Here is a 57,671-nt window from a genome sequence, read left to right on the forward strand (position 1 = left end):
TCGGCTCATACGAGGTGCTGGCGCCGTGGTTGCCGTCGGTGCGCATGGCGCCGTCGCGGTGATAGCTGTGGAACGGGCACTTGGGCGCATTGACCGGGATCGCGTGATGGTTCACGCCCAGGCGGTAGCGGGCCGCGTCGCCGTACGAGAACAGGCGCGATTGCAGCATCTTGTCCGGCGAGAAGCTGATGCCGGGGACCACGTTGGCCGGCGAGAAGGCCGACTGCTCGACATCCGCGAAGTAGTTCTCCGGGTTGCGGTTCAGTTCCAGCACGCCGACGTCGATCAGCGGATAGTCCTTGTGCGGCCAGATCTTGGTCAGGTCGAACGGGTTGTACGGCACCTTGGACGCTTCGGCTTCCGGCATGATCTGCACCGCCAGCTTCCAGCGCGGGAAGTCCTTGTTCTCGATGGCGTCGAACAGGTCGCGCTGCGAGCTTTCGCGGTCGCGGCCCACCACGTCGGCCGCCTCGGCGTCGCTGAAGTTCCGGATCCCCTGCTGGCAGACGAAGTGGAACTTGACCCAGAAGCGTTCATTCTTCGGGCTGATGAAGCTGAAGGTGTGGCTGCCGAAACCGTGCATGTTGCGGTAGCCCTTGGGGATGCCGCGGTCGCTCATGACGATGGTGATCTGGTGCAGCGCCTCCGGCAGCAGGGTCCAGAAGTCCCAGTTGTTTTCGGCGCTGCGCAGATTGGTCTTGGGGTCGCGCTTGACGGCGTGGTTCAGGTCCGGGAACTTGAGCGGGTCGCGGAAGAAGAACACCGGCGTGTTGTTGCCCACCACGTCCCAGTTGCCTTGCTCGGTGTAGAACTTGACGGCGAAGCCGCGGATGTCGCGTTCCGCGTCGGCGGCGCCGCGCTCGCCGGCCACGGTGGAGAAGCGCATGAAGATGTCGGTCTTCTTGCCGACCTCGGAGAACAGCGCAGCGCGCGTGTACTTGCTGATGTCGTGGGTGACGGTGAAGGTGCCGAAGGCGCCGGAGCCCTTGGCGTGCATGCGGCGCTCGGGGATCACCTCGCGCGCGAAGTGGGCCAGCTTCTCAAGATGCCAGACATCCTGCAGCAGCACCGGGCCACGCGGGCCGGCGGTCTGGGTGTTCTGGTTGTCGACGACCGGCGCGCCGGCAGCGGTGGTGAGGTTTTTCATGAAACTTCCTTCAGCGGTTTTGAGGGTGAATGGAAAATCGCAGCATAACGAACACCTTGCTCTTGCACAGCTCTCTTTCGGGAGAGCCCCAAAACAAAAACGCCCGGCTGTTGGGCCGGGCGTTCGATACTACCTGATGTTGCCGAAGGATGTAGCGTATTACTTGCTTGGGTAGACGATGTCTGCGCGGCGGTTCTGGGCGCGGGTGGCGTCGTCGCTGCCGGAGGCTTTTTCTTTACCGTAGCTGATGGCTTCCATCTGGCCGTCTTTCACGCCTTGCACTTTCAGGGCGGTGATCACGGCTTGCGCGCGGCGCTGGCCCAGGGCCAGGTTGTACTCGGCGCCGCCGCGTTCGTCGGTGTTGCCTTCGACTTTGATCGACACGTTCGGGTTCGACGACAGGAACTTGCCGTGGTCCGCGACCAGGGCGTTGAACTCAGGCTTGACGTTGTACTTGTCGAAGTCGAAGAACACGCTGCGGTTCTTGTAGATCGAGCTGTTCGGGTCCAGGTACGCTGGCAGCGACACGGCGACTGGCGCGGCCACTGGAGCTGGTGCTGGTGCGGCCGGCGCAGCTTTGACTGGCTCTGGAGCCGGTGCTGGAGCGACGACTGGTGCAGGGGTGCTGCAAGCGCTCAGAACAGCCAGTGCGCAGGATGCCAGCAGGATTTTTTGTTGTGCTTTCATGGAAATACTCCCGAAATAGTTCAATTGTTTTGGACTTGCATGGGGTGTGAGGCTTGGACACCAGCCGCGACCGACATTATATAAGGGTTTCCCTCAGAAAGATTGACTTGCTGCATTATTTTTTTATCCAAGGCGAGAAAGGCGCCAAATCCTTGCCCGCTTCCACGTACCAGGCGCGGCGCGTGATGTCGAATTGGGCGCCCAATGCCTTGACCTGGTCCTTCTGCTGGTAGGCGGCGGTCAGGTACTGGCGCGCGGCCGCAGGGGCGGCCGGCGCGGCCTGATTGCGGGCGATGGCTGCTTCCGCCGCGGCGGTCGATTTCGCCAGGCGCATCTGCGCGATGAAGCCGCTGCGCAGCGCGGCGTCGGCCGGCGAGAGCAGCGTCAGGCGCGCGCGGGCGCGGGTGGCGCCGACGTAGAACAGGTTTTCCTCTTCGGCCTTGGGCTGGGTCGGATGTGGGAATTCGTCGGCCTGCAGGAAGGGCAGGATCACGTGCTCGAACTCCTTGCCCTTGGCGTTGGCCACGCATTCGATCAGCACCGCCTTGCGGTCGCGCTTGCGGCGCACGAAGGCTTCGCGCGCGTTGAGCGTAGCCCAGAACTCGGCCAGCGTGTGGCCGGAGGCGGCCGCCGCGTCGAGCAGGCCGGCCACCGATTTGTTGACCACGCCCGCTTCGTAGGGCCGCACGAAGATGCGGCGCGCGGTCGCCACCAGCTTGACGCGCTCGCATATCTCGGTCAGCACGGCCGCCGCCGGCGTGGCCGGATCGACCTCCGTCAGCCAGGCGATGGTCGCGATGACGGCCTGCTTGGTGGCCAGGCTGGCGACGTCGCGGTAGCTCGGCTCGTCGCCGTCGCGCTGTTCGTCGTCGATGTGGAACAGTTCTCCCAGCAGCGCCGGGTCCTTGATGATCTGCGCCTTGAAGTTGTCCATGCGCCGCGCCGAGAAGCGCATCTCGCTGAAGGCCACCATGGCGTCGACGATGGCGGTGCGTACCTGCTCCGATTTGACGGCGCTGAAATCCTTGAGCGCGATCGCCAGCAGGCCGCGCAGGAACAGGATCTCGTCGCGCTGCAGGTAGCCGGCCATGGCGGGCGTGCGGTAGTCGATGTCGGCTTCGATCAGCGCGTTCTCGATGGCCATCGACTGATGGCGGTCGCGTATCAGGATGGCGCAGCCGTCGAGCGCGTGGCCGTCGGCCTTCCATTGCCGGATCGCGGCCACGGCCTGCTGCGCGCAGGCGGCGGCGTTGTCGTAGTGGGCGTGGCGGATCTCGGTGTGCAGCGGCAGGCTCGATTCGACTGGCTTCTGCTTGAACTCCGCCATCGCGTAGGCCAGGTGCGGGCCGTGGCGGTAGGTGTAGGTCAGCGGGAAGCGCACCAGCTTGGGGTAGTTCTGGCCGAAGCGGCGGTTCAGGTATTCCTCGCTGGCCCCAAGCTTGGCGTGGATCACCTGGTCCTTGTCGCCGGCGCCGACGAAAAAGCACTGCGGCTTGGCGATCAGCGCGTCGAGGATCTGGAAGGCCGCCTCGTTCAGGTCGTGCAGCTCGTCGCACAGCACCAGCCGGTAGTCGGGGAAGTGCTCGGCCAGGCGCGCGCCCGCCTGCAGGTTGCAGGCCAGGTCGTAGGTGGCGTCGAACGGGCCGCGGAACACCGCGCCGGCGCCGCCGTCCAGGCGCAGGGTTTCGTATTCCACCGTGGTCAGGTAGTCGGTCAGCGGCACGCCCATCGACTCGGCGATGTCCTCGTTGCCCATGTATTCGACGTCGGCGGCCAGCGCCATCGTCGCCTTCAGCTGCAGCTGCACGTCGAGGAACTGGGCCAGCGCGATGCTGTGGGTTTGCAGGTCCAGGCCGTCCAGGCGGCCGGCGTAGCGCTCGGCCACGCGGTCGATCGCGGCCAGCGCGTAGTCCTTCAGCTGGCGCGCCTCGGCGCATTGCCGCAGGCCGTCGCCGTCGATGCTGTCGAGTTGGAACGCGGCGAAGTCCTCGAAGGTCAGCACGGCGACGCGGCTGGCCAGCGCGTGCGGCACGCCCACGTCGAGCAAGCGCTGGCGCATGACGTCGCGCGCTTCGGGCGTGAAGGTCAGCGCCAGGATTTGTTCCGGCGCCAGCTTGCGCGCCAGCGCCTCGCCGATGCGCAGCGCCAGCGTGGTGGTCTTGGCGGCGCCGGCGTTGGCGTCCACCAGCACCACCTTGTGCTGCGCCAGCTGGATGGCGGTCTGCTCGGGTGTGGGGATCAGGCCTTGCGGGGTGAAGCGGGGAGGGTTGGCATCATTCATCCGTCACATTATAGCGACCGGCGTGCGGTTGCCGGCGGCGGACTGCGTGGCCGGCGCGGGCGCGGCCGGCTTTACGTGCAGGCGCGCGGTGGCGCCCTCGATGAACTGGGCGCTGAACACGCGCCGTTCGACCAGCGTTTCGCGGCTGTCGATGACGGCGCACAGCAGGTTGGCGGCGGCGGCGGCCATCTTGGGGATGGGCTGGCGCAGCGTGGTCAGGTTGTAGCTCAGCCAGTTGGACGGCTCGACCGCGTCGAAGCCGGCCACCGACATCTGGCCCGGCACGTCGATGCCCAGTTCATGGCGCGCGCAGTCGAGGCAGCCGATCGCCATCACGTCGCTGCCGCAGATGATGGCGTCCGGCACGCCGCCCATTTCCTCGATCAGCGCCTTGAGGCCGGTGGCGCCGCTGTTGTAGTCGTATTCGCCCGGCACGATCACCGGCGGGGGCAGGCCCAGCTCGGCCAGCCGTTCGCAGGCGCCGCGCCGTCGTTCGCCGGCCACGGTGGTGTCGGTGGTGCCGCCGATGATGCCGAAGCGGCGGTGGCCGGCAGCCGCCAGCCGCGAGACCAGCATGCGGCCCGCTTCCAGGTGGTCGCAGGTGACGGTGTTGACCGACTGGTTGCGCAGCGTGCGGTTGAACAGCACCAGCGGCATGCCGCGCCGTTCGAACTCGGCCACGTGCTCGTCGGACACGCGGGCGGCCACGATCGCGCCGTCGACCTGGAATTGCCAGACGTCGTTGAGCACGCGGTCGACATCGGCCTCGCGCGCCAGCGGGAACAGCAGCACGCGCTTGCCCAGCGCGCTCAGTTGCTGGCTCAGTTCGGCCAGCAGTTCGGGGTAGTACAGATTGGACTTGTTGGTGATCAGCACCGCGACCATGTTGGAGCGGCGCGTGATCAGGCTGCGGGCGGCGGCGTTGGGAATGTAGTCCAGCAGTGCGGCGGCTTTCATCACCCGCGCGTGGGTGGACTTGGACACGCTGGCGCCGGGCTTGAAGCAGCGCGACACCGCCGATTGCGACACCCCGGCCACGATGGCCACGTCATACGAGGTGACGCGGCGGGCTTCACGGGCAATGCTGGCTTTGTGTTCAGTCGCGCAGACTTGGATAGTCGGCTTGGATTTGGTCATTGTCTCTGGCCTGCAGGCTGCGGCTTGCATGTATGTTAGTTAATTCAGCATAATCAAAATCTTACTCATTGGCAACTATAATCGTTTTTCTTTTAAGAAATATCGGGTCGGGTGTGGCCCCGCTGCAATTTTCCCTGTCGGCCGGGGTTTTCTGCTAAGATAACGCCCCTTTATTCACGTGAAGGGTCGACATGGCCAATGCTTGCGGCGTCGATTTTGGCACGTCAAATTCCACGGTGGGCTGGGTGCGTCCCGGCCACCCGGTGATGTTGGAACTGGAAGAGGGCAAGACCACCTTGCCGTCGGTGGTTTTCTTCAACGCCGAGGACGAAGAGGTTACCTTCGGACGTGCAGCGCTGGCCGAATATCTGGCCGGCTACGAGGGGCGCCTGATGCGCTCCATGAAAAGTTTGCTGGGCACCAGCCTGATCGACGGCCAGACCGAGGTGGGCGGCCGCGCGTTGCCGTTCCGCGCGCTGCTGTCGCAGTTCATCGGCGAGGTGAAGCGCCGCGCCGAGCTGTCGGCCGGGCGCCAGTTCACGTCGGCCGTGTTCGGCCGTCCCGTGCATTTCATCGATGACAGCAAGGAAAACGACCAGCTGGCCGAGGATACGCTGGCCGAGGTGGCCCGTTCCGTCGGCTTCAAGGATATCGCCTTCCAGTTCGAGCCGATCGCCGCGGCCTTCGACTACGAGTCGCAGATCACGCGCGAGGAACTGGTGCTGATCGCCGACATCGGCGGCGGTACCTCGGACTTTTCGCTGGTGCGCCTGTCGCCCGAGCGCGCGAAGAAGACCGAGCGGCGCGACGACATCCTGGCCAACGGCGGCGTGCACATCGGCGGCACCGACTTCGATAAATACCTGAGCCTGTCGTCCGTGATGCCGCTGCTGGGCTACGGCAGCCGCCTGCGCAACAACAGCGAGGTGCCGTCCAGCTACTACTTCAACCTGGCCACCTGGCACACCATCAACCAGGCCTACACCAAGAAGATGTGGACCCAGCTGTCCGACCTGCTGCGCGATTCGGCCGAGCAAGAAAAGCTGGGCCGCCTGCAGAAGCTGATCGACCAGCGCGCCGGCCATTGGCTGGCGATGAAGTCGGAAGAGGGCAAGATCGCGCTGTCCGACGCGCCGAAGGTTACGCTGGAGCTGGACCGCTTGTCGCCGGCCGTGACGCTGGAGCTGGACCGCGCGCAGTTCGACGACGCCATCGGCCACCTGGTCGGCTCGGTCGAGAGCACGGTGCTGGGCCTGCTGCGCGACGCCGGCGTGGCGCCGGCCGATGTGGACACGGTGTTCTTCACCGGCGGTTCCAGCGGCGTGCGCATGCTGCGCGAGCGCATCGGCGCGCTGGTGCCGTCGGCCCGCAAGGTCGAAGGCGACCTATTCGGCAGTATCGGCGCCGGCCTGGCGCTGGATGCCGTGCGCAAGTTCGGCTAACTAAAAGGAACGCCATGCTCGACCAACCCATCGTCATGCTCGACTTCGAGACCACCGGCCTGTCGCCCGACATGGGCGACCGCATCACCGAGGTGGCGGCGTTGCGCATCGTCGGCGGCAGGGTGGTCGACCGCTATGTGTCGCTAATTAACTGCAATGTGCGCATACCGTCCTTCATCACCGGCCTGACCGGCATCACACAGGCCATGGTCGACGGCGCGCCGCCGGTGTCGCGGGTGGTGCCGGAGCTGCTGGATTTTATCGGCGGCGATGCGCTGTCGGCCCACAACGCCAGCTTCGACGATAAATTCCTGCGCGCCGAGGCTGCCCGGCTGGGCCTGACGCCCGGCTATCAGGCGCTGGTGTGTTCGCTGAAGCTGTCGCGCCGCGTGTTCCCCCAGCTGCCGAGCTACAAGCTGGGCAACCTGTCGGACCAGCTGGGCATCCGCTTCAAGAGCGCGGCTCACCGGGCCGAGTCCGATGCGGAGGTGGCGGCCGAGGTGCTGATCCATATCGGCAAGCACATCGGATCGACCTATGGCATAGGCGGCGTCGATACCTCGCTGCTGGTGGCGATCAACAAATTGGCGGCCGCCAAAGTGCACGCCTTCCTCGAAAAACAAAAAGTACGCTAAAAATCCGTGGCTCGCATTACAATACCGGCACTGATGTATCGATAGTTGGTATTTTGTGAATATACGCCGCAACTTCTTCTATGTGCTGCTGTCGCTTCTGCTGGTGTTCTCCCAGCAGATGGGGTACTCGCACGCGCTGTCGCACGCTTCGGCCGCGACCGGCGTGGTGCAGGCCGCCGCGCAGCAGGACGAAGATGCCAGCAGCATCACCAAGCTGGGGCTCGATCACAATTGCGCGCAATGCCTGGCGTTTGCGCAGATCGCCTCCGCCGCCGATACTCATTTCTACTCCTTCCCGCTGGCTGCCAATACCTCGGTGGCCGTCATTCACGCGCCGGTGCCGCTCGATTGTCAGCGCACCGTCTGCGGCTTCCGATCGCGAGCGCCGCCCTTCCTGTCCTGATCGCACACACTTGATCCGCGCCGCTGCCGCTTGAGCAGGGGCGCGCTCTATCGTAGCTATCCACAGGAAATCACATGTTGAAACACAGCGTACTCGCGGCCGCATTGAGCGCCGCCGTGGCGGCCCCGCAGGCCTATGCCGCAGATAAGAAGGAACAGAAGGAACTGGCAGAAATCCGCGCGGAGATCCGCGAGATGAAGGCCGCTTACGAGGCCCGCTTGCAGGCCATGGAACAGCGCCTGCAGCAGGCGCAGTCGGATACCGCCGCCGCCAAGGCGCAGCTCGCCACGATTGGCGCGGCTGCGCCGGCCGCCGCGGCGGCACCGGCCGTCACCGCACCTGCCGTGGCCGCCTACGTCGAGCCGCCCGCCGCGCCAGGCGCCGCGGCGTCTGTCGGCGGCGCTAACCCGGCAAGCAACCTGTTCAACCCGAACATCTCGATGATCCTGGGCGGCACCCTGCAGAACCTGAAGCAGGACCCGACCCAGTACCGCCTGCAAGGCTTCGCGCCGAGCGGCGGCGAGGTCGGCCCCGGCAAGCGCGGCTTCAGCCTGGGCGAATCCGAGCTGACCATGGCGGCCAATATCGATCCGCAGTTCGCCGGCCAGCTGACCTTCTCGTTGAGCGGCGAGAACGAGGTCAGCGTGGAAGAAGCGTTCATCCAGACGCGCGCGATGGCGAACGGGCTGAACGTCAAGGCCGGCCGCTTCCTGTCTTCCATTGGATATCTGAATGGCCAGCATGCCCACACCTGGGACTTCGTCGATGCGCCGCTGGCGTATCAAGCCTTCCTGGGCGGCCAGTACAAGCCGGACGGCGTGCAGGCCAAGTGGCTGGCGCCGCTCGACCAGTTCGTGGAGCTCGGCGTGGAAGCGGGCAGCGGCGCGGCCTTCCCCGGCAACGACCGCAACAAGAATGGCGCGGGCGCCGTCAGCGTATTCGCCCACATCGGCGACGATATCGGCGCATCGTCCAGCTATCGTGCCGGCTTGTCCTACCTGCACACCGCCGCGGAAAAGCGCGCCTACGAGGACGAGGGCCTGAGCAATAACTTCAGCGGCAAGTCCAACACCTGGATCGCCGACGCGATCTACAAATGGGCGCCGAACGGCAACCCGACCAACACCAACTTCAAGCTGCAGGGCGAGTACTTCCGCCGCAAGGAAACCGGCACGCTGAACTACGCGGTCGACACCGACGCGGCGGCCAGCGGCAGCTATCGCAGCGTGCAGTCGGGCTGGTACCTGCAAGGGGTCTACCAGTTCATGCCGACCTGGCGCGCGGGCCTGCGCTACGACCGGCTGTCGTCCGGTTCGCCGCGCATCGGCCTGATCGACAGCGGCGCGCTGGCCTGGGCCAACCTGCCGATACTGCAAGCCTACAACCCATCGCGCAGCAGCTTCATGGTGGACTACAGCCCGTCCGAGTTCTCGCGCCTGCGCCTGCAGCTGGCGCGCGACCAGTCCCGTCCCGGCGCGACCGACAATCAGATTTTCCTTCAATACATCATGAGCCTGGGCACGCACGCGGCCCACTCGTTCTAAGGAGCAGGCATGAAACGCACACTCAAACATCTGCTGATCGCCGCCGCTTGCGTGGCGGCCACCTCGGCCCACGCGGCCGTCAACGTGCTGGCCTGCGAGCCGGAATGGGAGGCGCTGACCAACGAGCTCGGCGGCGACAAGGTGAAAGTCTCCAGCGCCACCAACGCGCTGCAGGACCCGCACCGCATCGAAGCGCGTCCCAGCCTGATCGCGCGCACCCGCAACGCCAACCTGCTGGTGTGCACCGGGCTGGAGCTGGAAGTGGGCTGGCTGCCGGTGCTGGTCCAGCAATCGGGCAACAGCAAGATCGCCGCCGGCCAGCCGGGCAACTTCGAGGCGGGCGCCTACGTGCCGCGCCTGGACGTGCCGAACAAGGTCGACCGCAGCGAGGGCGACGTGCATGCCGCCGGCAATCCGCACATCCAGCAGAACCCGCACAACATCGCGCTGGTCGCCGTGGCGCTGGCCAAACGCCTGGCCGAGCTGGACCCGGCCAACGCCGCCTACTACCAGGCGCGGCAGAAGGACTTCTCGGCGCGCTGGGATGCGGCCATGATCAAGTGGGAGAAGCAGGCGGCGCCGTTGAAGGGCGTGGCCGTGGTCGAGCACCACAAGAACATGGAGTATCTGATGGGCTGGCTCGGCATGCATCAGGTCGGCACGCTGGAACCCAAGCCGGGCGTGGAGCCGAGCGCGGCCCATCTGTCCGAGCTGCTGTCGCAGTTGCAGCGCGCGCCGGCCAAAATGGTAATACGCGCCGCCTACCAGGACGGCCGCGCATCGCAGTGGCTATCCGAGCACGCGAAGATACCGGCGGTGGTGCTGCCGTTCTCCGTGGGTGGCGACGACAAGAGCAAGGACTTGTTCGGCCTGTTCGATTCGACTGTACAACGCCTGATGGACGCCAATAAATGAACGCTGAATCGCTCGATCTGATGATCATCGTGCCGGCGCTGCTGGCCGGCCTGTTGGTGCTGCTGACCCACGTGCCGCTGGGCGCGCAGGTGCTCAAGCGCGGCATCGTGTTTATCGATCTGGCGATCGCGCAAATCGCCGCGCTGGGCGTGATCATCGCCGGCGCCGCCGAGCTCGATCCGCAGAGCTGGGCGGTGCAGGCCGCCGCCGCGGCCGCCGCCGTGTGCGGCGCGCTGCTGCTGACCTGGACCGAAAAGCGCTGGCCGGAAGTGCAGGAAGCGCAGATCGGCGTGATGTTCATCCTGGCCGCGACGGCGGGCCTGCTGCTGGTGGCGCACAACCCGCACGGCGGCGAGCATTTGCAGGATCTGCTCGCCGGGCAGATCCTGTGGGTGCGCTATGACCAGCTGTTGCTGCCGGCGGTGGGCACGGTGGTGATCTGCGGACTGTTGTACTTCCTGCGCGAACGCCTGAGCCGCCTGGGCTTCTACCTGATCTTCGCACTGGCCGTGACGGCGTCGGTGCAACTGGTGGGCGTGTACCTGGTGTTCACCAGCCTGATCGTACCCGGCCTGGCGGTGCGCCACTATGTCGGCAAGAAACGGCTGGTGCTGGCCTATCTGATCGGTGCGGCGGGTTATGCCAGCGGGCTGGTGTTGTCCACGCTGTACGACCTGCCATCGGGCGCCCTGATCGTTTGGTGTCTGACGGCATTGGCGATCGCCGTGTATGCATGCGGTCCCAAGCCCAGCGGTGCGCGCCGGGTCGCGCATCGCTAAAAGCGATAACATTTCATCATGGTCCGTTTGAGCGCGGTCAAACTCTGGCCGGGACCGCGTTTTACACTTTAACCAACATTGTTGTGGTGTTGGCCAGAGGTGTACCATGAAGAATCAAAGCTCGGCAAGGGCAGGTTACGACACCTTTTTATGGTACCGGGAGGCGGCTGAACGCGGCAATCCCTACGCCCAGTTCAATCTGGCACTGGTCTATAAAAAAGGGCAGGACGTGGCGCGCGACGAAGTGCGCGCCTTCTACTGGATGCTCAAGGCGGCCCAGCAGGGGTTGGCGTTCGCGCAGAACCACCTGGGCGTGATGTACTACAACGGCCGCGGTGTCGCCAACAACGACAAGGAAGCCGTGCGCTGGTTCCGCGCAGCCGCGCTGCAGGGCGAGGTATCGGCCCAACAAAATCTGGGACAGATGTACAAAAAAGGGCGCGGCGTGGCGCGCAACGACGAGACCGCCTTGTCGTGGTTCTACCGCGCTTCCGAGCAGGGCGTGGCCAGCGCGCAAACCCTGCTTGGCGAGGCCTACGTCCATGGCATGGGCGTGCGGCGCAACTATCCGCTGGCGCTGGCCTGGTTTCGCAAGGCGGCGCTGCAGAACGATGCCTGCGCCCAGCTCAATCTCGGTCTGATGTACAAGCACGGCCACGGCGTGGCGCGCAACGATGTGCAGGCGCTGGCGTGGTTCCGCCAGGCGGCGGCGCAGGAATGCGCCGTGGCCCAAAGGCTGGTGGGCGTGGCCTATGCCGAGGGGCAGGGCGTGGCGGCCGACCAGTTGCGCGCCTACGCCTGGCTGCTGCGCGCCGCCGAGCAGGAAGACGCGGACGCGCAATTCAACCTCGGCATCATGCTGGCCAACGGCAAGGGCGTGGAGCGCGACGACGAGCTGGCCTTCACATGGTATCGCCGGGCGGCCGAGTCCGGCCACGTGCTGGCTCAGTACAACCTGGGCGGCATGTACGCGCGCGGACGCGGCGTGCCGCGCGACGAGCAGCGGGCGCTGGAGTGGTACCGCATGGCGGCCGAGCAGGGCGCGCCCAGCGCCCAGTTCAACGTTGGCGTGATGTACGCCAACGGCCACGGCGTGGCCAAGGACGAGGCGCGGGCGGTGGCGTGGTATCGCTGCGCGGCCGAGCAGGGCGATGCCAGCGCGCAGAACAACCTGGGCGTGATGTACGCCAACGGCCTGGGCGTGGCGCGCGACGAGGAGCTGGCCGTCAGCTGGTACGGCAAGGCGGCGGAACAGGGCCATGCGCTGGCGCAGTTCAACCTGGGCGGCATGTATGGCAGCGGGCGCGGCGTGGCGCGCGACGATGAAAAATCCTGCATGTGGCTGACATTGGCGGCCGAGGCCAGCGAACTGGCTGCTGCCAGCAACCGCAAGAAATCCGAACTGGACCTGACGCCGCAGGCGATGGAAGCTGCCTCCGAGCTGGCTCGCCGCTGGCGGGCGGCGCACGCCACGCCAGCGCGGCCGGTATGACGCTTCAGCCCTCTTGCCGGCGGCGATCCATGAACAGGCTGTTGCCATGGATCTTCTTGGCCTGCTTCTTCGATTCCGCGGCGGCGGTGGCGATCTGGTGATGCGTGTAGTACTTGTGCGGATCGACGCGGATCGCGCCTATCGATAAGCTCATCAGCGAATAAAACACTTTCTTGCCCTGGCGGTCCTCGCTGAGATAGCCGCCGCGCTCGCGGTCTTCGGTGCTGTAGAAATCCTGCACGTGCCGCTCGAATTCCTGCAGGATGACGTTGCAGCGCGCCTCCCAATCCTCGCTCTGGAACAGCACCATGAAGTCGTCGCCGCCGATGTGGCCGACGAAGTCGCGGTCGGCGTCGGTGCGCTCGCCGAGCAGCTTGCCGGTCAGCTGGATCACGTCGTCGCCCCGCCGGTAGCCGTACACATCGTTGAACGGCTTGAAATGGTCGAGGTCGAAGTAGCAGACCCAGAAGCGCGCGCCGCTCTCCAGCAGCCGGTCGATGTGCTCGTTGATCGGCACGTTGCCCGGCAGCTGCGTCAGCGGATTGGCATAGCGCGCCGCCGTGATCTGCATCTGTGTGATCTCGCGCATCAGGTCGTGTCCCGTGCCCATGCCCAGGTAGCGGCCCTGGTCGGTGATGATGAAACCGTTGAACAGCTGATGGGCGTCGGCCTGCGCCATGCGGAAGCTCAGGTCTTGCAGGCTGGTGTCCTTGTCGGCGATCAGCGCGTTGCTGTCCATGAACTGCTTGCAGGACTTCTTGCCGTACAGCTCGCGCTGGTAGGGACGGGCGAAGTGGTCGATCATGTCGAAGCGGCTGATCAGGCCCAGCGGCAGGCCGTCGTCCACCACCGGGATGATCAGCAGCTTGGGATGGCGCACGAAGATTTCGTAGACCTCGTTGTTGCTCATGCTCGACGGCACCGCGTCCACCTGGTGCAGCAGCTTGGAGATGCTGGCGCCGTTCTTCTCGCCGCCGCGCTGCGGATAGACCGCGACGCCGTTGCGCGCCAGCGCCTTGACCACCTCGGCCGGCGCCGCGCGCGCCGGCTGGGCGTGCGGCCGGCCAAGGTGGTAGCCCTGGCCGAAGGCGACGCCGACATCGCGCAGCACCAGCAGCTCGGCCTGGGTCTCGATGCCCTCGGCGATGACCAGCGTGTCGGACTTGTCGGCGATCTCCTGGATCGAACGGACGAACTGCAGCTTGACCGGATCGTGGTTGATGCCTTGAATAAAATGCATGTCGATCTTGACATACTCGGGCCGCAGCTCCGACCACAGGCGCAGGCTGGAGAAGCCTTCGCCCAGGTCGTCGATGGCGATCTGGAAGCCCATGTTGCGGTAGTGGAGCACCGCTTCGCGCATCAGCTCGTAGTCGTAGGTGGGCTGGTTTTCGGTCAGCTCGATGATGACCCGATCCGGGTTGATGCCGATTTGGTGGATGTACTCCAGCGTCTCGCCGTGGCGTGCGTCGCGCTGCAGCAGACATTCCGGGCTGACGTTGAGGAACAGCTTGCCCGGCAGGTCGAGCTCGGCGAAGCGCTCCAGCACCACGCGCCGGCACAGGTGTTCGACCTCGACCGTGAGGCCGTTGGCGCGCGCCACCTTGAACAGGTTCATCGGCGCATGCAGCGGGCTGTCGGAAGGTCCCCGTATCAAGCCCTCGTAGGCGATGATCTCGCCGCTTTGCATGTGCACGATAGGCTGGAAAAGCGCGCTGAGCTGGCGGCGCGTCAGGATATCGAACAGATGGGCGCGCAGCACCGCCTCCTCATCCTCGGCCTTGGGCTGAAGATAGCTGATGTTGGAGCTGAGTACGGTTTTCACGGGAAGGCTGGCCAAAGTCGGTTTAACTGCGTGATCCTAAGCCGCTTTTGTGACCACATGATGACCTATGGAAATAATTTACGACAATTTGAGAAAAACCGCTCCGTAGATTTTTTCCCAAGCGCTACAATCTGAGCTGAACCGTTAAACCGAGACCAGGCCAGCCATGCTCCGAGAAGTTTTACGCCAGACCGTATTCCCCCTGTTATTGCTGAGCGCGGCCAGCGCGGGCGCCACCGGCGTCACCGTGCTGGTGCAGGACGCCGGCGGCAAGGCGCTGGCCGACACCGTGGTCTATGTCGAGCCGGAGAGTGGCCCGGCTGGCGGCCGCGCGCCGGGCACGGCGGAGATCGAGCAGAAGGGCTTGAAGTTTCTGCCGCTGGTCACCGTGGTCCAGACCGGCGCCAAGATCTTCTTCCCGAATAACGACAAGGTCCGGCATCACATCTATTCGTTCTCGCCGGCCCACAAGTTCGACCAGAAGCTGTATTCCGGCCAGTCGGCCACGCCGCAGGTCTTCGACAAGGCGGGCACCGTGGTCCTGGGCTGCAATATCCACGACAAGATGCTGGCCTATGTCAAAGTGGTCGACACGCCGTACTTCGCCAAGACCGACGCCGCCGGCGCCGCCCACGTCGAGCTGCCGGCCGGCGGCAGGTATGTGGTCCGGGCCTGGCACTACAACACGGTGGGCGGCGCCACGCCGGAGCAGCTGGTGACGGTGAAGGCGGGCGACGCGCCGGCCAGCGCCGCCTTCAAGCTGCCGATGAAACCGACGGTGGCCGACGACGCCTCGTCGACCACTCTTTAAGGGATAGCCCGAGCATGCGCATGCGCTTCCGCAGCCTGGAGAGCCGGATCGTCACACTGTTCCTGGTGCTGATCGTGGCCGTGCAGGTGATCGGCCTGCTGGTGATCCAGCGCGGCATCGACAACAACGCGCGGCTGTCCATCAGCAGCGAGTTGGGTAACGGCGCCAAAGTGTTCCGCCGCCTGCTCGACCAGAACGCACAGAATCTGCGCTTCGGCGCCCGCCTGCTGGCGCGCGACACCGCCTTCGTCGCCACCATCGGCAACAACGACGAGAACGACCGCAGCACGATCCTGTCGGCGCTGGACAACAGCGGCAAGCGTATCCACGCCTCGTTGTCGATGCTGATCAGCGCCGAGCGCAAGATTAGCGTCGCCACCAATCTTGAGCAGGCGGCCGCGCTGGAGAAGCAGGTTGCCAGCATGCTCGATACCGCCGAATCGGCGGGCGGCGCCAACGGCATCGCCATCGTCGAGCACCGGCCTTACCAGATCGTGGTCATGCCCATCCTGGCGCCGACCACCATTGGCTGGATCGTGATGACCTTCCCGATCGACCGCCAGCTGGCCACCGACATGCGCGAGATCAGCGCGCTCGACACCACCGTGCTGACCCGCGACGCGCAGGGCAAATGGCTGGCCGTCGGCTCGACCTTCAGCGGCGCGGTGGCGCAATCGGTGATCGACCAGTTGCAGGCCTTGCCGCCCAATCCGGCCGGCCCGTTCGACCTGGCGCTCAACGCCGGCAAATACAGCGCGCGCCTGCTGGCGATCGGCCAGGACGGCGGGCAGACCGCCAACGTGCTGCTGGCCCGTTCGATCGACGAAGCGACCGCCGAATACAGCCGGCTGGAACGCTGGCTGATCGCGCTGACGCTGGGCGGCATCGTCATCTCGGCGCTGGCCATCGTGTTCACCGCCAAGCGCATCGCGCAGCCGATCAGCGAACTGGCCGTCACCGCCAGGCGTCTGGAGCAGGGCGATTACAAAGGCCAGATCGACACCAGCCGCGAAGACGAAATCGGCGCGCTGGCGCATGCCTTCGACGCCATGCGCGAAGGGATCGCCAAGCGCGAACAGGAAATCCGCCGCCTGGCGTACTGGGACACGCTGACCAACCTGCCGAACCGCGCGCAGTTCGTGCTGCTGCTGAACGACGCGCTGTCCGATGCGGCCCGGCGCGACGAAACCGTGTTCGTGCTGATGATGGACCTGGACCGCTTCAAGCACGTCAACGACGTGATGGGCCACAGCTTCGGCGACGCCTTGCTGCGCCAGGTGGCCGGCCGTTTGCAACTGCTGCTGGCGAACCGGCACCAGTCGTCGGCGCAGGTGGCGCGGCTGGGCGGCGACGAATTCGCCGTGCTGCTGCCTGCTTCCGACCTCGAATCCGCGCGGCGCATGGCGGGCGAAATCCTGACCGCGCTGGAGACGCCGCTGTCGCTGGAAGACCAGACGGTGGACATCGGCGCGGGCCTGGGCATTGCCGGCTACCCGCAACACGGCAACGACGGCGAGGCCTTGCTCAGCATGGCCGAAGTGGCGATGTACGCGGCCAAGCAGCGCAACGACGGCGCCGTGGTCTACGATCCGGCGATGGACAAGTCCAGCGAAAAGAGCCTGTCGCTGTTGACGGAACTGCGCAACGCCATCGAGCGCAACGAGTTCCGCCTGCACGTGCAGCCGAAGATCATGCTCGATACCGGCAAGGTGGTTGGCATGGAAGCGCTGGTGCGCTGGGCGCATCCGGAGCGCGGCAACGTGTTCCCCGACGAGTTCATTCCCTTCGCCGAGCAGACCGGCTTTATCCGCGTGCTGACGCGCTGGGTGATGGAGAAGTCGGCGGAGCTGTGCCAGGAGCTGGCGGCCAAGGGCCATCCGCTCAAGGTGTCGGTCAACCTGTCCACACGCGATTTGCTGGACCAGGACTTGCCGGCCAAGTTTGCCGACACGCTGGCGCGCCACAAGCTTGCTCCAAGCTCGTTCTGCCTGGAGATCACTGAGAGCGCCATCATGGACGATCCGGTACGCGCCCAGCACACGCTGGAGCGCCTGAGCGCCATGGGCGTCGATTTGTCGATCGACGATTTCGGCACAGGCTACTCCTCGCTGGCCTACCTCAAGCGCCTGCCGGTGAATGAACTGAAGATCGACAAGTCCTTCGTGCTGAACATGGAGAACGACATCGGCGACACCAAGATCGTCCGCTCGACCATCGACCTTGGGCACAACATGGGTCTGCGCGTGGTGGCCGAGGGTATCGAGAGCGAAGCCGTGTGGCGGCTGCTGGCGGAACTGGGCTGCGACCAGGGGCAGGGCTACTTCATGAGCCGCCCCATCCCCGGCGAGCAGCTGATCGCCTGGCTGGAGAAGTGGCAGCCGCCGATGGCCGTCGCGGCGCCAGACTACAACGAAATCGATATCGGCAACTGATCCTCCCCGCGCACCCCATCCTGCGAATTTGCATTTCGGTCGGCGGAATCTGCGGTACGTCGCATAATCTGCGCGCTCAAGCCGCAGCCTCCTTAAGCTAGCGCGATTCCATCTATCCCAGGAGGTCCCATGCAGCGTCTGTCCGCAGGTATTCTTGTTGCCGCCGCGTTTTGCGGCAGTGTTATCGCCGCCGAATCGCCTGGCCAGGAGTTCAAGCCTGGCGCGTTCAAGCTGCAACGAGGGCCGCAGAACGAGCTGCTGGTGCTGGGCACCGCACACCTGTCGCAACTGCCGAAGTCCTTCGATCCCGCTAATCTGAGTTTGCTGATGGACCGCCTCGCGAGCTGGCAGCCCAAGGCCATCGCCATCGAAGCCTTGTCCGGGCCGCAGTGCGCCTACCTGCGCAACTACCGCGAGCGCTATGACGACACCATCAAGTCCTACTGTTGGGACACCGCGCCGGCAGCCAGCGCCACCGGCCTTGACGTGCCCACCGCGACCGCGCAAGTGGATCGCACGCTGGCCGCGTGGCCGGCGGCGCCTACGGCAGGGCAGCGGCGCAAGCTGGCATCGCTGTTCCTGGCGGCGGGAGAACCCGCGTCCGCAATGGTGCAATGGCTGCGCCTCCCGGCGGAAGAGCGGCACGCCGGCGATGGACTGAATGACAAACTGGTGGAGATCCTCAACGGTTTGCAGCAGAAGCGCAATGAATACTATCAAATCGCCGCGCCGCTTGCCGCGCGCTGCGGGCATGAGCGCGTGTACCCGATGGATGACCATACGTCCGATTCACCCGTCGACGATGAAAAGGCCTACGGCGAAGCGATCATGAAAGCATGGGACAACCCCGTCGTCGCGGCGCGCAGGCGCCAGGACGAGGCGCTGCACGACGGGTTGGGCACACCGTCCGGCGTGCTGGCGATGTACCGCGCGCACAATGCCGCTGGCGCCGCCGAGCAGGTATTCCGTGCCGACTTCGGCGCCGCGCTGGAAGAGCCATCGCCCCAGCATTTCGGGCGCGGCTACGTCGCCTACTGGGAGACGCGCAATCTGCGCATGGCCTCCAACATCCGCGATGCGATGTCGCTGCGGCCGGGCAGCCGCACCCTGGTCATCGTCGGCGCGTCGCACAAAGGCTACCTGGAGGCCTACCTGAACGAGATGCACGACGTCCGCGTGGTCAGTACGGACGCCATCCTGCGCGCCGAATAAACCACGCCGATAACGCTTTCCTATCATTGCTTATTTGTCACAAAGCAAGCTATGATTTACCACGGCACCCGTTGCAGCGACGGGTGCCATTGAGCCTTGGCGGCGCCGTTTTCCGGTCAGCCGCTTCCGAATATTCTTCGATCATACGGACCTTCGCATGAAGCACTTGAAATGCGCCGCCCTGGCGGCCGCCGTTCTGCTGGCACACAGCGCCTCCGCCCAAACCTGCGCCGTTTCCGGCCCTGGCATGAACTATCCCGTCACCCGCACGGTCGACCAGACCGACGACTATCACGGCGTCAAAGTGGCCGATCCGTACCGCTGGCTGGAAGACGCCAACAGCGACGAAACGCACGCCTGGGTCGAAGCCCAGAACAAGCTCACGCAAGGCTACCTGTCGCAGATCCCCGGCCGCGACGCCATCAAGAGCCGCCTGACCAAGCTGTGGAACTTCGAGCGTTTCAGCGTGCCGTTCAAGGAAGGCGGCCGCTATTTCTACAGCCGTAACGACGGCCTGCAGAATCAGTCGGTGCTGTACACGATGAAGACGCTGGCCGATGTGCCGCGCATGCTGCTCGACCCGAACTCGCTGGCCGCCGATGGCACCGTTGCACTGGCCGGCCTGGCGGTGAGTCCCAACGGCCGATACCTGGCCTACAGCACCGCCGCATCCGGCTCCGACTGGAACGAGATCAAGGTGCGCGATATCGACAGCGGCAAGGATATCGAAGACCGCATCCAGTGGGTCAAATTCTCCAACACCGCGTGGCTGCACGACGGCTCCGGCTTCTTCTACAGCCGCTACGACGAGCCGAAGGAAGCGACCAAGCTGGCCGACGTGAACTACTTCCAGAAGCTGTACTTCCACAAGATCGGCACGCCGCAAAGCGAGGACATGCTGGTCTACGACCGCCCGGACCACAAGGACTGGGGCTTCGGCGCCGAAGTCACCGAGGATGGCCGCTTCCTGATCATCTCCGCCTCGCAGGGCACGGAGAACAAGAACCGCGTCTACTACAAGGACTTGTCGCGCAAGGACGCCAAGGTGGTGCCGCTGCTGGAGGACTTCGACGCGGCGTATAACTTCATCGGCAACGACGGCCCGGTGTTCTGGTTCCGCACCGAGCGCAATGCACCGCGCGGCCGCATCGTCTCCATCGATACCCGCAAGCCGGGTGTGCTGAACTGGCGGCAGATCGTGCCCGAAAGCGCGAACACCATGGTGTCCGCGTCCATCGTTAACAACCAACTGCTGGTGGACTACCTGAGCGACGCCCACAGCCTGGTCAAGGTGTTCGACCTCAAAGGCAAGCCGCTGCACGACCTGGAGCTGCCCGGCCTCGGTTCGGCCGGCGGCTTCGGAGGCAAGCGCGGAGATACGGAGACCTTCTATTCGTACACCAGCTTCACCACGCCGACCACCATCTACCGCTACGACCTGAAAGCCAACAAGAGCAGCGTCTATCGCCAGGCCAAGGTGGACTTCGACCCCGCCGCGTTTGAGACGCGCCAGGAGTTCTTCACCAGCCGTGATGGCACCAAGGTGCCGATGTTCATCGTGTCGAAGAAAGGCTTGAAGCTCGATGGCAGCAATCCGACTTACCTGTACGGCTACGGCGGATTCAATATCTCGCTGACGCCGTCGTTCTCGGTCGCCAACCTGGCGTGGCTGGAAATGGGCGGCGTCTACGTGATGGCCAACCTGCGCGGCGGCGGCGAGTATGGCGAATCGTGGCACGCGGCGGGCACCAAGCTGCAAAAGCAGAACGTGTTCGACGACTTCATCGGCGCGGCCGAGTGGCTGATCGCGCACAAGGTCACGTCGCCGGCCAAGCTGTCCATCGGCGGCGGCAGCAACGGCGGTCTGCTGGTGGGCGCGGCGATGACGCAGCGTCCCGAATTGTTCGCGGCGGCGATTCCGCAGGTGGGCGTGCTCGATATGCTGCGCTTCCACAAATTCACCATCGGCTGGGCGTGGACCTCGGACTACGGTTCGTCCGACAACGCCGACGAGTTCAAGGCGCTGGTCAAGTATTCGCCGCTGCACAACCTGAAGAAGGGCACCTGCTACCCCGCGACCATGATCACCACCGCCGACCACGACGACCGAGTGGTGCCGGCGCACAGCTTCAAGTTCGCGGCGACCGCGCAGGCCGACCAGGCCGGTGGCGCGCCCATCCTGATCCGCATCGACAGCAAGGCGGGCCACGGCGCCGGCAAGCCGACCACCAAGCAGATCGAAGAGGTGGCGGATCGCTGGGGCTTTCTGAGCCGCGCGCTGAAGATGGACGGCGCAGTGGAGGCGGTCAAAGCGGCAGGCCAGCAGTGAGGGCCGCGCCAGCCGCCGGGCCACTGCTGTTCGTCCTCCTGATGTCGGGCGTGGCGCCGGGGCTGGCCACCGCAGCCGAAAGCACCGCCGCTGCATCGGCGCCAGCGGTGAAAAAAATCGCCGACGTCACGCGCGGCCTGCAATCGCAGCCGGGATTCATCGACGTCTGGCGTGACACGGGCAAGGGCAGGGTGCTGTTGTCCGTGTCGGTATTGGAGCAGCCCTTTCTGCTATTGAGTTCCTTGCCCTATGCACTGGGCTCGAACGACGTCGGCCTCGATCGCGGCCAGCCGGGCGAGATGCGCATGGTGCACTTTGAGAAGCACGGCGCGAAGCTGTTCCTGGTGCAGGAGAACACCAACTTCATCGCCGCCTCGGCGGACAAGGACGAACGCGCCGCAGTCGCCGAATCGTTCGCCAGCGGCGTGCTGTGGTCCGGCGATATCCTCGCCAGCGAAGGCGAGCGGCATCTGGTCGACTTCTCCACCTTCCTGCTGGCAGACCGCCACGGTATCGGCGCGCGGCTGGCCGCGGCCAAGCAGGGCGCGTATCAGGTCGACCCGGCGCGCAGCGCGGTGCTGGCCGAACAGGCCAAAGCCTTCCCCGACAACGTCGAACTGGAGTCGCTGCTGACCTTTGCCGGCCCCGGACAAGCCGACTACGTGCGCCAGGTCGCGGCGGATGCCGGCAGCCTGTCGCTGCGCCAGCGCATCAGCATGGTGCGGCTGCCCGCCGCCACGACCGCAAGCGGCTGGCAGCCGCGCAGCTACCATCCATATTCCGGCGGCTTCGACGCCAGCTACTACGACTTCGCCACACCGCTCGCCAGCAGCATCGATGTGCACTGGCAGGTTCGGCACCGGCTTGAGAAAACCGATCCGGCGGCGGCGGTGAGCACCGTCAAGAAGCCCATCGTCTACTACGTCGACCGCGGCGCGCCTGAGCCGGTGCGCTCGGCGCTGATCGCTGGCGCGTCGTGGTGGGCCAGCGCTTTCGAGAAGGCCGGCTTCAAGGACGCCTACCGCGTCGAGTTGCTGCCGGAAGGCGTGGACGCGATGGATATCCGCTACAACGTGATCCATTGGGTACACCGCGCCACGCGCGGCTGGTCCTACGGGAACGCGCTGGCCGATCCGCGCACCGGCGAAATCATCCGGGGCGCCGTCACACTGGGCTCGCAGCGCGTGCGGCAGGACATCCTGATCGCCGAAAGCCTGCTCGCCCCATATGGCAAGAACGCCCCGGCCGACAAGCAGAAACTGGCCGAGGCCATGGCGCTGGCGCGCCTGCGCCAACTGGCCGCGCACGAAGTCGGACACACGCTGGGCTTCGCCCACAACTTCGCCGCCAGCCGCATGGGCAATGGCTCGGTGATGGACTATCCGCATCCCATTCTCAAGCTGGACGCCAAGGGCGACGTCGATATCGCCGATGCCTACGGAGTCGGCGTGGGACCATGGGACGACTACATCGTCAAATACATCTACGGCGATTTCGGCAGCGGCGCGCAGGAGCAGGCGGCGCTGGCCAAGCTGCGCGCCGATGCACACGCTGCCGGCATGCTGTACTCCAGCGACCAGGACGACCGCGCGCCCGGCTCCAGCCATCCCGATGGACTGCTGTGGGATTTCGGCGCCGACTCGATCAAGACCTGGGACCAGCTGGGCGCCGTGCGCCGGCGCGCACTGCAAACCTTCTCGGTCGACGTGCTGCCCGACGCGCGCCAGCTCGGCGAGCTCGAAGCGCGGCTGGTGCCGGTCTACCTGCTGCAGCGCTATCAAGGCGAGGCGCTGGCCCGCCTGATCGGCGGCGGCGATTTCGACTACGCCAGCAGCGGCGACGTCAAAGCGGGTATCGCCAAGGCAGGTATCAAGGCCGTCGACGCATCGACGCAGCGCCAAGCCCTGAGCCGCCTGGCGGACAGCCTGCGCGCCGAATACCTGGCGCTGCCGGCCAATGTACTGGACGTTCTGACCCCGCCGTCCATGGGGCATGAACGCAGCCGCGAATACTTCGCCACCCGTATGGATAGCGTGTTCGACGCCTTCTCGATCGCCGAGGCGGGCGCCGCGCAGACCGCAGGCTTCCTGCTCGATCCGGCGCGCATCAACCGTGTCGCCTGGCAGCACGCGCGCGACGCGCAGCAGCCGGGCGTGCAGGAGGTGCTATCGCTGCTGCTGCAGAAAACCTGGAAGCGCGAGCCGGTTCCGGCTTCGGTGGCTGGCGGCGAGGCGGTGCAGCTGGCGGCCAACTGGGTGGTGGTCGATGCCACGTTGAACCTGCTCGACGGCGGCAAGCTGCATCCGCAAGTCGATGCGGAGGTGCGCCAATCCGCCCGCGAACTGGCGCAATGGCTGCAGAAGAATCCGGGCAAGGGCGTCATCGCCGACAGCCGCAAGCAAGCCGCCGCGCTGATTTCCGCCTATCTGGCCGATCCGCGCAGCGTCAAACTGCGTGCGATGCCGGTTATCCCGCCGGGCGCCCCGATCTGAGCCCTAATCCCGTGCGCACCAAAATGACGCCTTATTTCGGTGCGCACGGCCTTGGTGCAGATTCATGCACAAAATAAAAACATCATAAAATCAACCACTTAAAATTTGCACCAAATTGGAACGAAAATTGCTTTTATCAGTGCTCGTTGTCAATTTTTGCATTATTTTGGGGAGAGATTTTGATGGATGGATACAAAGACGGCGCCAATGCATTGTTCATATTGCTTGGCGCCATCATGATTTTGGCCATGCATGCCGGCTTCGCGTTTCTGGAGCTGGGTACGGTGCGCAAGAAAAACCAGGTCAACGCGCTGGTCAAGATCCTGATGGATTTCGCGGTATCGACGATCGCCTACTTTTTCGTCGGTTACAGCATCGCCTATGGCGTCAATTTCTTTTCCTCGGCCGAGGTGCTGGCCGCCAAGAACGGCTATGAGCTGGTCAAATTCTTCTTCCTGCTGACGTTTGCCGCCGCCATCCCGGCGATCATCTCGGGCGGCATCGCCGAGCGCGCGCGCTTCCATCCGCAGCTGATCGCCACCGCGCTGCTGGTCGGTTTTGTCTATCCCTTCTTCGAGGGGATCGTCTGGAACCACCGCTTCGGCGTGCAGGAGTGGCTGGCGTCCGCCTTCGGCGCCGAGTTCCACGACTTCGCCGGCTCGGTGGTGGTGCACGCGGTCGGCGGCTGGATCGCCTTGCCGGCGGTGCTGCTGCTGGGCGCGCGCCGTGGACGCTACATGAAGAACGGCGCCATCGCCGCCCATCCGCCATCGTCGATACCCTTCCTGGCGCTGGGCGCGTGGATATTGACGGTGGGTTGGTTCGGCTTCAACGTCATGAGCGCGCAGGCGCTGGACAAGATGAACGGCCTGGTGGCGGTGAACTCGTTGATGGCGATGGTCGGCGGCACGCTGGTCGCGCTGCTGATGGGGAAGAACGATCCCGGCTTCGCCTACAACGGCCCTTTGGCCGGCCTGGTGGCGGTGTGCGCCGGCTCGGACCTGATGCACCCGCTGGGCGCACTGGCCACCGGCGCGATCGCGGGCGCGGTGTTTGTATGGATGTTTACGCTGGCGCAGAACAAATGGAAGATCGACGACGTGCTGGGCGTGTGGCCGCTGCATGGACTGTGCGGCGCCTGGGGCGGCGTCGCGGCGGGCATCTTCGGCCAGAAGGCGCTGGGCGGCATCGGCGGCGTATCGTTCGCCGCGCAGCTGGGCGGCACCGTGCTGGGCGTGGCGATCGCGCTGGTGGGCGGCTTCGCCATCTACGGCGTGTTGAAAGCCACGCTGGGCCTGCGCCTGGACCCCGAGGACGAATTCCAGGGCGCCGACCTCGCTATCCACCGCATCAGCTCCACGCCGGAGCGTGAGTCGAACTGGTAGGTCAGGGGACTTGGCTTACCGTCCCGCGCCGCAGCACATAGTCGCCGGCGGATGGCGCGGTGAAGTACAGCGTCCCGGCGTCCTGCTTCACTTCGTATTGTACCGGCGCGCTTCCGGCCTGGGCGACGGTCCAGATGCCGGCGCTCAGGTCCGTGACCAGCACCTGCACCGGCAGGCTGGACGCCGTCAGGGTGAAGGTGGCGGAGTCGGTGAGTTCCTTGCTGTCCTTGGAGAACAGCACCGCCCGGTCTTGAATCTGTACGCCGGATAGCTTGTCGGACGCGATCGAGGTCGTTGCCAACGGTTCGGGGCCATTGGCGGCGTCCATCACCTGCATGACGTTGAGGAAGGTATCTGTGGCGGCCTTGGTGGCCGGCGATATTTCTACGCGCCATGTCCCCGCTTCTTCCGTGTTTTTGGCGGAGCCGGCGACTATCGGATAGTTGACGCCTTGGACCAGGTACTCTTTGCCGGGCCCGCCCACTGCGGTAATGAGGGCGTTGGCTCCGGCTGGCAGCAGCGTGCGGTTGACGAGTTTTCCGTTGTAGCCAAGCGTCGCATCGACGCGCTTGATCGTCACGGTGTCGCCGCTGATCTCCGGCTGCGATTGACTGTGCAGCAGCCACGTCTTGGTAAAGCTGTCGTTGTTCGACGTGATTTTGTCGAACACAATCAGGGCGGCGGGGTGGGCCGGATCTTTCAGTTTCGGGTTCAGGTTCAGGAAGACGAAAGAGCGCTTAACTTCGCTCACCTTGGTCGAGTAGGCGTTGGTCAGGTCGCCCTTCAGATAGCTGAATTCTGGCGTGAGCGGGTCGGGTCCCGCATCGTGTTTCAATACGCCTGCCACGACGGAACTGTCCTTGACGGGATAGTCCAGCATGACGTCGGGCGGTGAAATGCCCAGCAGGTCGGCTTGCGAGAACGACTCCGGTCGGTTTGCTGGATTGACCCAGCGCTGTCCGCCGTCATTGGCCGAATTCTGGAAGGTTTCGGCCGGATCGAAAATCAACAGGCTGTTGTGCGCAATCGTCCGCTTGTGATAATTCATGTCGTGGCGACCGCCGTAGCCCTGCGCGCAGCTAGCCGGTGCCGGCGGACAGGTTTCCAGCAACCCTTCGTAAATTCCGGACGCCGTGGCGAGCCCTCCCTTGTAGTAGATCTGGAATTGTCCGGCGTCGAGGTGCTGATGATTCCGGTACTGGACGCTGCCAATCTTCATGCTGGCGACCACCACGCCCGATCCTATCGCCACACCGTCAGTCCAGCCGGTGCGCGCCACCATCATGCCGTACGGCTCGGGAAAATACTTCGTCAAAGGCAGCGCCTGGAATCCTTGCTCGGCGAGCTGTGTATCGCGGAACAGCACATGCCAGATGTCGTCCAGCGCGGCGGAGCTGACGCTGATTTGTTCCGCCCCTTTTTGTTCCAACATCATCTCGTGCTTGAGGACGGGATCGCTGTAATAGCTGGACGCCAGCAGGTACGGCATCGGCTCCGACCAATACAGGCCGTACGGCATGTATTGCGACTGGTAGACATCGCCATCCCGCAGGAATTGTCCATCCGGCCTGCGCATGTAGATCCAGTGATAGGGCGTAAATTGCTGCGCCGTGTCGAAGATATGATCGCTGCCCATGCGGCGGAAGATCCAGGACGCGAACATGTCGCCGATATAGCGCACAGGCCCGTACGACACGCCCTGATGGTGGGCCTGCGCCGGGTAGGCGTAATCGCGCGGCACAATGTAGTCGGCAAAGAAGCGGCCGGCCACCAGGCGATAAATCGCCGGTGCTTCGTCGTAGTAGGCGATGGCGGCGGCCAGCTGGTCACGCATCAGCAGCGTTTCGCTGCCATGGCCGGTGACCGAGCCTTCCTTAGTTGGCGGGAAGCCGATTTCCATGTCGGTGGCGATAGCGACAGTTTGCGTGATGAAGAAATTGCGCTGATCGGCGCTGAGCTGCGGGTAGCACCAGTCGTAGACGAGGGCGGCGGTCAGGATGGCGTCGCCGCGCTGCCGGCCTGTTTCGGTTGCGCCGAACTGCACGGAAGCGAGGTATTCGTTCATCATCGCCACAGCCTCGGCGCCGCGGGCCGGATCGCCGAGAAGTGAATACAGGGCCTTCGCTCGAATCGACGCAAGCAGCCCCTTGTCATAGTTGGAGTCTCCGGCCTTGGCGGGCGGCGCCAATCTGCCTGAACTGGTGGATGCGGCAGCGGTCTCGAGGCGCAGTTTTATTTTCTGCAGTTCCGGAGATGCGAATTGATTGCGAATCTGGGCGAGATCGGATTCCCTGGCAAACAGGCGCGGGTGGCCGGCTGTTGGCGTGACCGGCGGCGCGGCAGGGTTGACGCCGAATTCTGTGGGCGTAAACGCCGGCAAGGCCGTGACGATGATGCGGTCCACGCCAAAATTTTGCTTTCCGGGCGTGAGCTTGATGGTCTGCTTGCCCTGCGCCAGAGGGCGGGATATCGCGTACCATTGCCAGTCGTTTGAGTTGGCAGGCATGTACAGCAGGGAGTTGGTAGTCGGTGTACTCAGGCGTACAGCATTGGAATTCCCGTCTTTGGACAACACCCGTATCCAGATTTTGTACGTGCCTGGATAGGGAATGTCCACGTCGTACGATAGTTCGAGCTGTCCTTGCGCGGCAACCATGTATTTGCCACCGGACGCGGCCACGCCGTTAGTCAGCACCCACGATGCGTTCGCCGGGCTGGCTTCCGCCTCGATCATTGTGTCGATGGGACTGGCCGCGAGGACGGGGGCGCTGGCAAGCGCCAAGCCGATGTTGAGCAACGCGCGGGAGAAACGAAGAGAAGGCATGGGACTGGCTCCTTGCAATATTTATTTATTAATAATTGCAAGGATAGTAACACCAATCATGCCCACAGTGGAGCCAGGATGGCTAGCGGTGTATGACCACCAGCAGCGCCTTCGCCTCGGTCTTGCCGACGTTGCGGATGATGTGCTGCTGGTCCCCCGGGTAGCGCGCCGTGCCGCCCAGTTTCACCTTCTTCTTGTCCGCCCCCACTTCCACCTCCACTGAGCCGTGCAACAGTGTCAGGTGCTCCTGCGCGCCCGGATCATGCCCTTGCGAAGCCAGTTCGCCACCCGGCGCCAGCGTCAGTTCATACCATTCATATTTGCTGGCCAGTTCCAGCGGACCCAGGATGCGCAGCACATAGCCGGCGTGATGTCCCGGCAGGGTGGGGATCTCATGAGCCTCGATCACGCGAACCGTTTCCGTCTCCCGCTCGGCCGTCGCCAGCAGTTCGCCGATCTGCACGCCGAGCGCATTGGCCAGCCGCCAGGTGATGGCGATGGTCGGATTCGCCTTCTCACGCTCGATCTGGGACAGCATCGACTTGGAGACGCCGGCGATGCGGGACAGATCTTCCAGGGTCAGGCCACGGGCCAGGCGCAGCCGCTGCAGGGCGACGCCGACTTCTGGAGGTGCATTGGTCGAAACGGGTGTTTTCATTGTTTTATTCGGCAGATGGGCTAAATTTCAAGTGAATCACTGCGCGCGCACGGCTTGCGCTGTTCACTGGTGTTCTGTAATATTCGATATATTGAATTTGAGTTTGATATAACGGATTTCTCATAACGTAGTGAAATCGTACCACAGACAGGAACCATCATGACCACTCCAGCAAAAAGCACCTTCTTCAGCGGCCTGCAGCAAAACCTCGACCAGTTGCGCGAGCAGGGCCTCTACAAGCCAGAACGCGTACTGGCCTCGCGCCAGGGCGCGGAAGTGATGAGCGAAGACGGTCGAATGCTGATCAATATGTGCGCCAACAACTACCTGGGCCTGTCCGGCCAGGAGTGGGTGGCGCAGGCGTCCATCGCGGCGACCGAAAAATATGGTTATGGACTGTCCTCGGTACGCTTCATCTGCGGCACGCAGACGGTGCACAAGCAGCTGGAGCAGGCGATCTCCAAGTTCCTCGGCACCGAGGACACCATCCTGTACGCGGCCGCCTTCGACGCCAACGGCGGCGTGTTCGAGCCGCTGTTCGACGAAAACGACGCCATCATCTCGGACGCGCTGAACCACGCCTCCATCATCGACGGCATCCGCCTGTGCAAGGCCGCGCGCTTCCGCTACGCCCACAACGACATGGCCGACCTGGAAACGCAGCTGCTGGCCGCAGCCGGCAAGCGCCACAAGGTCATCGTCACCGACGGCGTGTTCTCGATGGACGGCACCATCGCCCAGCTGGACAAGATCTGCGACCTGGCCGACAAATACGGCGCGCTGGTGATGATCGACGAATGCCACGCCTCCGGCTTCATGGGCGCGACCGGCCGCGGCACGCACGAGCACCACAACGTCATGGGCCGCATCGACATCATCACCGGCACCCTGGGCAAGGCCCTGGGCGGCGCGATGGGCGGCTTCACCTCGGCGCGCAAGGAAGTGATCGACATGCTGCGCCAGAAATCGCGTCCCTACCTGTTCTCGAACACGCTGGCGCCTTCGATCGCCGGCGCGTCGCTGGCCGTGCTGCAAAAGCTGTCGGAATCGACCGAGCTGCGCGACCGCCTGCACGAAAACACCGCCTTCTTCCGCAAGGAGATCGAGCGTATCGGCTTCACCATCAAGCCGGGTACGCACCCTGTAGTTCCTGTCATGTTGTTCGACGCGCCCGTCGCGCAGAAATTCGCGGCACGAATGTATGAGCTGGGCGTTTTGCTCAGCGGCTTCTTCTACCCCGTGGTCCCGATGGGCCAGGCGCGCGTGCGTGTCCAACTGTCCGCGGCCCACAGCCGCGAACAGCTGGAAACCGTGCTCAAAGCATTCGAACAGGCAGGCCGTGAACTTGGCCTGCTGAAGAACTAAACATGAAAATCGTCAGGAACAATAATATGAACACCCAAGAACGCATCCTCGTCATCGGCGCCAACGGCCAGATCGGCAGTGAACTGGTGGAGGCGCTGGCCGCCCAGCATGGCGCGCAAAACGTCATCGCCGCCGACATCAGCCCGACCAATTTATACAGCGCGGCGCGCTACACCACGCTCAACGTGCTCGATAAGGTCGCGCTGTCGGCGCTGGTCACCGACGAGGGCATCACCCAGGTCTACCAGCTGGCGGCGATGCTGTCGGCCACCGGCGAAGCGGCGCCGCTGAAGGCCTGGACACTGAACATGGACGGCCTGCTCAACATCCTGGAAGTGGCGCGCGAACGCGGCGCCATCGGCAAGCCGCTGCGCATCTTCTGGCCTTCGTCGATCGCCGCCTTCGGCCCGAACACGCCGGCCGTCAACACGCCGCAGACCACGGTGATGGACCCGACCACGATTTACGGCATCAGCAAGCTGGCCGGCGAGCGTCTGTGCGAGTACTACTTCATCAAGTACGGCGTCGACGTGCGTTCGATCCGCTACCCTGGCATCATCAGCTTCAAGTCGCCACCTGGCGGCGGCACCACCGATTACGCCATCGCCATCTTCCACTCGGCGCTGCGCGGCGAGCGCTATGAATGCTTCCTGGGCCCGCAGACCACGCTGCCGATGATCTACATGCCCGATGCGATCCGCGCCACCATCGAACTGATGGACGCGCCGGCGGAACAGGTGAAGGTGCGCTCGGCCTACAACGTGGCCGGCGTGTCGTTCAACCCGGAGCAGCTGGCCGCCGCCATCACGCGCGCGCTGCCGGACTTCAAGATCGGATACAAGCCTGACAGCCGCCAGGCCATCGCCGACACCTGGCCGCAAAGCCTGGACGACGCCACCGCGACCGCCGACTGGGGCTGGAAAGCCCGCATCGGCGTCGACGAGATGGTCGCCGACATGCTGGCCAACGTCGACGTCCACCTGGGCAAAGCGGCGTAATTCAAAACACATAAAAAAGAGAGAGACAACTGATGGACATGAGCGTATTCGACCTGTTTAAAATCGGCATAGGGCCGTCGAGTTCCCACACCGTGGGACCGATGGTGGCGGCCCGCCGTTTTCTGCTCGATAGCGCTCCGCTGGACGATGTCACCGGCGTCACCGCCGAGCTGTATGGCTCGCTGGCGCTGACCGGCGTCGGCCACGCCACCGATAAGGCGGTGATCCTCGGTCTGATGGGCGAAACGCCGCAGGACGTGGTGCCCACCAGCGTCGACTCTCAACTGGCGAGAGCCGAAGAATTGGGCGAGCTTTTGTTGTTGGGCTCCCACAAGGTGCCGTTCAAGCGCGGCACGAACTTGATCTTCCACATGGCCGAATCGCTGGCCGAGCACCCGAACGGCATGCGCTTCACGCTGACGCGCGCCGACGGCAGCACCTTCAGCAAGGTGTACTACTCGGTGGGCGGTGGCTTCATCAAGGAGGCGGGCGAGGCACATCAGGCAGCGCCTATGGTGGGCAGCACGCCCGCCGCCGCGATTCCGTTCGCCTTCGACACCATGGACCAGCTGCTGGCCCACGGCGAACGCACCGGCCTGACCATCCCGCAGATGCTGCGCACGAACGAAAACGTCAAGCGCAGCGACGAGGAGCTGAACGCCGGCATCGATAAGATCTGGAACGTGATGCGCGACTGCATCGCGCACGGCCTGGAGACGGGCGGCCAGCTGCCGGGCGGCCTGCACGTCAAGCGCCGCGCCGCCAACCTGTGGAAGCAGGCCAGCGACGCCAAGGCTTCCGACAACCGCTCCAACGACCTGCCGCACGACGCGCTGCATCAGGTCAGCCTGTATGCGATGGCGGTCAACGAGGAAAACGCCGCCGGCGGCCGTGTGGTCACGGCGCCGACCAACGGCGCGGCCGGCATCATCCCGGCGGTGCTGCGCTACTACGCGGAAGACTGCAAGCCGAGCGACCCGGTCACCGGCGTGCGCAACTTCATGCTGACTGCTGCCGCCATCGGCATGCTGTGCAAGCGGAACGCCTCGATCTCGGGCGCGGAAATCGGCTGTCAGGGCGAGGTGGGCGTGGCCTGCGCGATGGCGGCGGCGGGCCTGGTGGCGGCCTTGGGCGGCTCCAACAACCAGATCGAAAACGCGGCGGAAATCGGCATCGAGCACCATCTCGGCATGACCTGCGACCCGATCGGCGGCCTGGTGCAGATTCCCTGCATCGAGCGTAACGGCATGGGCGCGGTCAAGGCGATCACCGCCGCCTCGCTGGCGTTGAAGGGCGACGGCACCCACTTCGTCAGCCTCGACGAAGTCATCGAAACCATGCGCCAGACCGGCGCCGACATGCAAGCCAAGTACAAGGAAACCTCACTGGGCGGCTTGGCGATCCACGTCATTACCGTCAACCACGCGGCCTGCTGACGTCTGGGCCGTCTCCAGCACCAGCTGCTGGAACGCCGCCGGCGCCACGGGCTTGCTGAAGTAGTAGCCCTGGACCTCGTCGCACCGCTGTTCGTACAGGAAGGCCAGCTGGTCTTGCGTCTCCACGCCCTCGGCGATGGTCTTCAAACCGAGGCTGCGCGCCATGTTGATGATGGCGCTGACGATGGCCTTGTCCTCGGCGTCGGTGCTGATGTCGCGCACGAAGGACTGGTCGATCTTCAGCTTGTAGACTTTGAACTTCTTCAAATGGCTGAGCGACGAGAAGCCGGTGCCGAAATCGTCGATCGACATCCGCACGCCGCGCTCGTGCAGCTCGTTCATGATTGCGATCGCGCCCTGCGGGTCGTACGCCGCCACGGCTTCCGTCAATTCCACCTCCAGGTATTCCGGCGGCAGGCCTTCTTCGTCCAGTATCCGTGTGATGAGCTTCGGCAGTGCGCTGTCGCGGAACTGGATGGCCGACAGGTTGACCGCCATGACGATGGGCGGCAAGCCCTGGTCCAGCCAGGCCCGCGCCTGGCGCACGGCCTGGCGCAGCACCCAGGTGCCGATGGACTGTATCAAACCGCTTTCCTCCGCGGCCGGAATGAATTCGGCCGGCGACACCGTTCCAAGTTCCGGTGTGCTCCAGCGCAGCAGCGCCTCCGCGCCTACGATGCGCCGTTCGTTCAGTGACATCTGCGGCTGGTAGACCACGTGCATTTGCTCGCGCTCCAGCGCGTAGCGCAGCGCGTTGACCAGTTGCAGATGGCGCGCAGCCCGCTGCTGCATGGCGGCGGTGAAGAAGCGCAGTCCGTGGCGGCCGCTGTTCTTGACCTGGTACATGGCGGCGTCGGCCCGCTGCAGCAGGGTTTCCAGGTCGGCGCCGTCGGCCGGGTACATCGCCACGCCTATCGATCCGCTCACTTTGAGGTCGTGGGCGCCGACGCGCAGCGGCTGGTCGATCAGGTCCAGCAGCTTGCTGGCCACATCGGCCGCTTCATCGGCTTCCACCCGCTGGAGTATGAAAATGAATTCGTCGCCGCCCAGCCGCGCCAGGACGTCCTCCGCGCGCAGGCCGCCCCGCAGGCGCTTGGCCAGTTCGCGCAGCAGGTCGTCGCCTATGCTGTGGCCCAGCGAGTCGTTGATGTCCTTGAAGTGGTCCAGGTCCAGCATCAGCAACGCCATCGGCTCGCGGTTGCGTTCCGCCATGGCCAGCGCCAGACGCGCATGTTCCTGCAACTGGGCGCGGTTCGGCAGTCCGGTCAGGGAATCGTAGTGGGCCAGATACTGTATGCGTTCGTCGGCCAGCTTGCGGTCGGTGACGTCGCGGGTAATCCCCAGCAGCAGATGCTGGCCGCCGGCGCCATCCATCGGCGCGGCGTGCATTTCCAGCCAGCGCGTGCCGCCGTTCAGGCCTTGTATCTTGAACTCCAGCCGCCCGGGTTCGCCGCCGGTCACGCGCTGGTGCAGCGCCAGGAAGGCTTCCCGGTATTCCGTGACGACCAGGTCGGCCACGCCGTGCTGCTGCAATTGCTCCAGCGAGTCCGCGCCCATGATCGCCAGCCCGGCGCCGTTGATCTCCACCAGCTGGCCTTGGGCGTCGATCAGCATAATGCATTCGGGATCGGTCTCGATGATGGTGCGCAGGTGCTGTTCGCTGGTGCGCAGCGCTTCCTCGGCCTGCTTGCGGGCGGCCCGCTGGTCGAAGTTCTTCAGCGCGAACTCCACGTCGAGCTGCATCTCCAGCAGCAGTGCGCGCACTTCGTCGTCGAAGGCGTTGACGGTGTCGGCGTAGGGCGAGAACAGGGCAACCACCTGGCCTTTGCGCCGCAGCGGGATCGATGCCGATGCCCGCCAGCCGTAGCGCGCGCCTATCTCGTGCCAGCTTGCCGTCTCAGGGGCGTTGACGAAGTCCTGGCACCAATGCGGTTCTCCGCTGCGGAAGGCCAGGCCTATCGGGCCGCGTCCCTGCGGCACGTCGGCGCTCAGCGACAGCTGCAGGTTCGCCATGTATTCGGTGCCGCTGCCCGCCGACGCCACCGGCACTACGGTTCCGGACGGATGGTCCACCATGCCTATCCACGCCATCGTCATGCCGCCGTGGGTGACGACCGCCTGGCAAATCTGTTCGAACAGTTCGGCCTCGCTGCGGCAGCGTACGATGGCCTGGTTGCACAGGCTGAGCGCCGAATACAGGCGGCTGACCCGCCGCATGTGTTCCAGCGCGCCGGCGCGTTCGGCGTCCAGCCGCGCCAGGCTTTGCTGCGTTTGCGCCAGCCATCCCCAGACGCTGTTGCGCGCGTCGGGCGCGACCGCCAATGGTTCGGCAAAGTCGCCCCGACCCAGTCGTTCGATGCCGGCGCGTAGGCGGTCCACGCTGCAGCCCAGCGCCGCATCCAGGCCACGCTTGGCGCGCCACAGTAGCACCATCAGCAGCAGCGCGATCAGCGTGAACGCGGCGCGGGCGATGTTGGCGTCGAAGGTCGCATCGTCGACCGCCTCGCGGGTACGCAGGTCCACGCTGGCGTTGACTTGCGCGATCGGCCGCATGATGTCCGCCTTGGCGCGATGGTAGGCCGCGTCGTGCAGCATGGCCACGGCGCCGGGCAAAGCTAGAGGATCGTCGCCGGCCCGGATGGCGATGGCCGCGTGTTCGATCCCGGTGAGGCGATCCGAATTCTGTTTGGCCTCGGAGAGCAGCGCCAATTCCGCCGTGCTGAAGCCCGCTGCACGCATCATCTCCAGCAGCGGGATGGCAGTGCCGGCGGCGCGTGGACGGTGTGCCTGATCCAGCACGAGGTCCCAATAGACGTTGTCGTAACCCTGAGGGCGTGGGACGCGGCCTTCGCGGATTTCGATGATTTCCTGATAATGCTGGCGATAACGCTCGTCGCCGGTGACCACATAGCTGCGCGCCATGCGGGTCAGGTCGTCCGATGACTGGCGCAGCTCATCGACGATGTTATGGGACTGGTAGCGCAGCGTGTTGGCGTGGTCGATGCGTTTTTCGGTCCACACGTAGACCGAAAAGGCCAGGGCGGCGACGATCAGGAAACCCAGACAAAGCCACAAATAATTTGCGAAACGGTGCGGCTGGCGGCTGTCTGGCTGGGTCATTTCGAGGATTTTCCTAATGTGTGCCTCATAGTATAGGGTGTCGGACAAGCGCAAGGCCAGCACCGATCTCTGTGCCGATAACCATAAAACAACGCGAATTTCACGGGAAGCGGCGCGGCGCACTATAATATCCGCTCGCTTTGTACCGTTCTGCCTTTTATCCGTCAGCTCAACCGGACTTTCTAATCTATGCAATACGTGTCTACCCGCGCCGCCGCATCGGCCGCCGCCTCTTCTTCCCAACAATTCTCCGACATCCTGCTGGGTGGCCTGGCAGCCGACGGTGGCCTGTTCCTGCCGACCGCCTACCCGCAAGTGACCGGCGCCGAACTCGATGCATGGCGCCAGCTGTCCTACGCCGACCTGGCCTACGAGATCCTGAAGAAGTTCGCGACCGACATTCCGGAAGCGGACCTGCGCGCGCTGACCGCCAAGACCTACACCAAGGAAGTCTACAAAAACGCACGCAAAGGCGAAAAGGCCAGCCAGATCACGCCGCTGCGCGTGCTGGAAGAGGGCGGGAACGGCACCAAGCTGGTATTGCAGGCGCTGTCCAACGGCCCGACCCTGGCCTTCAAGGACATGGCGATGCAGTTGCTGGGTAATCTGTTCGAATACACGCTGGCCAAGCAGAACGCGCAGCTCAACATCTTCGGCGCCACCTCCGGCGACACCGGCAGCGCCGCCGAGTATGCGATGCGCGGCAAGAAGGGCATCCGCGTGTTCATGCTGTCGCCGCATAAGAAGATGAGCGCCTTCCAGACCGCGCAGATGTTCTCCCTGCAGGACCCGAACATCTTCAATATCGCCATCGAAGGCGTGTTCGACGACGCCCAGGACATGGTCAAGGCGGTGTCCAACGACCTGCCGTTCAAGGTCAAGCAGAAGATCGGCACCGTCAACTCGATCAACTGGGCGCGCGTGGTGGCGCAGGTGGTGTACTACTTCCGCGGCTACCTGTCGGCGACCACGTCGAACGACCAGAAGGTGTCGTTCACCGTCCCGTCGGGGAACTTCGGCAATATCTGCGCCGGCCATATCGCCCGCATGATGGGCCTCCCGATCGACAAGCTGGTCGCCGCCACCAACGAAAACGACGTGCTCGATGAGTTCTTCCGCACCGGTGTGTACCGCGTGCGCAAGTCGTCCGAGACCTACCACACCAGCAGCCCGTCGATGGACATCTCCAAGGCGTCCAACTTCGAGCGCTTCATCTATGACCTGGTGGGCCGCGACGGCGACCGCACCCGCGCGCTGTTCCAGAAAGTGGAAACCCACGGCGGCTTCGACCTGTCCGGCAAACCGGGCAGCGATGGCGACGAGTTTAAGCTGGTGGCCAAGTACGGCTTCAAGTCCGGCAAGTCCACCCACGAGGACCGCCTGAACACGATCCGCGACGTGGCCGACGACTACGGCATCGTCATCGACACCCACACCGCCGACGGCATCAAGGTCGCGCGCGAGAACCTGGAACCCGGCGTGACGATGATTGTGCTGGAGACCGCGCTCGCCGCCAAGTTCAACGAAACCATCCTCGACGCGCTGGGCGAGGACGCCGAGCGTCCGGAAGGCTTCGAGAACATCGAAGACCTGCCGCAGAAGTTCGTCGTCATGCCGCCGGACGTCGAGAAGATGAAAGCCTACATCGCCGCCAACACCGGCCTGTAACCATGACGGAATATAAGCCCAAGCCCATGCTGGCGGTCGCCGAGGCGCTGGCCCTGATGGCCGCCGCCGCGCGGCCCGTGGCCGACGTTGAAGTCATACCGACGCTGTCGGCCAACGGCCGCGTGCTGGCGAAGGCGCAGGTGTCGGGCATGAACGTGCCGGGCATGGACAACACCCAGATGGACGGCTACGCGGTGCGCGCGGCCGATTGCGCCAGCGGCCGCGCGGCGCTGACGGTGTCGCAGCGTATCCCGGCCGGCCACGTCGGCCAGCCTTTGCTGCCGGGGACCGCCGCCCGCATCTTCACCGGCGCGCTGATTCCTGAAGGCGCGGACGCGGTGGTCATGCAGGAGCAGTGCGAACTGGCCGGCAATGTGGTTACGATCCGCCACGCGCCGAAGTCCGGCGAATGGATACGCCGCGCCGGCGAGGACATCACCAACGGCAGCATCATCCTGCCGGCCGGTACGCGCCTGCGCAGCCAGGAGCTGGGATTGGCTGCGTCGGTCGGCCTGGCCGAGCTGCCGGTCAAGCGCAGGCTGCGCGTGGCCGTGTTCTTCACCGGCGACGAGCTGACGATGCCGGGCGAGCCGCTGGCGCCGGGCGCCATCTACAACTCCAACCGCTTCACGCTGCGCGCGCTGCTGGAGAACCTGGGCTGCGAAATCACCGACTTCGGCATCGTGCCCGATTCGCTGGACGCCACGCGTTCCGTGCTGCGCGAGTGCGCGCAAGGGCATGACCTGATCATCACCTCCGGCGGCGTTTCGGTCGGCGAGGAAGACCACATCAAGCCCGCCGTCGAGGCGGAGGGCAAGCTCAATATGTGGCAGATCGCCGTCAAGCCGGGCAAGCCGCTGGCGTTCGGCGAGGTGGGACAGGCGTTCTTCGTCGGCCTGCCCGGCAACCCGGTGTCGAGCTTCATCACCTTCCTGATGTTCGTTCGTCCTTTCGTGCTGCGTCTGCAGGGCGTGACGGAGGCTCTGGCGCCGCGCGCGTTCACGATGCGCGCCGATTTCAACTGGCCGAAGGCGGACAAGCGCAACGAGTACCTGCGCGCCCGCATCAACGCGGCCGGCGGCCTTGAACTGTTCACCAACCAGAGTTCCGGCGTGCTGACGTCGACCGTGTGGGGCGATGGCGTGATCGACAATCCGCCCGGCCAGACCATCGCGGCCGGCGATGCCGTTCGATTTATACCGTTTAGCGAGTTAATGCACTGATGTCAGTTACCGTAAAATTTTTCGCCAGCGTGCGCGAAGCGCTGGGCGTGTCGTCCGAGACGATGGAACTGCCGGCCGGCGTGGGCACGGTCGGCGCCTTGCGCGCCCACCTGGCTGCCCGTGGCGACGCCTGGCAGCAGGCGTTGGGCAACCCGGCGTTGCGCATGGCCTGCAACCAGGTGATGTGCGGCGCCGATGCGGCGCTGGCCGACGGCGCCGAGGTGGCGTTCTTCCCGCCGGTGACGGGCGGCTAAGCCTTAGGGTTTTTTAGGCTTGGCGTTGGCGCCGCGCGCGGCGTCCAGGTTATCGCACAAGGCGCAGGCCTTGGCGTTTCGGTGGCGGCGCCATGCCGCGTAGGTGAAAATGGCCGCCGCGAACAGCGCCCAGACGGCGGCGCTCAGATAGTCTTCGCGCGCGGTCGAACCTTTTAGCCATTCCACCGCCGCCAGTATCACAAACAAGGGCACTGCGGCCTGCAAATAGCGTTTCATCCAAAAAGTGGCACCCATCGTATCTCCTGTAACTTTGTCTCATATCGGACCCAATTCATGCAGTCTAGTTTGACACCTTTTCGTGTCGCCGTCATCGGCGGTGGTCCCGCCGGACTGATGGCCGCCCAAACCCTGGCGCAGGGCGGGGCCCAGGTCGATGTCTATGACGCGATGCCGTCGGTCGGCCGCAAGTTCCTGCTGGCCGGGCGCGGCGGCATGAACATCACCCACGCCGAGCCATATGCGGACTTCGTCACGCGCTACGGCAAGGGCGCCGCGCCGTTGCACGGCATGCTCGATGCCTTCGGCCCGCAGGACGTGCGCGACTGGGTGCATGGCCTGGGCGTCGACACCTTTGTCGGCACATCGGGCCGCGTGTTCCCGACCGATATGAAGGCCGCGCCGTTGCTGCGCGCCTGGCTGCATCGCCTGCGCGAGAGCGGGGTGCAGTTCCACATGCGGCACCGCTGGCTGGGCTGGCGCGACGAGGCCCTGGTGCTCGATGCGCCCGGCGGGGAATTGCAGGTCCGCGCCGACGCGGTGGTGCTGGCCTTGGGCGGTGGCAGCTGGGCGCGACTCGGTTCGGATGGTGCGTGGGTGCCGTTGCTGGCGGCGCGCGGCGTCGGTGTGGCGCCGCTGGCGCCGGCCAACTGCGGCTTCGACGTGGACTGGAGCGAGCATTTCAGCAGCCGCCACGCGGGCGAGCCGCTGACGACCGTCGCCATCATCTCCACCGGCGCGGACGGCAAGGAATTCCGCAAGCAGGGACAGTTCGTGGTCACCCAGGGTGGGGTCGAGGGCAGTTTGATCTACGCCTTGTCGGCCGCCCTGCGCGACCAGATCGCCGCAACCGGCAGTACCACGATCTACCTCGACCTGCTGCCGGACCTGTCGCCGCAACGGGTGGCGGACGAAGTGGCGCGGCCGCGAGGGGCGCGTTCGATGGCCAGCCACCTACAAAGCCGCTTGGGCATCAAGGGCGTCAAGGCTGGCCTGCTGCGCGAGTGCCTGGGCAAGGAGCAGTATGCGGACGAGGACCAACTGGCGCAGGCCATCAAGCGGCTTCCGGTGCGGCTGCTGCGTCCACGTCCGATCGACGAAGCGATCAGCAGTGCCGGCGGCGTGCGTTGGGATGCCTTGGAGGGGACGATGTTGAAGTCCGCGCCGGGCGTGTTCGTGGCCGGCGAGATGGTGGACTGGGAAGCGCCGACCGGCGGCTATCTGCTGACAGCCTGCCTGGCCGGCGGCCAGGCGGCAGGGCGCGATGTCCTGGCCTGGCTGCGGCGCGGCTGATTATTCCCAGGTCACGTCGCCTGAACCCGTGCGGCTGACGTTGCGGTTGTCGGGATTGCCCAGCACGCGGATATCGCCGCTGCCGCGCAGCGTCAGGTCCGCCGATTGCTTGGCGAAGACCTGGCTGGTGCCGGAACCCTTCAGGTTGACCGTCACCTTTTCCGAGGCCAGGTGGCGCGCATCGAGGTCGCCGGAGCCGGTCAACTCGGCGTTCAGCGTCTTGCAGCTGCCGGAGGAAGTGATCTGGCCCGAGCCCACCATCTCCAGTTCCACATTCTCGCTGCTGCCGGCGTTCAGATTCAGATGGCCGCTGCCGTGGGCGCCGGCCGTCAATTCGCGATAGCGGCCCGTGAAGTTCACATTGCCAGAACCGTGCAGCTGCAGTTCCAGCTTGTCGCCGCTGAAGCCCGTGACCTTGGTCTCGCCGCTGCTGCGCACCACCAGTTCCTCCAGCTGCGGCAGCACCAGTTCCACCTGCAGCGGATGGCGCGGATTGAGCAGCATGCCCTTGGTGCCGATGTGCAGGTCGCGGCCATCCTGGACGGTTTCGATATTGGCCAGCGAGCGCTGTTCGCCGCGCACCTTCAGCGACGCCACCGGGCCCTGGACCAGAACCAGGTCGATCGGGCCGCTCAGTTCCACGGCGGTGGCCATGGCGTCGATCTTGCGGGTTTCGCCGCCCAGGGCGCGCCCGGCCGAACTGGTCGGACTGGTGCTGCCGTAGGCCTTCAGCATGCTGTAGCTGATGGCGATCAGCACAAAGGACATCAGCAACAGGCTGGTCCCGATTTTCAATAAAGCGCGCATGGTCATGACTCCTTAGCGTCCGCGAAGCAGGGACACGTTCATTGCTACATACCGCCGCAGGCCGATCATGGTGTAGCGGGTGACGACGATGCTGATCAGGCAAAGCCCGATGCCGCCCAATATCAGGCCGAAGCCGATCAGCGACTGGCTGGTGCGCGCGCCGCTGTCGAAATCGGTGGTGATGCGCAGATCGCCGGTGGCGACCGCCTCGGCGCGGTTCAACAGGCGTCCGCTGCGGCTCAGGTTCTCGTCGCCGCTGCTGCTGTTGTCGGTGTTGTCCGGGTCCTTGTTGATTTGGACGCCCATGCTGTTGATCGCCATGCGCCAGCCCTGGATGTCCTGCTCTTCCTCCGGCGTGTCGAAATGCGAGTTGGTGAACTCCATCACATGGCGCAGCGGGCCTTCCAGCGCCAGCTCGTTCTGGCCCGACAAGCCGCTCGACACCAGCGCGATGCCGGCGATGTAGAAGGCGAAGGCGGAGACGTAGACGGCGCCCAGCAGCGAGGCATACACCATCGCCGGGATCACCATGAACAGGTTGAAGATCGCCAGCCCGATGAAGGAGACCACCATGCGGGCCAGGTTGACCGGGGTTTTCTTTTGCTCGAAGGCGTTCAGGTGGACGTTGGCGCGCAGCGTCATGGCGACCTTGCGCGGTTCGTCCAGTTCCTTATAGACCTCAGCCTCGCTGCGGCCGGCCACCAGGCCGTCGATGAAGCGTTGCTCGTAGTAGGCCAGGGTCTTGGCCACCGTTTCCGGCGGCAGGCCCTGCATGGCCTGTTTGAGCGCGTCGAGGTATGCCTGCTTGTTCATGATATCAAATACCTAATGTTGCGCTGTTGTGTGCCATGGCCATCGCGCTGCTTGCCACCGGTGCGGTCTGCACGATGGCCACCGTGCTGGCCGCGACGAAGGCGATCAAGGCAAGGGTTTTGAGGCTGAGGGCGATGTTCATGTTGATTCCAATGTTAGTCTTTTGTCGATGATGCTACTGTACGCAAGCGCCCGGTCTGGCGCCATCGGCATGTGACAGGCTGCATAAATAGCGGGGCAGGCGACAAAAACCGGGGACTAGATGGTAGCCCCCTTGAGCAGGGCGGCGGCGGCCACGCCGCTGCGCACCGCCGATTCCAGCGTGGCCGGGTAGTCGCCGGCGGTGTAGTCGCCGGCCAGGACCAAGCCTGGCAGGCCGCTGGCGTTGACCGGGCGGGCCAGGCCGGGCGCGCAGGCGTAGGTGGCGCGCTTCTCGGTGATGACCTTGAACCACTTGGGCCGGCCCAGTTCCGGGCGCTGGAACACCGCCGCCAGCTGGACCGCCACCGCTTCGGCCAGCAGATCCTGGCTTTGCGCGGCGGCGCTGCCGGAGGCACTGATGACCACCGCCAGCAAGCCGGCCTGGCTGGCGTCGAGCTGGCCGCGGTCGAACACGAACTGGCCCCACTGATGATTGTCCGGATCGTCCAGCAGGGCGAAGAAGGGCAGTTCCAGCCGGGTCGCGGCGTCGTATTGCAGGTAGCAGGTGGTGATGGCTTCCGGCTCGAACGCGGTCAACTGGCTGCACAGGGCCGAGGTGTCGCAGTCCGGTATGCCGTGCAGCAGCGTGGCCGCCTGGCTGGCGCCGGTGGCCAGCACCACGCCGCTGAAATAGGTGCTCCAGTTGCCGCCCACGGCGGCGCCGCTGATGTCGAGTTGCCACAGGCGGCCTTCGATGGAGCGCAGCGCCTGCACCTTGGCGCCGGTGCGCACCGAGCCGCCGTGCGCTTCGACATAGGCGGCGGCCGCCTCGGGCAACAGTGTAGACAAGTCGGCGCGCGGCAGCAGCATGTCCGAGGCGCTGCGTTTGGCGCCCAGGCTGTCGCGCAGCACGTTGAGGAAGACCTGGGCCGAGGCGCGTTCCGGCGGCGTGTTCAGCGCGGCCAGGCAGAGCGGGCGCCACATCAGCTGGATCAGGCGCGGGGTTTGGTCGAAGCGCTGCAGCAGCTCGGTCACGCTGCAATCGGTGTGCAGCGCCCAGCCCATCCAGCGCGCGGTGGTGGAGAAGCGCGCCAGGCTGAGCTTATCGGCGCGCGCCAGCCCTTTGGCGCGCAGCAGCGCCAGCGCCAGGTGCAGCGGCGCGGGCAGGCGCGGCGCGACGAAATCCATGCCGCCGCTGCCGGCCGGGTAGCGCATTTGCAGCGGCAGCGACAGCAAGGCCTGCTCGCGGTCCACGCCGGTCAGCTTCATCAGCCGCAGCGTCTCGCTGTAGGCGCCCAGCAGGATGTGCTGGCCGTTGTCCAGGTGGCGGTGGTCGGTCTCGATGCGGCGCGCGCGGCCGCCTAGCGTGCGCGCGGCCTCCAGCTGCGTGACCTTGTAGCCGGCGCGCGCCAGTTCGACGGCCGCCGCGCAACCGGCCCAGCCGCCGCCGATCACGGCGACCGCGCGCGAAGTCAGCCCCGGTTCGGCCTTGGCGGCGCGCTGGTCGACGCCCTCCTTAGCCACGGATGTAGGTCTTCCACGCCAGCCAGAGCTTGCGGATAGGCGTCAGCGAAATGCGTTGCGTGAGCACGTGGAAGCCGTCGGCCTGCACTTCGTCGAGCAGCGTGCGGTAGATGGCGGACATCATCAGGCCGGGGCGCTGGGCGCGCCGGTCTTCCTTCGGCAGCAGCGCGAAGGCTTCGTCGTAGACCATCTGCGCGCGGTCGGCCTGGAAGGCCATCAGCTTTTCGAAGTTCTCGCTGTGGCGGGCGTTGAGCAGGTCGGCGGCGGTCACGTTGAACTGCTGCAGCTCGTTGATCGGCAGGTAGATGCGGCCCTTGCGCGCGTCTTCGCCGACGTCGCGGATGATGTTGGTCAGCTGGAAGGCGTGGCCCAGTTTTTCCGCGTACTGCAGCGTTTCCGGCTTGGTCGCGCCGAAAATGCTGGCCGACAGGATGCCCACCACGCTGGCCACGTGCCAGCAGTATTTGGTCAGCGCCGCGTAGTCGAGGTAGCGGGTCTGGTTCAAGTCCATCTCCATTCCGTCGATGATGGCCTGCAGATGCTGCTGTTGCAGCTGGTAGGCGCTCAGGTGCGGCTGCAGCGCCTGCGTGACGGGGTGGGTCTGCTGGCCTTCGTACATGTTGGCGATTTCCTTGCGCCACCATGCCAGCTTGATGCGGGCGATCGACTCGTCGGTGCATTCATCGACGGTGTCATCCACTTCGCGGCAAAAGGCATACAGGGCGGTGATTGCGCGGCGACGCTCCGGCGGCAGGAACAGGAAGCTGTAGTAGAAACTGGAGCCGCTCTGGGCGGTCTTTTGCTGGCAGTAGTCGTCGGGAGACATGGATAAAAAAGCAAGGATGACATCGAAGCCGCTATTCTATAGGTTAAGTGTAACAATGTGGGCCAATGTCGGCACGGCGGGCACGGATAGTAGTACAGTTCCAAGTTCTCAATTAGACAAGATTGCTCACTAGCTAAGGGGAACTCCATGGATGCCAAAGGCCGGCCGGAAGGCTGCAACACCATCACTCCGAACTGCATCGTCAACAATGTGGCCGACGCCGTGGCGTACTATCAGAAGGTGTTCGGCGCGGAAGAGTTGTTGCGTCTGCATACGCCTGATGGCAAAGTCGTGCATTGCGAGCTGAGGATCGGCGACTCGCGCATCAACCTGGGCGAGTCCATGGAAGGCTGGCCGGTGCAGCCGCTGTTGGCGCAGATCTATGTGCCCGACGCCGACGCCACGGTGGCGCTGGCGATCGAGTTCGGCGCGAAGGCCTTGAGCCCGGTTGGCGACATGTTCTTCGGCACGCGCGAGGGGCGGGTAATGGATCCGTTTGGCAACACCTGGACCATTGCCACGCATAAGAAACAAGTTTCTGGCGCTGAAATGCAGCGCCTGTTGAATGAGATGTATGCATGATACAAATTCGCGAAATCGATCACCTGGTGCTGCGCGTGGTGGACTTGGCGCGCATGCTGGATTTCTACTGCGGCGCGCTGGGCTGCACGGTCGAACGCCGGCAGGATGAGATCGGGCTGGTGCAGCTGCGCGCCGGCAGCAGCCTGATCGACCTGGTGCCGGTCGATGGCAAGCTGGGCCGCGTGGGCGGCGCCGCGCCGGGCGCCGAGGGGCGCAATATGGACCATTTCTGCCTGCGGGTGGAACCTTTCGACGAAGCGGGGATCCGCGCACATCTGTTGTCGCGCGGTGTGACGGCGGGGCAGGTGGAGTCGCGTTACGGTGCGGAAGGCGAGGGGCCGTCCATCTACCTGACCGACCCGGAAGGCAATGTTGTCGAGCTAAAAGGTGCGCCAGGTCAACTGTGACGACGCTTATTCATCTTCGGGGATACAATATGTTACGTTTCCCTGGAGATGCCTCGTATGTACAAGCAGTCAGCCGCCGCCATATTGCTTATTCCATTGTTGTGGGGGTGCAGCCGCGCGCCAGCCGCAGCCGATGTGCCGATGAAATCAGCCACCTATTACGAACAGCATCTGCAGGAGGCGGCGCAGGTAGCGAATCGCTGCCATCAGCTCAATGAACAGCAGCAACGCCGGCTCAGCGCGCGTGACTACCAGGAATGGCGGATTTCAAACGAGTGGGCCAATTGCCATACCGCGATATCGGTGACGGATGCGGCGGCGCTGCGTGACTCGCTGCTCAAGCCGCCGGCGTCGCAAGGGGCGAACGCGGCGCTATCGCCGTAAGCTGCTGGCGCGGCGCCGTCCCGGCGGGTCGGACAGTACCCGTACGATGACGCTGAACGGAATATTCCTGCGCACTAAAAATTCCGACGCGAACGCCCGCCCGCGGCTTTGCAGCAGGTTGACGCCCAGTTCCACCACCTTCGATGTTTCCATATCCGGCCGCGACGACCGATCTTCCATAACCATGATGCCACCTCTCCATTTCCTTTGAAGGTAACATGGGGAAGGAACATTGTGCAGAGGCAACGATTTAATCGTGCGCGGCTATTTTGGCGGCCGGGCCTGGCCGGCGCTACGTCAAGCGGTCCTGAACACCGCCTTCATCTGCTTCTTCATGCGCACGGCGGCCCAGAAGATGCCCAGCCAGTCGCGCCTGGTGAGCTTGGGACGGTGCAGGAAGACGTCGTACTCGGCGGCCTCGATGGCGTCCAGAATGCGCAGGCCGCCTTGCACCACCATGCGCAGCTCGAAGCCTATGCGTCCCTTCAGGCGCAGCGCCAGCGGCGCACCGCTCAGCATCAGCGCGCGGGCCCGGTCCACCTCGAACTTCATCATCGAGCGCCAGCGCGGGCGGGCGCTGGCGTGGTCAAGCGCGGCCGGCGAGATCGCGTAGCGGCTCAAATCCTCCAATGGGATGTAGATGCGCTCTTTATGGATGTCGATCGCGACATCTTGCAGGAAGTTGATCAGTTGCAGCGCGGTGCAGATGGCGTCGGAATCGCGGATATTTTCCTCGTCGGCCTGGCCGTACAGGTGCAGCATCAGGAAGCCGACCGGATTGGCCGAGCGCGCGCAGTAGTCCAGCAGGGCGTCGTAGGTGGCGTAGCGGCTCACCAGCACATCCTGCTTGAAGGCGGACAGCAGCTCGTACAGCGGCTTGAGCGGCAAGTCGTACTGGCGCACCACCTGCGCCAGCCGTTCGAACATCGGCTCGTGCGGGGTGCCGCCGGCCTCGATCTGGGTCAGCGCGGCCTCGTAGGCGTTCAGCGCGGCGAGCCGCTGCTCGGGCGCGGCGTCCCCCTCGTCGGCCAGGTCGTCTGCGCTGCGGGCAAAGGCGTAGATCGCTTCCACCGCCGGCCGCAAGCGGCTGGGCAGTAGAAAAGATGCAACAGGGAAATTCTCGTAGTGATCTACCGGCATAAAACTGGCCCAAAAGCAAAATAAAAAATTAATGACGCAAAAGTCATTTGCAAACGCATGAGGTCGGCATATAATAAATTAACGGAAAGTCATTTATTTCCGAGCCGTAATAGTAGTGCCATCTACACTCCAGAGCAAGCTAAAGGAATACACCGTGGTCGCCTTTGAAAAACAGCGTCAGATTTCCCCCCTCTTTATTACCGTGCTGGCCGCCGCCGTGCTGGCCGGTTGCTCCAAACCGGCCGAGAAAACCGAAGACATCCGCCCGGTGCGCGCCATGGTGCTCGCCAGCAGCGACGTCGACGTCAACGCCGAGTTTTCCGGCGAGGTGCGCGCCCGCGTGGAATCGCGGCTGGGCTTTCGCGTCGGCGGCAAGATCGTCGCCCGCAAAGTCGATGTCGGCACGCTGGTCAAGCACGGCCAGGTGTTGATGCAGCTCGATCCGCAGGACTTGCAGCTGTCGCAGGCCCAGGCGCTGGCCGGCCTGCGCGCCGCCGAGACCAACCGCGACCTGGCCAAGGCCGAACTCAAGCGCTATCAGGAACTGCGCAACAAGAACTTCGTCAGCCAGGCCGTGCTGGACGCCAAGGATTCCACCTACAAGGCGGCGCAAGCCAATGTGGACGCTTCGCAGGCGGCCTATCGCGGCCAGTCCAACCAGGCGGGCTACGCCAGTTTAGTGTCCGATGTTGACGGCGTCGTGACGGCGGTGGATGCCGAAGTCGGCCAGGTGGTGCAGCCGGGCACGCCCGTGGTGCGCGTGGCCAAGCAAGGTGAGAAGGAAATCGTCATTGGCCTGCCGGAAGACAAGGTCGAAACCTTGCGCCGCGTGCCGGACGTGCAGGTGCGCCTGTGGGCCGATCCGAGCAATGTGGTGGCGGGCAAGATCCGCGAGATTTCTCCGGTGGCCGACCCGTCGACCCGCACCTACACCGTCAAGGTGGTGATACCGGACTCGCTGTCCGAAGCCAAGCTGGGCATGACCGCCGTGGTGCAGTTCGCCTCCAAGACGGCCAAGCCGCAGATCAAGGTGCCGCTGACGGCGCTGTACTATGAGAAATCCGCCTCGTCGGTCTGGGTGGTGGAGGGCGGCGCCGTCAAGCTGGTGCCGGTCACCATCGACGGCGCGGCCGGCAACGATATCGTGCTGGCCGGCGGCGTCAAGGCTGGCCAGACGGTGGTGACGGCGGGCGTCAACCTGCTCAAGCCGGGCCAGAAGGTCAAGATCCTCGGCAACGATCTGCCGGCTGCGCCTGATGTTGCGCCAGCCGTCGCGGGGACCGTCAAATGAAGGGGGGCTTCAATCTCTCACGCTGGGCGCTTGAACACATCCCGCTGACGCGCTACTTGATCGCCGTGCTGCTGATAGGCGGCATGCTGAGCTATTCCAACCTGGGCCAGGACGAGGATCCGCCGTTCACCTTCCGCGCAATGGTGGTGCGGGCCAACTGGCCGGGCGCGACCTCGCTGCAGATGGCCGAGCAGGTCACCGACAAGCTGGAGAAGAAGCTGCAGGAGACGCCGGACATCGACGAGATCAGCAGCTATTCCAAGCCGGGCGAGACCACCATCATCCTCAAGCTGCGCGAATCGGCGCCGCCCAAGGAAGTGGCGCAATCGTGGTACCAGGTGCGCAAGAAGATCGGCGACATCCGCGGCACTTTGCCGCCGGGCGTACAGGGGCCGTACTTCAACGATGAATTCGGCGACACCTACGGTTCCATCTTCGCGCTATCCGGCGACGGCTTCACCTATGCCGAGATGAAGGACTATGCCGATTTCGTCCGTCAGCAGCTGCTGGGCGTGCCGCTGGTGTCCAAGGTCGAGCTGTTCGGCGTGCAGGACGAGAAGATCAACATCGAGTTCTCGCACAAGAAGTTCGCGCAGCTGGGCATTCCGATCGAGGCCATCGCCAACCAGATCGCCACCCAGAACACGGTGGAGGCGACCGGTGTGCTGGTCACCCCGACCGATAACCTGCAGGTGCGCGTGACCGGCGCGCTCAAGACCGTCAAGGAACTGGAAGAGCTGGAACTGCGCGCCAACGGCACCACCTTCCGCCTGGGCGACTTCGCCACCATCAAGCGCCAGTACCAGGACCCGCCGGGCAACAAGATGCGCTTCAACGGCAAGGAAGTGATCGGCCTGGGTGTGTCGATGGAAAAGGGCGGCAACATCATCCAGCTCGGCAAGAGCATGGAGAAGACCGTCGCCGCGATGAAGGCCAAGCTGCCGGTCGGCATCGAGCTCGAGCGTGTGTCGGACCAGCCTGAGGCCGTCAAGGCTTCGGTGGGCGAGTTCGTGCACACGCTGATCGAGGCCGTGCTGATCGTGCTGGCCGTCAGCTTCGTGGCGCTGGGCATGCACAGCAAGCCCAAGCTGCGGCTGGACGTCCGTCCCGGCCTGGTGGTGGCGCTGACCATCCCGCTGGTGCTGTCGGTGACCTTCCTGTGCATGCGCATGCTCGACATCGACCTGCACAAGATATCGCTGGGCGCGCTGATCATCGCGCTGGGCCTGCTGGTGGACGACGCCATCATCGCCGTTGAAATGATGGTGCGCAAGATGGAGGAGGGCATGTCGCGCTTCGACGCCGCCACCTTCGCCTACACCTCGACCGCGATCCCGATGCTGACCGGCACCCTGATCACGGTGGCGGGCTTCCTGCCGATCGGCCTGGCCAAGTCGGCGGCCGGCGAATACACGTTCTCGCTGTTCTCGGTCAACGCGCTGGCGCTGGTCATTTCGTGGGTGGCGGCGGTGGTGTTCACACCCTACATCGGCTACGTGCTGCTGAAGGTCAAGCCGCACGCCGAGGGCGGCAGCGAGCACGACCTGTTCGATACGCCGGGCTTCCGCAAGTTCCGCGCGGTGGTTAACTGGTGCGTCGAGTACCGCAAGACCACCATCGCGGCCACGCTGCTGATCTTTGCGCTGGGCGTGTACGGCTTCAAGTACATCGAGAAGCAGTTCTTTCCGGATTCCAGCCGGCCCGAGCTGATGGTCGAACTGTGGACGCCGGAAGGCACGACCTTTAGCGCCAACGAGGCGCAGGTGAAGAAGTTCGAGGCCTTCATCCGCAAGCAGGAGGGCGTGGTCAGCGTGACCAGCTACGTCGGCACCGGCAGTCCGCGCTTCTACCTGCCGCTGGACCAGATATTCCCGCAGACTAACGTGTCGCAGATCGTCGTGCTGCCGAAAGACCTGCATGCGCGCGGTGTGTTGCGCGACAAGATCGTCGACATCTTCAAGCACGACTTCCCGGAAGTGCGCGGCCGCGTCAAGCTGCTGCCGAACGGGCCGCCGGTGCCGTACCCGGTGCAGTTCCGCGTGACCGGCGGCGAGGTGGATAAGGTGCGCGCCATCGCCGACCAGGTGAAGGACATCATGCGCGCCAATCCGAACACGCTGGGCGTCAACGACAACTGGAATGAATCGATCAAGGTGCTGCGCCTCGACCTGGACCAGGACAAGATGCGCGCGCTGGGCGTGACCTCGCAGACCGTGATGCGGGCGGCGAACACCATCCTGTCCGGCACCACCATCGGCCAGTTCCGCGAGGACATCAAGCTGATCGACATCCAGATCCGCCAGCCCATCGAGGAACGCAACACCATCTCGATCCTGAACGACACCAACATCCCTACCGCCAGCGGCAAGTCGGTGCCGATCAGCCAGCTGGCCCGCGCGCGCTTCGTGTGGGAACCGGGCGTGGTGTGGCGCGAAGGGCGCGAATGGGCGATCACCGTGCAATCCGACGTGGCCGACAACATCCAGGGGCCGACCGTGTCCGGTCAGATCGAGCCCAAGCTCAAGCAGCTGCGCGACAACCTGCCGGCCGGCTATGCCATCACCGTCAAGGGCGCGGCGGCCGACAGCGGCTCGGCGGAAGCGTCGATCGCTGCCAACCTGCCGCTGGCGATCTTCATCATCTTCACCTTGCTGATGCTGCAGCTGCACAGCTTCTCGCGGGCGCTGCTGGTGTTCCTGACCGGCCCGCTGGGCGTGGCGGGGGCGGCGATGGCCTTGCTGGTGCTGGGCCGTCCGCTGGGCTTCGTGGCCAACCTGGGCATCATCGCGCTGTTCGGCATGATCATCCGCAATTCGGTGATCCTGGTCGACCAGATCGAGCAGGACATCAAGGCCGGCCACGATCCGTGGACCGCCATCGTCGAATCGGCGGTGCGGCGCTGCCGTCCCATCATCCTGACGGCCGCCGCGGCGGCGCTGGCGATGATTCCATTGTCGCGCTCGGTATTCTGGGGGCCGATGGCGGTGGCCATCATGGGCGGCCTGATACTGGCCACGGCGCTGACTTTATTATTCCTGCCGGCATTGTATGCGGCATGGTTTAGAGTGAAGAAGCCGGTGAAATAACGAAAAAACAGCGGAATGTTGGCGACATATTAAAAATCGTCACATTTCGCTGAAAAACCCGTTAGAATATCGCGTTGAAGTTGAAAGCTCCTGCGGAATTCAGCGGGAATAGGGGCGACCGTTTTCACTTACGGGTCGCCCTTTGCTTTTGTGCAAACATGCCGCGAGGATGGCGAAATTGGTAGACGCACCAGGTTTAGGTCCTGACGCCAGCAATGGTGTGGGGGTTCGAGTCCCCCTCCTCGCACCAACTGTATTACTATTTTTTTGGACGATTTTTACATGGCAACTGCAGTCGAAACCTTAGGCAAACTCGAACGTCGTATCACGATCTCCTTCCCGCTGACCGAGGTCCGCGCTGAAGTTGAGAAGCGCCTGAAAGTGCAAGCCAAAACGGCTAAGGCACCAGGCTTCCGTCCGGGTAAAGTTCCTCTGAAAATGGTCGCAGCACAGTACGGTTATCAGATCGAGACCGAAGTGCTGAACGATAAAGTTGGCCGTGCCTTCAACGACGCCGCCAACGCTGCCGAGCTGCGCGTAGCGGGCTACCCACGCATCGAGCCTAAGGAAGAGTCGCCAGCAGGCGTCCTGACCTTTGACGCAACCTTCGAAATCTACCCGGAAGTGGTCGTTGGCGACCTGTCGACCGTGGAAATCGAAACCGTCAAGGCTGACGTGTCGGAAACCGAAATCGACAAAACCATTGAAATCCTGCGCAAACAGCGCGTGCACTTCCACACCAAGGGCGAAGCGGGCGAGCACGGCGACGGCGGCGCAGCCATCGCAGCCAACGGCGACCGCGTGACCGTGGACTTCGTCGGCTCGATCGACGGCGTTGAATTCCCGGGCGGTAAAGCTGAAGACTACGCATTCGTGCTGGGCGAAGGCCGCATGCTGCCGGAATTCGAAGCCGCCACCGTCGGCCTGAAAGTCGGCGAAGCCAAGACCTTCCCACTGGCCTTCCCAGAGGACTACCATGGTAAAGACGTTGCCGGCAAGACCGCATCGTTCACCATCACCCTGAAGAAGCTGGAATGGGCGCACCTGCCGGAAGTCGACGCTGAATTCGCCAAGTCGCTGGGCGTGGCCGATGGCGACGTCGCCAAAATGCGCGAAGACATCAAAGTCAACCTGGAACGCGAAGTCGCCGGCCGTGTCAAAGCCCGCAACAAGGAAGCCGTGATGGACGCGCTGGTGAAGACCGCGACCCTGGACGTGCCACAAGCGCTGATCGCCCAGGACACCGAGCGCCTGGCCGAAATGACCCGTCAGGACATGGCGCAGCGCGGCATGAACGTCAAGGACATCCCGTTCCCACCAGAACTGTTCGCGGAAAAAGCCGAGCGTCGCGTACGCCTGGGCCTGATCCTGTCGCAACTGGTCGGCGAGAACAAGCTGCAAGCCCAGCCTGAGCAGGTCAAAGCGCAAGTCGAAGACTTCGCACAGAGCTACGAAGACCCACGCGAAGTGCTGAAGTACTACTACAGCGACCGTCGCCGCCTGGCCGAAGTCGAAGCCCTTGTATTGGAAGAAAACGTCGTTAACTACGTCCTGGGCCTGTCGAAAACGTCGTCCAAGGTTGTGGCCTTCGACGAACTGATGGGAAGCAACGCACAAGCGTAATCCAGCACGGGCCGGATGATGTAAGATTAGGTCTCCGGCCTCTAGCTGCTTCACAAGGAAATGGAATGACTGGTATGAACCGTAATCCGGCGCTGGACACTGAAATGCTCGGCCTGGTGCCGATGGTGGTCGAACAGAGCGGCCGCGGCGAGCGCTCCTATGATATCTACTCGCGCCTGCTGAAGGAGCGTGTGATCTTCATGGTCGGCCCCGTCAACGACCAGATGGCGAACCTGATCGTCGCCCAGTTGCTGTTCCTCGAAAGCGAAAATCCGGACAAGGATATCTCGCTGTACATCAACTCCCCAGGCGGTTCGGTTTCGGCCGGCCTGGCGATCTTCGATACGATGCAGTTCATCAAACCCGACGTGTCGACGTTGTGCACCGGCATGGCCGCCTCCATGGGCGCCTTCCTGCTGGCCGCCGGCGCCAAGGGTAAGCGCTTCTCGCTGCCGAACTCGCGCATCATGATTCACCAGCCGTCCGGCGGCTCGCAGGGCATGGCTTCGGACATCGAAATCCAGGCCAAGGAAATCCTCTACCTGCGCCACCGTCTGAATTCGATCATGGCTGAGCGCACGGGTCAAACCGTGGAGCAGATCGCCAAAGACACGGATCGTGACCGTTTCATGTCGGCGGAAGAGGCGGTAGAGTACGGTTTGATCGACAAAATGTTGTCCAGCCGGGCTTGATGCTTCCTTCGCAGCATTGCTAAAAGAACGCCCGGGCGATTAATCGTTCGGGCGTTTCGTTTTTATTTCGGGTAGCATGTAGTCATAGGCGGAATTTTCCGGACTCCATATATGCTTCCCGGCAACAGCTACGCCATTCTGTAACCCAAAGAAAACTGCCCCATGTCAGACAAAAAATCCTCCAGCGGCGAAAAATTACTGTACTGCTCGTTTTGCGGCAAGAGCCAGCACGAGGTAAAGAAATTAATCGCCGGCCCATCGGTCTTCATCTGCGACGAGTGCATCGACTTGTGCAATGACATCATTCGCGATGAAACCTCGGCCATCGAGTCGGTCACGGGCGCCAAGTCGGACCTGCCGACCCCGCATGAAATCAAGGACTTGCTGGACCAGTACGTCATTGGCCAGCAAACGGCCAAGCGCATCTTGTCGGTGGCGGTGTACAACCACTACAAGCGCCTCAAGCACCTGGGCAAGAAAGACGACATCGAACTGGCCAAGAGCAACATCTTGCTGGTCGGTCCTACCGGCTCGGGCAAGACCCTGCTGGCCCAGACCCTGGCCCGCATGCTGAACGTGCCGTTCGTCATCGCCGACGCCACCACGCTGACCGAAGCGGGCTATGTGGGCGAGGATGTCGAGAATATCATCCAAAAACTGTTGCAAAGCTGCAACTACGATGTGGAAAAGGCGCAGCGCGGCATCGTCTACATCGACGAGATCGACAAGATCTCGCGCAAGTCGGACAATCCGTCGATCACCCGCGACGTGTCGGGCGAGGGCGTGCAACAGGCGCTGTTGAAACTGATCGAAGGCACGATGGCGTCGGTGCCGCCGCAAGGCGGCCGCAAGCATCCCAACCAGGACTTCGTGCAGATCGACACCACCAACATCATGTTCATCTGCGGCGGCGCGTTCGACGGCCTGGCCAAGGTGATTTCCAACCGTTCGGAAAAGTCCGGCATCGGTTTCTCGGCCAGCGTGAAGAGCAAGAAGGAACGCAGCGCCAGCGACGTGTTGCTGGAAGCGGAACCGGAAGACCTGATCAAGTTCGGCCTGATTCCCGAGCTGGTGGGCCGCCTGCCGGTGGTCGCCACGCTGTCGGAACTGACCGAGGAAGCGCTGATCCAGATCCTGGTCGAGCCGAAGAACGCACTGGTCAAACAGTACGCCAAGCTGCTGGACATGGAAGGCGCCGAACTGGAAATCCGCCCGGCCGCCTTGCACGCCATCGCCAAGAAGGCGCTGGCCCGCAAGACCGGCGCGCGCGGCCTGCGCTCCATCCTGGAGCACGCGCTGCTCGACACGATGTACGAGTTGCCGAACGAAACCAATGTCACCAAAGTGGTCATTGATGAAAACACGATCACCAGCGGCGCCAAACCTTTATTGATCTACCAAGACCAGGCCAAAGCATCTGGTGAGAATTAAATAACTTGTGCACACTTAACCCCACTCAGCAGCAAAATTCATTTCGCATCCGTGGGGCAAGGCGGTACAATTTAAATCAATAAAAGAATGCAGGCTTCATTCGGAAAGCCACACGTGACAGCAGCGTTTGTCACGCGTGGCTTTTTTATTTGACGCGTTTTTTTAGAACATGACTAGCCATTTTGAAAATAACCTTTTATTAAGGAATTATTTCTTGCAGGTCGGTCTTGTGATTCGGCAAAACAGCGCCCACATCATAATCACGCTTTCACATAAGGTACGCCATGACAACTTCCAAATTAACTGAGCAAACTCAACTGCCGTTATTGCCGCTGCGGGATGTTGTAGTTTTCCCGCATATGGTGATACCGCTGTTCGTAGGGCGCCCAAAATCGATCAAGGCGCTGGAAGCCGCTATGGAGCAGGGCAAGAGCATCATGCTTGCCGCGCAAAAAGCCGCTGCCAAGGACGAACCTTCTGCTTCCGATATCTATGAGATCGGCTGCGTGGCCAATATTCTGCAGATGCTGAAACTGCCCGACGGCACCGTCAAGGTGCTGGTCGAGGGGGCTCAGCGTGCACGCATCAACCGTATCACCGATGCGCCGACGCACTTCATCGCCGATCTGACGCCGCTCGATTCCGAGCTGGGCGACGATTCCGAGATCGAAGCGATGCGCCGCGCCATCGTTCAGCAGTTTGACCAGTACGTCAAACTGAACAAAAAGATCCCACCTGAAATCCTCGCCTCGCTGTCGGGCATCGACGACGCCGGCCGCCTGGCCGATACCGTTGCCGCGCACCTGCCGCTGAAGCTTGAGCAGAAGCAGGTGATCCTGGAAATCTTCAGCGTGGCCAAGCGCCTGGAGCACCTGCTGGGCCAGCTGGAAGGTGAACTCGACATTCTGCAGGTCGAGAAGCGCATCCGTGGCCGCGTCAAGCGGCAGATGGAAAAGTCGCAGCGCGAGTACTATCTGAACGAGCAGGTCAAGGCCATCCAGAAGGAACTGGGCGAGGGCGAGGACGGCGCCGATCTGGACGAGTTGGAGAAGAAAGTCGCGCTGGCCAAGATGCCGAAAGAGGCGCTGGACAAGGCCACCGCCGAGTTGAAAAAACTCAAGCTGATGTCGCCGATGTCGGCCGAAGCCACCGTCGTGCGCAACTACATCGACACGCTGGTCAGCCTGCCATGGAAAAAGAAATCCAAGGTCAACAACGATCTGTCGAACGCCGAGAAAGTGCTGGAAGGCGACCACTACGGCCTGGACAAGGTTAAAGAACGCATCCTGGAATACCTCGCGGTGCAGCAACGCGTCGACAAGCTGAAAGCGCCTATCCTGTGCTTCGTCGGTCCTCCGGGCGTGGGCAAGACCTCGCTGGGCCAGTCCATCGCCCGCGCCACGAACCGCAAGTTCGTGCGCATGGCGCTGGGCGGCGTGCGCGACGAGGCCGAGATCCGCGGCCACCGCCGTACCTACATCGGCTCGATGCCGGGCAAGGTGCTGCAGTCGCTGGCCAAGGTCGGCGTGCGCAATCCGCTGTTCCTGCTGGACGAGATCGACAAGATGGGCGCGGACTTCCGCGGCGATCCGTCCTCGGCCCTGCTGGAAGTGCTGGACCCTGAACAGAACCACACGTTCTCGGACCACTACATCGAGGTGGACTTCGACCTGTCGGACGTGATGTTCGTGGCGACGTCGAACTCGTATAACATTCCGCCGGCGCTGCTGGACCGCATGGAAGTGATCCGCCTGTCCGGCTACACGGAAGACGAGAAGACCAGCATCGCCCAGCGCTACCTGCTGCCTAAACAGATCAAGAACAACGGTCTGAAGGAAGACGAGATTTCGGTGGCCGAATCGGCGTTGCGCGACATCATCCGCTACTACACCCGCGAAGCCGGCGTGCGTTCGCTGGAACGTGAAGTGTCCAAGATCTGCCGCAAGGTCGTGAAGATGCTGTTGCTGAAGAAAACGGAGAAGAAAGTCGCCGTCACCAGCAAGAACCTGGACAAGTTCCTGGGCGTGCGCCGCTACGACTTCGGCGTGGCCGAGAAGGAAAACCAGATCGGCCAGGTCGTGGGTCTGGCATGGACCGAGGTGGGCGGCGATCTGCTGACCATCGAGGCCGTGCAGATGCCGGGCAAGGGCGGGGTGATCCGCACCGGCACTCTGGGCGACGTGATGAAGGAATCGATCGAGGCAGCCCGCACCGTGGTGCGCAGCCGCGCCAATCGCCTGGGCATCAAGAACGAAGTGTTTGAGAAGAGCGACATCCACATCCACGTGCCGGAAGGCGCGACGCCGAAGGACGGTCCTTCGGCTGGCGCGGCGATGACGGTGGCGATGGTGTCGGTATTCACGGGCATTCCGGTTCGCGCCGACGTGGCGATGACGGGCGAGATCACGCTGCGCGGCGAAGTATTGCCGATCGGCGGCCTGAAAGAGAAACTGCTGGCGGCGCAGCGCGGTGGCATCAAGACCGTGCTGATCCCTGAGCAGAACGTCAAGGATCTGGCCGACATCCCGGACAATGTCAAAAACAAACTGGAAATCGTGCCGGTGCGTTGGATCGACAAAGTGCTGGAAATCGCGCTGGAACGCATGCCTGAAGCGTTGACGGAGACCGCTCCGGTGGAAGCCGTGGCTGCCGCGGCCGCCAAGGTCGACGGCCAAACGGAAGTGGTAAAACATTAACTTTTACTAGAGTTTAGTAACTGTGGATGCACAAACAGGCGCTTTTATAGCGCCTGTTTGTTATTTCACCCTGCTTTTCTATGGTGCAGCGCTTGACACAGGGGCGGGCTGGCTTGTTTAATACGGCCTGAGATTTTTCTCGGCCTGGAGAACGGTATTCAAATACCGCTATCTACCGGCTAAAACGATATAACCTTTGTGACG

The 57,671-nt window shown here is 63.9% G+C and carries 45 protein-coding genes and 1 tRNA gene (1 of these 46 cut by a window edge); 30 read left to right on the plus strand and 16 right to left on the minus strand.

The window, feature by feature from the left end; genetic code table 11:
- The 4 genes from AC07WS_RS20760 to AC07WS_RS20775 all read right to left on the minus strand — a co-directional run.
- Positions 1 to 1,147, minus strand: the 5' portion of a protein-coding gene (locus AC07WS_RS20760) for a catalase (protein WP_494730914.1). 305 nt of this gene lie to the left of the window's left edge; only the first 1,147 of its 1,452 coding nucleotides appear in the window; it begins with the start codon at positions 1,145 to 1,147; its stop codon lies off the left edge, out of view.
- Between the two features lie 159 nt (positions 1,148 to 1,306).
- Positions 1,307 to 1,834 (minus strand): OmpA family protein, encoded by a 528-nt coding sequence (locus AC07WS_RS20765; protein ID WP_494730915.1) that lies wholly within the window; start codon positions 1,832 to 1,834, stop codon positions 1,307 to 1,309.
- Between the two features lie 115 nt (positions 1,835 to 1,949).
- Positions 1,950 to 4,115, minus strand: coding sequence for an ATP-dependent helicase (locus tag AC07WS_RS20770; RefSeq protein ID WP_494730916.1), 2,166 nt, complete (start codon positions 4,113 to 4,115; stop codon positions 1,950 to 1,952).
- 3 nt (positions 4,116 to 4,118) lie between these two features.
- Positions 4,119 to 5,252: a LacI family DNA-binding transcriptional regulator gene (locus AC07WS_RS20775; protein WP_494730917.1), complete on the minus strand. Its 1,134-nt coding sequence runs from the start codon at positions 5,250 to 5,252 to the stop codon at positions 4,119 to 4,121.
- Between the two features lie 191 nt (positions 5,253 to 5,443).
- On the opposite strand from AC07WS_RS20775, the gene AC07WS_RS20780 reads away from it, so the two are divergent.
- From AC07WS_RS20780 to AC07WS_RS20810, 7 genes are all read left to right on the plus strand, one after another.
- Positions 5,444 to 6,694, plus strand: coding sequence for an Hsp70 family protein (locus tag AC07WS_RS20780; RefSeq protein WP_494730918.1), 1,251 nt, complete (start codon positions 5,444 to 5,446; stop codon positions 6,692 to 6,694).
- Between the two features lie 14 nt (positions 6,695 to 6,708).
- The gene (locus tag AC07WS_RS20785) at positions 6,709 to 7,329 is read left to right on the plus strand and encodes a 3'-5' exonuclease (RefSeq protein WP_494730919.1); all 621 of its coding nucleotides are present in this window, start codon (positions 6,709 to 6,711) and stop codon (positions 7,327 to 7,329) included.
- A 55-nt stretch (positions 7,330 to 7,384) separates the two neighbouring features.
- Complete coding sequence (locus AC07WS_RS20790; protein WP_494730920.1) at positions 7,385 to 7,732, plus strand: hypothetical protein; 348 nt, start codon at positions 7,385 to 7,387, stop codon at positions 7,730 to 7,732.
- Between the two features lie 74 nt (positions 7,733 to 7,806).
- The gene (locus AC07WS_RS20795) at positions 7,807 to 9,276 is read left to right on the plus strand and encodes a hypothetical protein (RefSeq protein WP_494730921.1); all 1,470 of its coding nucleotides are present in this window, start codon (positions 7,807 to 7,809) and stop codon (positions 9,274 to 9,276) included.
- Between the two features lie 9 nt (positions 9,277 to 9,285).
- Positions 9,286 to 10,191 carry a metal ABC transporter substrate-binding protein gene (locus AC07WS_RS20800; protein ID WP_494730922.1) on the plus strand — a complete coding sequence of 302 codons (906 nt, stop codon included), beginning with the start codon at positions 9,286 to 9,288 and terminating at the stop codon, positions 10,189 to 10,191.
- A complete protein-coding gene (locus tag AC07WS_RS20805) occupies positions 10,188 to 10,970 on the plus strand; it encodes a metal ABC transporter permease (RefSeq protein WP_494730923.1) in 783 nt (260 codons plus the stop codon). The genes AC07WS_RS20800 and AC07WS_RS20805 overlap by 4 nt, the downstream gene beginning before the upstream one ends.
- 106 nt (positions 10,971 to 11,076) lie before the next feature.
- Positions 11,077 to 12,462, plus strand: a complete 1,386-nt coding sequence (locus AC07WS_RS20810; protein ID WP_494730924.1) for a tetratricopeptide repeat protein — start codon at positions 11,077 to 11,079, stop codon at positions 12,460 to 12,462.
- 4 nt (positions 12,463 to 12,466) lie between these two features.
- Here the strand turns inward: AC07WS_RS20810 and AC07WS_RS20815 are convergent, their stop codons facing one another.
- Positions 12,467 to 14,287, minus strand: a complete 1,821-nt coding sequence (locus AC07WS_RS20815) for a GGDEF domain-containing protein (protein WP_494730925.1) — start codon at positions 14,285 to 14,287, stop codon at positions 12,467 to 12,469.
- A 166-nt stretch (positions 14,288 to 14,453) separates the two neighbouring features.
- Here AC07WS_RS20815 and AC07WS_RS20820 point away from each other — a divergent pair, with 166 nt between their 5' ends.
- The 6 genes from AC07WS_RS20820 to AC07WS_RS20845 all read left to right on the plus strand — a co-directional run bounded on the left by AC07WS_RS20820 (position 14,454) and on the right by AC07WS_RS20845 (position 24,948).
- Positions 14,454 to 15,098 (plus strand): methylamine utilization protein, encoded by a 645-nt coding sequence (locus AC07WS_RS20820; protein WP_494730926.1) that lies wholly within the window; start codon positions 14,454 to 14,456, stop codon positions 15,096 to 15,098.
- Positions 15,099 to 15,112: 14 nt separating this feature from the next.
- Positions 15,113 to 17,530, plus strand: coding sequence for a putative bifunctional diguanylate cyclase/phosphodiesterase (locus AC07WS_RS20825; RefSeq protein WP_494730927.1), 2,418 nt, complete (start codon positions 15,113 to 15,115; stop codon positions 17,528 to 17,530).
- A 129-nt stretch (positions 17,531 to 17,659) separates the two neighbouring features.
- Positions 17,660 to 18,742 carry a DUF5694 domain-containing protein gene (locus tag AC07WS_RS20830; RefSeq protein WP_494730928.1) on the plus strand — a complete coding sequence of 361 codons (1,083 nt, stop codon included), beginning with the start codon at positions 17,660 to 17,662 and terminating at the stop codon, positions 18,740 to 18,742.
- A 157-nt stretch (positions 18,743 to 18,899) separates the two neighbouring features.
- Positions 18,900 to 21,071: a prolyl oligopeptidase family serine peptidase gene (locus AC07WS_RS20835; RefSeq protein WP_494730929.1), complete on the plus strand. Its 2,172-nt coding sequence runs from the start codon at positions 18,900 to 18,902 to the stop codon at positions 21,069 to 21,071.
- Positions 21,068 to 23,563, plus strand: a complete 2,496-nt coding sequence (locus AC07WS_RS20840; protein WP_494730930.1) for a zinc-dependent metalloprotease — start codon at positions 21,068 to 21,070, stop codon at positions 23,561 to 23,563. Before AC07WS_RS20835 ends, AC07WS_RS20840 begins: the two co-directional genes overlap by 4 nt.
- 182 nt (positions 23,564 to 23,745) lie before the next feature.
- Positions 23,746 to 24,948 carry an ammonium transporter gene (locus AC07WS_RS20845; RefSeq protein ID WP_494730931.1) on the plus strand — a complete coding sequence of 401 codons (1,203 nt, stop codon included), beginning with the start codon at positions 23,746 to 23,748 and terminating at the stop codon, positions 24,946 to 24,948.
- A 1-nt stretch (position 24,949) separates the two neighbouring features.
- Here the strand turns inward: AC07WS_RS20845 and hepB are convergent, their stop codons facing one another.
- Both hepB and AC07WS_RS20855 read right to left on the minus strand, forming a co-directional pair.
- Complete coding sequence (hepB, locus tag AC07WS_RS20850; RefSeq protein ID WP_494730932.1) at positions 24,950 to 27,772, minus strand: heparin/heparin-sulfate lyase HepB; 2,823 nt, start codon at positions 27,770 to 27,772, stop codon at positions 24,950 to 24,952.
- An 82-nt stretch (positions 27,773 to 27,854) separates the two neighbouring features.
- Positions 27,855 to 28,430 carry a helix-turn-helix domain-containing protein gene (locus AC07WS_RS20855; protein ID WP_494730933.1) on the minus strand — a complete coding sequence of 192 codons (576 nt, stop codon included), beginning with the start codon at positions 28,428 to 28,430 and terminating at the stop codon, positions 27,855 to 27,857.
- Positions 28,431 to 28,589: 159 nt separating this feature from the next.
- On the opposite strand from AC07WS_RS20855, the gene kbl reads away from it, so the two are divergent.
- From kbl to AC07WS_RS20870, 3 genes are read left to right on the plus strand one after another with little or no spacing between them, the layout of a single operon-like run.
- Positions 28,590 to 29,795, plus strand: coding sequence for a glycine C-acetyltransferase (kbl, locus tag AC07WS_RS20860; protein ID WP_161095351.1), 1,206 nt, complete (start codon positions 28,590 to 28,592; stop codon positions 29,793 to 29,795).
- A 26-nt stretch (positions 29,796 to 29,821) separates the two neighbouring features.
- Positions 29,822 to 30,793: an NAD-dependent epimerase/dehydratase family protein gene (locus tag AC07WS_RS20865; protein WP_494730934.1), complete on the plus strand. Its 972-nt coding sequence runs from the start codon at positions 29,822 to 29,824 to the stop codon at positions 30,791 to 30,793.
- 32 nt (positions 30,794 to 30,825) lie between these two features.
- Entirely contained in the window at positions 30,826 to 32,229 is a 1,404-nt protein-coding gene (locus tag AC07WS_RS20870; RefSeq protein ID WP_494730935.1) for an L-serine ammonia-lyase, read from the plus strand.
- On the opposite strand, the gene AC07WS_RS20875 is transcribed toward AC07WS_RS20870, so the two are convergent.
- Positions 32,176 to 35,349, minus strand: coding sequence for a bifunctional diguanylate cyclase/phosphodiesterase (locus AC07WS_RS20875; protein ID WP_494730936.1), 3,174 nt, complete (start codon positions 35,347 to 35,349; stop codon positions 32,176 to 32,178). The two genes, AC07WS_RS20870 and AC07WS_RS20875, sit on opposite strands and share 54 nt — an antisense overlap.
- 189 nt (positions 35,350 to 35,538) lie before the next feature.
- On the opposite strand from AC07WS_RS20875, the gene thrC reads away from it, so the two are divergent.
- From thrC to moaD, 3 genes are read left to right on the plus strand one after another with little or no spacing between them, the layout of a single operon-like run.
- A complete protein-coding gene (gene thrC / locus AC07WS_RS20880) occupies positions 35,539 to 37,017 on the plus strand; it encodes a threonine synthase (RefSeq protein WP_494730937.1) in 1,479 nt (492 codons plus the stop codon).
- A 2-nt stretch (positions 37,018 to 37,019) separates the two neighbouring features.
- Positions 37,020 to 38,240, plus strand: a complete 1,221-nt coding sequence (locus tag AC07WS_RS20885) for a molybdopterin molybdotransferase MoeA (protein WP_494730938.1) — start codon at positions 37,020 to 37,022, stop codon at positions 38,238 to 38,240.
- Positions 38,240 to 38,494, plus strand: coding sequence for a molybdopterin converting factor subunit 1 (gene moaD / locus AC07WS_RS20890; RefSeq protein ID WP_494730939.1), 255 nt, complete (start codon positions 38,240 to 38,242; stop codon positions 38,492 to 38,494). The genes AC07WS_RS20885 and moaD overlap by 1 nt, the downstream gene beginning before the upstream one ends.
- A 3-nt stretch (positions 38,495 to 38,497) precedes the next feature.
- On the opposite strand, the gene AC07WS_RS20895 is transcribed toward moaD, so the two are convergent.
- Entirely contained in the window at positions 38,498 to 38,749 is a 252-nt protein-coding gene (locus AC07WS_RS20895) for a hypothetical protein (RefSeq protein WP_494730940.1), read from the minus strand.
- Between the two features lie 39 nt (positions 38,750 to 38,788).
- Between AC07WS_RS20895 and AC07WS_RS20900 the strand changes: the two genes are divergently transcribed.
- Positions 38,789 to 40,024 (plus strand): TIGR03862 family flavoprotein, encoded by a 1,236-nt coding sequence (locus AC07WS_RS20900; RefSeq protein ID WP_494730941.1) that lies wholly within the window; start codon positions 38,789 to 38,791, stop codon positions 40,022 to 40,024.
- On the opposite strand, the gene AC07WS_RS20905 is transcribed toward AC07WS_RS20900, so the two are convergent.
- The 5 genes from AC07WS_RS20905 to hpnD form a co-directional block, all read right to left on the minus strand.
- Entirely contained in the window at positions 40,025 to 40,831 is an 807-nt protein-coding gene (locus AC07WS_RS20905; RefSeq protein ID WP_494730942.1) for a head GIN domain-containing protein, read from the minus strand.
- A gap of 12 nt (positions 40,832 to 40,843) precedes the next feature.
- The gene (locus AC07WS_RS20910) at positions 40,844 to 41,644 is read right to left on the minus strand and encodes a DUF1700 domain-containing protein (protein WP_494730943.1); all 801 of its coding nucleotides are present in this window, start codon (positions 41,642 to 41,644) and stop codon (positions 40,844 to 40,846) included.
- Positions 41,645 to 41,648: 4 nt separating this feature from the next.
- On the minus strand, positions 41,649 to 41,786 hold the full coding sequence (locus AC07WS_RS20915; protein ID WP_161082730.1) for a hypothetical protein: 138 nt from the start codon (positions 41,784 to 41,786) through the stop codon (positions 41,649 to 41,651).
- Between the two features lie 116 nt (positions 41,787 to 41,902).
- Positions 41,903 to 43,309: a hydroxysqualene dehydroxylase HpnE gene (gene hpnE / locus AC07WS_RS20920; RefSeq protein WP_494730944.1), complete on the minus strand. Its 1,407-nt coding sequence runs from the start codon at positions 43,307 to 43,309 to the stop codon at positions 41,903 to 41,905.
- On the minus strand, positions 43,302 to 44,135 hold the full coding sequence (gene hpnD, locus AC07WS_RS20925; RefSeq protein ID WP_494730945.1) for a presqualene diphosphate synthase HpnD: 834 nt from the start codon (positions 44,133 to 44,135) through the stop codon (positions 43,302 to 43,304). The genes hpnE and hpnD overlap by 8 nt, the downstream gene beginning before the upstream one ends.
- A gap of 147 nt (positions 44,136 to 44,282) precedes the next feature.
- Here hpnD and AC07WS_RS20930 point away from each other — a divergent pair, with 147 nt between their 5' ends.
- Genes AC07WS_RS20930 through AC07WS_RS20940 form a run of 3 tightly spaced genes read left to right on the plus strand, consistent with a single transcriptional unit; the run spans position 44,283 to position 45,508 of the window.
- Positions 44,283 to 44,717 (plus strand): VOC family protein, encoded by a 435-nt coding sequence (locus tag AC07WS_RS20930; protein WP_494730946.1) that lies wholly within the window; start codon positions 44,283 to 44,285, stop codon positions 44,715 to 44,717.
- Complete coding sequence (locus tag AC07WS_RS20935) at positions 44,714 to 45,124, plus strand: VOC family protein (RefSeq protein ID WP_494730947.1); 411 nt, start codon at positions 44,714 to 44,716, stop codon at positions 45,122 to 45,124. Before AC07WS_RS20930 ends, AC07WS_RS20935 begins: the two co-directional genes overlap by 4 nt.
- A gap of 57 nt (positions 45,125 to 45,181) precedes the next feature.
- Positions 45,182 to 45,508, plus strand: a complete 327-nt coding sequence (locus AC07WS_RS20940) for a hypothetical protein (RefSeq protein WP_494730948.1) — start codon at positions 45,182 to 45,184, stop codon at positions 45,506 to 45,508.
- Here the strand turns inward: AC07WS_RS20940 and AC07WS_RS20945 are convergent.
- Positions 45,497 to 45,694 (minus strand): hypothetical protein, encoded by a 198-nt coding sequence (locus AC07WS_RS20945; protein ID WP_494730949.1) that lies wholly within the window; start codon positions 45,692 to 45,694, stop codon positions 45,497 to 45,499. The two genes, AC07WS_RS20940 and AC07WS_RS20945, sit on opposite strands and share 12 nt — an antisense overlap.
- Positions 45,695 to 45,805: 111 nt before the next feature.
- Positions 45,806 to 46,648, minus strand: a complete 843-nt coding sequence (gene hpnC / locus AC07WS_RS20950; protein ID WP_494730950.1) for a squalene synthase HpnC — start codon at positions 46,646 to 46,648, stop codon at positions 45,806 to 45,808.
- Between the two features lie 154 nt (positions 46,649 to 46,802).
- Between hpnC and AC07WS_RS20955 the strand changes: the two genes are divergently transcribed.
- The 7 genes from AC07WS_RS20955 to lon all read left to right on the plus strand — a co-directional run bounded on the left by AC07WS_RS20955 (position 46,803) and on the right by lon (position 57,467).
- Positions 46,803 to 47,939 carry an efflux RND transporter periplasmic adaptor subunit gene (locus AC07WS_RS20955; RefSeq protein ID WP_494730951.1) on the plus strand — a complete coding sequence of 379 codons (1,137 nt, stop codon included), beginning with the start codon at positions 46,803 to 46,805 and terminating at the stop codon, positions 47,937 to 47,939.
- On the plus strand, positions 47,936 to 51,025 hold the full coding sequence (locus AC07WS_RS20960) for an efflux RND transporter permease subunit (RefSeq protein WP_494730952.1): 3,090 nt from the start codon (positions 47,936 to 47,938) through the stop codon (positions 51,023 to 51,025). The genes AC07WS_RS20955 and AC07WS_RS20960 overlap by 4 nt, the downstream gene beginning before the upstream one ends.
- Positions 51,026 to 51,188: 163 nt before the next feature.
- Positions 51,189 to 51,275, plus strand: a tRNA-Leu gene (locus AC07WS_RS20965).
- A 32-nt stretch (positions 51,276 to 51,307) separates the two neighbouring features.
- Positions 51,308 to 52,648: a trigger factor gene (gene tig, locus AC07WS_RS20970; protein ID WP_494730953.1), complete on the plus strand. Its 1,341-nt coding sequence runs from the start codon at positions 51,308 to 51,310 to the stop codon at positions 52,646 to 52,648.
- Positions 52,649 to 52,722: 74 nt separating this feature from the next.
- On the plus strand, positions 52,723 to 53,340 hold the full coding sequence (gene clpP, locus AC07WS_RS20975) for an ATP-dependent Clp endopeptidase proteolytic subunit ClpP (RefSeq protein WP_408014816.1): 618 nt from the start codon (positions 52,723 to 52,725) through the stop codon (positions 53,338 to 53,340).
- Positions 53,341 to 53,502: 162 nt separating this feature from the next.
- Complete coding sequence (clpX, locus tag AC07WS_RS20980; RefSeq protein ID WP_008448338.1) at positions 53,503 to 54,771, plus strand: ATP-dependent Clp protease ATP-binding subunit ClpX; 1,269 nt, start codon at positions 53,503 to 53,505, stop codon at positions 54,769 to 54,771.
- A gap of 284 nt (positions 54,772 to 55,055) precedes the next feature.
- Entirely contained in the window at positions 55,056 to 57,467 is a 2,412-nt protein-coding gene (gene lon / locus AC07WS_RS20985) for an endopeptidase La (RefSeq protein WP_494730954.1), read from the plus strand.
- Positions 57,468 to 57,671: the final 204 nt, after the last annotated feature.

This window comes from Duganella sp. GW821-FHT01E12 (assembly GCF_059422325.1).

Bases quoted from the DNA above. Each gene is read 5' to 3' on its own strand.
- AC07WS_RS20765 (WP_494730915.1), bottom strand. From the start codon at position 1,834: ATGAAAGCACAACAAAAAATCCTGCTGGCATCCTGCGCACTGGCTGTT.
- AC07WS_RS20770 (WP_494730916.1), bottom strand. From the start codon at position 4,115: ATGAATGATGCCAACCCTCCCCGCTTCACCCCGCAAGGCCTGATCCCC.
- AC07WS_RS20775 (WP_494730917.1), bottom strand. From the start codon at position 5,252: ATGACCAAATCCAAGCCGACTATCCAAGTCTGCGCGACTGAACACAAA.
- AC07WS_RS20780 (WP_494730918.1), top strand. From the start codon at position 5,444: ATGGCCAATGCTTGCGGCGTCGATTTTGGCACGTCAAATTCCACGGTG.
- AC07WS_RS20785 (WP_494730919.1), top strand. From the start codon at position 6,709: ATGCTCGACCAACCCATCGTCATGCTCGACTTCGAGACCACCGGCCTG.
- AC07WS_RS20795 (WP_494730921.1), top strand. From the start codon at position 7,807: ATGTTGAAACACAGCGTACTCGCGGCCGCATTGAGCGCCGCCGTGGCG.
- AC07WS_RS20800 (WP_494730922.1), top strand. From the start codon at position 9,286: ATGAAACGCACACTCAAACATCTGCTGATCGCCGCCGCTTGCGTGGCG.
- AC07WS_RS20805 (WP_494730923.1), top strand. From the start codon at position 10,188: ATGAACGCTGAATCGCTCGATCTGATGATCATCGTGCCGGCGCTGCTG.
- AC07WS_RS20810 (WP_494730924.1), top strand. From the start codon at position 11,077: ATGAAGAATCAAAGCTCGGCAAGGGCAGGTTACGACACCTTTTTATGG.
- AC07WS_RS20820 (WP_494730926.1), top strand. From the start codon at position 14,454: ATGCTCCGAGAAGTTTTACGCCAGACCGTATTCCCCCTGTTATTGCTG.
- AC07WS_RS20825 (WP_494730927.1), top strand. From the start codon at position 15,113: ATGCGCATGCGCTTCCGCAGCCTGGAGAGCCGGATCGTCACACTGTTC.
- AC07WS_RS20830 (WP_494730928.1), top strand. From the start codon at position 17,660: ATGCAGCGTCTGTCCGCAGGTATTCTTGTTGCCGCCGCGTTTTGCGGC.
- AC07WS_RS20835 (WP_494730929.1), top strand. From the start codon at position 18,900: ATGAAGCACTTGAAATGCGCCGCCCTGGCGGCCGCCGTTCTGCTGGCA.
- AC07WS_RS20845 (WP_494730931.1), top strand. From the start codon at position 23,746: ATGGATGGATACAAAGACGGCGCCAATGCATTGTTCATATTGCTTGGC.
- hepB (WP_494730932.1), bottom strand. From the start codon at position 27,772: ATGCCTTCTCTTCGTTTCTCCCGCGCGTTGCTCAACATCGGCTTGGCG.
- AC07WS_RS20855 (WP_494730933.1), bottom strand. From the start codon at position 28,430: ATGAAAACACCCGTTTCGACCAATGCACCTCCAGAAGTCGGCGTCGCC.
- kbl (WP_161095351.1), top strand. From the start codon at position 28,590: ATGACCACTCCAGCAAAAAGCACCTTCTTCAGCGGCCTGCAGCAAAAC.
- AC07WS_RS20865 (WP_494730934.1), top strand. From the start codon at position 29,822: ATGAACACCCAAGAACGCATCCTCGTCATCGGCGCCAACGGCCAGATC.
- AC07WS_RS20870 (WP_494730935.1), top strand. From the start codon at position 30,826: ATGGACATGAGCGTATTCGACCTGTTTAAAATCGGCATAGGGCCGTCG.
- AC07WS_RS20875 (WP_494730936.1), bottom strand. From the start codon at position 35,349: ATGACCCAGCCAGACAGCCGCCAGCCGCACCGTTTCGCAAATTATTTG.
- thrC (WP_494730937.1), top strand. From the start codon at position 35,539: ATGCAATACGTGTCTACCCGCGCCGCCGCATCGGCCGCCGCCTCTTCT.
- AC07WS_RS20885 (WP_494730938.1), top strand. From the start codon at position 37,020: ATGACGGAATATAAGCCCAAGCCCATGCTGGCGGTCGCCGAGGCGCTG.
- moaD (WP_494730939.1), top strand. From the start codon at position 38,240: ATGTCAGTTACCGTAAAATTTTTCGCCAGCGTGCGCGAAGCGCTGGGC.
- AC07WS_RS20895 (WP_494730940.1), bottom strand. From the start codon at position 38,749: ATGGGTGCCACTTTTTGGATGAAACGCTATTTGCAGGCCGCAGTGCCC.
- AC07WS_RS20900 (WP_494730941.1), top strand. From the start codon at position 38,789: ATGCAGTCTAGTTTGACACCTTTTCGTGTCGCCGTCATCGGCGGTGGT.
- AC07WS_RS20905 (WP_494730942.1), bottom strand. From the start codon at position 40,831: ATGCGCGCTTTATTGAAAATCGGGACCAGCCTGTTGCTGATGTCCTTT.
- AC07WS_RS20910 (WP_494730943.1), bottom strand. From the start codon at position 41,644: ATGAACAAGCAGGCATACCTCGACGCGCTCAAACAGGCCATGCAGGGC.
- AC07WS_RS20915 (WP_161082730.1), bottom strand. From the start codon at position 41,786: ATGAACATCGCCCTCAGCCTCAAAACCCTTGCCTTGATCGCCTTCGTC.
- hpnD (WP_494730945.1), bottom strand. From the start codon at position 44,135: ATGTCTCCCGACGACTACTGCCAGCAAAAGACCGCCCAGAGCGGCTCC.
- AC07WS_RS20930 (WP_494730946.1), top strand. From the start codon at position 44,283: ATGGATGCCAAAGGCCGGCCGGAAGGCTGCAACACCATCACTCCGAAC.
- AC07WS_RS20935 (WP_494730947.1), top strand. From the start codon at position 44,714: ATGATACAAATTCGCGAAATCGATCACCTGGTGCTGCGCGTGGTGGAC.
- AC07WS_RS20940 (WP_494730948.1), top strand. From the start codon at position 45,182: ATGTACAAGCAGTCAGCCGCCGCCATATTGCTTATTCCATTGTTGTGG.
- AC07WS_RS20945 (WP_494730949.1), bottom strand. From the start codon at position 45,694: ATGGTTATGGAAGATCGGTCGTCGCGGCCGGATATGGAAACATCGAAG.
- hpnC (WP_494730950.1), bottom strand. From the start codon at position 46,648: ATGCCGGTAGATCACTACGAGAATTTCCCTGTTGCATCTTTTCTACTG.
- AC07WS_RS20960 (WP_494730952.1), top strand. From the start codon at position 47,936: ATGAAGGGGGGCTTCAATCTCTCACGCTGGGCGCTTGAACACATCCCG.
- tig (WP_494730953.1), top strand. From the start codon at position 51,308: ATGGCAACTGCAGTCGAAACCTTAGGCAAACTCGAACGTCGTATCACG.
- clpP (WP_408014816.1), top strand. From the start codon at position 52,723: ATGAACCGTAATCCGGCGCTGGACACTGAAATGCTCGGCCTGGTGCCG.
- clpX (WP_008448338.1), top strand. From the start codon at position 53,503: ATGTCAGACAAAAAATCCTCCAGCGGCGAAAAATTACTGTACTGCTCG.
- lon (WP_494730954.1), top strand. From the start codon at position 55,056: ATGACAACTTCCAAATTAACTGAGCAAACTCAACTGCCGTTATTGCCG.